Raw genomic sequence first — 56,102 nt, 5'->3', positions numbered from 1 at the left:
TAAAAGTACAAGCGCTAAAACGAGGGCGGCAAACATATGTGTTAGCAGACCATACAAAATTTGGCGACGTTTCGTTTTCAAAAATTGCCGATGTGGAGCGTGCCGCCATCATCACAAGCTCTTATACACGTGAAGAACAACCAGAGCTGTTTTCACAACTTGCAGCTAAGACGACAATCAAGGTGGTAGAACAATGATTTACACAGTGACGTTAAATCCGGCAATGGATTACTTTGTCGCGCTCGATTCAATAAATAAGGGAGGTGTAAACCGGGCAGCCCATGACTACAAAGCACCCGGCGGCAAAGGCATTAATGTCTCCCGTGTGCTAAAGCGGATCGGCCATCCGAGCACCGCGCTTGGCTTCATTGGCGGTTTTACAGGCGAATACATTAAAGCCAATGTAGAGGCAGACGGTGTCCACACGTCTTTTATTGAAATAAGCGGCGACACTCGTATCAACATTAAGCTAAAAGCGGATGTGGAAACAGAAGTCAATGGCGTTTCTCCGGCGATTGCAGCAAATGATGTAGCAGCACTTGAAGAGCAGTTGACACAACTGAAAGCAAACGATGTGGTCGTTTTCGCAGGCAGCGTCCCTCCAAGCCTTGAGACAAATGTATATGCGAAATGGAGCAAGTTGCTTAAAGACCGCGGTGTTTCTGTCTTTATAGATACTAGCGGAAAACCGCTAGAAGAAGCAGTTGCTGCACAGCCAGACTTCATTAAGCCTAACCAACATGAATTGGCTGAGTTTGCAGGCGAAGCGATCGATTCTCTCGAAGCGGCTGTTCCCCATGCTAAGGCGCTTGTGGCGAAAGGAATCGGCCATGTCTTTGTTACATTTGCTGGGGACGGTGCGTTGCTTGCTACAGAGCAATCGATTTTGTTGGCAACGACGCCAAGAGGCACTGTCAAAAACTCCGTCGGTGCAGGGGATTCCGTTGTAGCAGGGTTTATCGGCGCCACGGCGGAAGGGATGTCCCTTCCCGAAGCTTTCCGTTTTGCTGTTGCTTCAGGAAGCGCTACAGCCTTTTCAACAGGCTTTGCTGAACGGACGACGATCGAAGCACTCATGGACGAGGTAGCGGTCACTATTTATAGAGAGGGGTAAACAAAGGAATGAAAATTTCTGATTTGCTCAAGAAAGAAACAATGATTCTCGACTTGGCGTCAACGACGAAAGAAGCGGTTATTGATGAATTAATCGCCAAGCTTGGGGAAGCAGGGCGATTAAACGATGCAGAAGCGTACAAAAAAGCGATTTTGGCAAGGGAAGCGCAAAGCACGACCGGCCTTGGCGACGGCATTGCGATTCCACATGCTAAAACGGCAGCTGTCAAAACGCCAGCGATTGCGTTTGGCCGCTCGAAAGCAGGGATTGATTACGACGCATTGGACGGACAGCCAAGCCATCTATTTTTCATGATTGCTGCCTCTGAAGGGGCAAACAATGAACATTTAGCAACGTTAGCAAAGCTGTCAACTTATTTAATGGACGACGATTTTCGAAAAGGCTTGCTCAACGCAGCTTCATTGGATGACATTCTGGCATTGATTGATGAAAAGCAAGCAATGGAAGACAAAGAAGCGGAGCCAGAGGAACAAACCGAAAGCGCTTCCGAAGATTCTGGCAAATTCATTCTCGCTGTGACTGGCTGTCCAACTGGGATTGCCCATACGTTTATGGCTGCCGATGCGATCAAGAAAGAAGCGACTGACCGCGGCTATAAAGTAAAGGTTGAGACAAACGGGTCTGGAGGCGTGAAAAACCGTTTAACAGCAGCGGAAATTGACGAAGCTGACGGCATCATTGTTGCTGCTGATACAAAAGTAGAAATGGACCGTTTTAGCGGCAAACGCGTGGTCATTGCTCCAGTGGCAGATGGCGTCCGTAAGCCAGCAGAGTTAATTGATCGTTCCCTTTCAGGAAAAGAACCTGTTTACCAAGGCAGTGGCGGCAAAGGCGAAAACGAGCAAAGCGAAGAGAAAAAATCAGGAGGCGCTGCTATTTACAAGCATTTAATGAACGGCGTTTCCAATATGCTTCCATTTGTCATTGGCGGCGGAATTTTGATTGCCTTAAGCTTTGTATTTGAGACAGCTTTTGGCGCAGATAACCCGATCCGCGAATTGTTAATGGCGATTGGTGGCGATAATGCATTTGCACTCTTTATCCCCGTTCTTGCTGCGTTTATTGCAATGAGCATAGCCGACCGGCCAGGATTTGCCCCTGGTTTAATTGGCGGGTTTATGGCCGTAAATGGCGATTCTGGATTTTTAGGCGGCTTGCTCGCTGGATTTTTAGCAGGCTACTTAGCCTTGTTTGTACGCAAATTGCTGTCTGGCATTCCTCAATCGCTTGAAGGGTTAAAAACGATCTTATTTACGCCTGTGTTAAATATTTTGTTTACAGGCACAATTATGTACTACTTAATTGCGCCCCTTGCTTGGGTGAACACAGGAATGCAAAATTGGCTAGGCGACCTCGGCACAGGGAACATGGTCATTCTAGGCACGGTTCTTGGAATCATGATGGCGATTGACATGGGCGGTCCGATTAATAAAGCAGCCTATACGTTTGGGATTGCGATGATTGATGCTGGCAACCTTGGGCCCCAGGCAGCAGTCATGGCTGCAGGAATGGTGCCGCCACTAGGGATTGCCATCGCCACAACGTTTTGGAAGCATAAATTTACGAAGCAGCAACGAGAGTCAGGGCGGACAAACTATGTCCTTGGCGCTTCTTTCATTACAGAAGGGGCGATTCCGTTTGCGGCGGCAGACCCAATCCGTGTTATTTCGGCAAGCGTTGTCGGCGCCGCTGTGGCTGGCGGTTTAACCGGATTGTTCCATATACAGCTCCCTGCGCCACATGGAGGCATTTTTACAATGTTCCTAGTCAATGAGAGCACATGGTCTTACATCGGCCTGTATGCGTTGGCTATCGCAATTGGCGCGATTGTGACTGGAATCATATATGGAATCATTAAAAAGCCAATTGAGAACAAGTAACGAAAAGCCTGTTTTGACATAACGGTCAAAACAGGCTTTTTCACTAGGAGCAAATAATAAAAAAACCCAGGCCTTAGAAAGCCTGAGCGTGGCTAAATCGTGCTTTTACAAAGTCGCTTTTTGTAGTTTATCAATAAAAGCAAGGGAACGCCCTGTACCGATAGCGACAGATTCAAGTGGGTTTGGTGCAACGTGGACAGGCACAACAATTTGGTTGGCAATCCAATCTTGCAAGCCATTTAACATGGCGCCACCGCCTGTCAACAGAACGCCTCGGTCGACAATATCGCCTGACAGTTCTGGCGGGCAATCTTCCAATGTGCTCCGCAATGCTTCAAGCAATTGCCATAACAGCTCGCTTAAAGCACCTTGGACTTCTTTTGAGTTTAATTCAATCGTTTTCGGCAAACCATTGACAAGATCCCGGCCCCGCACTTCCATTGTCCGCGTTTCATGGTCAATTGGCGCATAGCCAATGTCGATTTTAATTTGCTCGGCTGTCCGTTCGCCAATGAGGACATTGTATTGTTTGCGCACGTATGAAATAATCGCGTCATCAAATTTATCTCCGCCGACCCGGACAGAATTCGAAGAGACTACGCCGCCGTACGAAATGATGGCGACTTCCGTTGTACCGCCGCCGATGTCGACTACCACATTGGCTGTTGGCTCTTCTACAGGCAAGTCTGCACCGATCGCCGCAGCTACAGGTTCTTCAATAATATGGACTTGTTTAGCGCCACAGCTGCGCACTGCGTCAAGGATGGCTCTTCGTTCAACAGACGTTGAGCCTGTCGGCGCGCACACAACAACGGTTGGCTTGCGGACAGCCATGCCCATGTTTTTGCTCGCCTTGCGCATTATTTCTTTTAAAAGGCTAGCTGTTACGTCAAAATCAGCAATCACGCCGTCACGGAGAGGGCGCATAGCAACGATTTGGGCTGGCGTTTTGCCGACCATGTTTTTTGCTTCTATCCCAATAGCGAGAACATCACGTGTTTCCGTATTTAAAGCGACAACAGATGGTTCATTTAAAATGATTCCTTTTTCTTTTGAGTAAACAAGAATATTGGCAGTTCCTAAATCAATGCCAATTTGTGAAGATGACCACATAATTTCCACCACGTTTCTTCCAGATTTCCTATGCTAACGTTTAGTTTATCAAGGACACGGTTTGCGAGAAAGGGGAAAAGGTTGGAAAATTGTTGTGGATTGATGTCGAAAGATGAGACGAATCACCTATTTTGTTACACAAATGTAAAGAGGCGCCTGAAAAAGAATGAATGTTGATGTTAAACCTAAGACTATGAACTTAGAAAGCGCTTGTTCAGCCGTAGTGTAATTGGAGTAAGTTGCCAATAAAACATGAGTGTCCTCAGGCTGATAGCCGAGGAAAGGTGCCAATAGAACGAGGGTTCATGAGTAGATGAGTGAGTGAGACAAACGACAAATATGCGAGCGTTTGTATACAGGTTGAAGCGCCTGGGAAAGGGCGCTTCAGTAGTGGGGGAAGGGTTGTTTGCTTTTAGAAAACAACGAAGGGGGTTTTTCATTGTTTTCCTGTATAGTTTCTATACCCGTTTAAAAGCGTAATAAACATAAAAGCAACAAAAAATGAACCATTTTTCTGGATACTTTGTTAGCCAAAAGTCGGTAAGTTTTCAGAACAGGGCAGGCTTGTTTCTTAAAGCTTCCTTTGGTACGATAAAAAAATCGTGTGTAATAAAGGAGCAACAACATGGCAACTTCACAACAATGGTCTTCAAAATTAGGTTTTTTATATGCAACGGCTGGCAGCGCAATTGGCCTCGGCGCTATATGGAAGTTTCCTTACATTGCAGGCACAAGCGGTGGAGGCGCTTTTTTTGTGCTTTTCCTCGCATTTACTTTGCTGATAGGTGTTCCTTTACTTATCGGTGAATACGTGCTTGGTCGCCATTCAGGCCGAGACGCGATTTCAACCTATAACATGCTGGCGCCCCGTTCGGTCTGGAGTGTGACAGGCTGGCTTGGCGTCGTCACTTGTTTTTTGATCCTGTCTTTTTACAGCGTCGTCGGGGGCTGGTCGCTGATTTATTTAGGTTCCTCCTTATTTGGCCAGCTAGGCGGCCTTGATGTAGGCGGGTACCAAGCTAAATTTACGGGATTGATCGCAAATCCTTATTTGGCTGTCGGGGCACAGGCGTTGTTTTTAGGATTGACGGCTGCCGTTGTGCAAAAAGGGGTCCAGAAAGGGATTGAACGAGCAAGCAAATGGATGATTCCCGCTTTGTTTGTCCTTTTAGTGCTATTGTCGATTTATTCACTCACACTTGATGGAGCTAAGGAAGGACTGGCCTTTCTGTTCAAGCCAAATTGGGAAAGCCTTTCAAGCGAAGTAGTTTTGTTCGCCCTTGGCCAATCCTTTTTTGCTTTATCGATTGGCGTTTCGGTGATGGTGACTTTCAGTTCATATGCGTCAAAAAAGCAAGATTTGCCTGTATCTGCTGCTACATTAGGGGTAATGAATATTTTTGTCGCAATGCTGGCAGGAATCGTTATATTCCCCGGTGTGTTCACTTTCGGTCTAGAACCAAGCGAAGGGCCGACGCTTATTTTTGCAGCCGTGCCAGCGATTTTTTCGCAAATGCCATTTGGCGATATCGTGGTTGTCCTCTTTTTCATGCTTTTCTTCTTCGCTGCTCTTAGCACCGCTTTTTCACTGTTAGAAATTGTCGTCGCTGCCTTTATGAGAGGGGATGGAGACAAACGGGCAAAAGGAAGCTGGCTAATCGCTTTGTTTGTGTTGCTGATGGGCATTCCTTCTGCATTGTCATTTGGCGTGATCGGGGATGTGCACCTATTTGGTATGCCCTTTTTCGACTTGGTGGATTTTCTTGCATCCAACATATTGATGCCGATTGGTTCGTTGCTCATATGCATCTTTTTGCTTGTTAAAGTAAAACGACAAACACTCGCAGCAGAATTCCAAATGGGCAGCGTCCTTGGCAAAAAAGCTTTTACATTATGGTATACGATTATGACCGGTATCGTTCCTGTAGCAATTGCCGTTGTCTTGATTGACCAATTTTTTGGATTTAATCTATTTGCTCTCCTATTTTCTTGAAATATGTTATAATAGCAAAAAGCAAGAGGGGGCATCATTGTGAATAAGGACGAATTGCATGTTTATCTTGAGAAAAAGTTGAGCGATGCAAAAGTGCAATTTGAACGTACGATTGATTGCAAACACACTGAATTCGATGACCTATACCCATATATGACCGAACAGCCCCAATTTTTTTGGTATAAGCGCTACGTTGCTTGGCAAGAGCTCCTTACTCTTGTTCAAGTCGCAAAAGACTTCGACTTTAACTGGCATAAGCTGTTTTCAAAAAAGCAATCCAGGTATGTGGAAGCACAAGTGCTTGATGCGAAAGTATTGGATAACTGGTATGAAGAAAAGACGGTAGATTCCATGCCTTAAACCAATCGCCCCTGGCCTTATGGCCAGGGGTTTTTCGTAATGCTTACCGCTTAGTTTATTTCCGTTAAATTCCATAAAATACAGCAAAAAGCACCGATTCGAGTAAATTAGTGGAGCGGTTATGGAACGAAGCGCCCTGACATGGTTTAATAGGAATGTGAATCGTTTGAATATAAGGAGGATGCTGAATGAAAGCGACGGGCATTGTCCGTAAAGTGGACCAGCTAGGGCGAATTGTCGTGCCAAAAGAATTGCGGAAAACCATGGGAATTGATATTGGCAGCCCATTGGAAATCTATGTAGAAGATGACCGTGTGATTGTCAGGAAGTACGAGCCTTCCATCAAAACATGCATGGTAACAGGTGAATCTTCAGAAGAACATTTGGAGCTTGCAAACGGAAATGTTGTGCTGAGCCAGGAAGCGGCCAAACAGTTATTGGACGAGTTAAAGCAAAAAGAGAGCCGTTTTGTCGGGAACGCTTAAACGGACAGCTTAGACAGGTAGAAGCCGTTTGTCAGACGGTGAAACGAGTGAGAGCGATTAGCGCATAGGCTCATAGGCAATGGTATTCTCCGTTGGAATACATGCAAACGACAAACTATTCGAGTATTGTTTACAGACTGAAAGGACATAGGTTGCTGCCTATGCCCTTTTTCTTATTATAAAAACGAAATGGTGGCGTGTTCTTGGTTGTAAATTTCTTTAATGTCTTCCCCGATATCTTCTTCCAATTCTTCTCTCGATGGAATGCTGCTATAATTTTGTACAATTGAGAACGTATCGAGGCATAGCAATAAATACGGGTAGCGTTCTGGTGGGTCAACGATAAGCACAAATAACTTGTCCGAAGATGTACAAATGAAGTCACCTGCTTTGTCAGCGGTCCGTTTCCGTTCAATATGGATGTCCAAGTTTCGCTCACCTCTTTATCCAAAATCATCGCCAGGTTGATCCAAATTTATACATCGTCGTCGTGGTAGCGCGCTTTCGTTGAAACGGAAAATCAAGTATGCTAAATGCAGGTGAGAGACAAACGTTCCTAATTAGGCCGCTTTTGGCCTTACGGGTATGCTAACTAGCTTTAACATTACCGTTGTTTCGGTTTTTTGCTCGTTGATTTGTTTGTTCCGTTGTCAATAAGTTCACTTGCAACTTCTTCATTAAACATGGATTCAGTTGGTGTCTGGTTATTGGTCAATGTTTTTTTTGCTTGTTTATTTCGTTTCAAGTTGCCTCACCTCCATCCATACGTTTTCCATGGCAGTCCGAAACTATACGATCCAAGGAGGTTAAAAAATGGCAAAGCAAAAATATTACGTTGTTTGGAAAGGAAGAAAACAAGGGATTTTCCGGTCATGGGCTGACTGTGAAGCCCAAGTGAAAGGGTACCCTCAGGCAAGGTTTAAATCATTCCCTACGCTTGCAGAAGCAGAGGCTGCTTTCCAAGGCAAAAGCATGGCCTCTTCAGTGAGGCCAAAAGACAAAGCGCAAAAATCACCTGTTTGGGACAGCGTTAGCGTTGACGTTGGTAGCCAAGGGAATCCTGGAAAAGTTGAATACAAAGGGGTTGACACCAAGACAGGGGAGATTTTATTTGAAAAGACGCCCATTAACATGGGCACGAATAATATGGGCGAGTTTTTAGCGATTGTCCATGGCCTCGCCTATGTACAAGGAACGGACAAGCCTGTCTACTCTGATTCTGCGACTGCAATTGGTTGGGTAAAAAAGAAAAAAGCCAATTCTACATTAAGCCGGACAAAAGAAACGGAAGAAATTTGGTCGCTTGTGGAACGGGCGGAGAAATGGCTGCGCGAAAACCCTAACCATAATCCAGTGTTAAAATGGGAAACGGATGTGTGGGGAGAGATAAAAGCCGATTATGGCCGAAAGTGATCGTCGTTAAAAAGGGGAATTTAAGGGTATAGATATAAAAAATCGGTTTGTTTTGAAAAGGAGTGCTTGAGCTGTTATGTACGAGACATTGCTAGCCGTTCAGAAAGAGCATGTGTTTACTGGCGCTACAAAAGCCGTTGCTTACCGAAAACAACAGCTCCAAAAGCTAAAAACGATGCTGCAAACGTATGAAAAAGAGCTGCTTTCGGCGTTACGAGCGGATTTGAATAAACAAGAGCCTGAAGCTAGGATGGTTGAAATGGCTTTTCTACACCAAGAGATCGATTTGGCGTTGGACTCAATCGATGAATGGGTCAAGCCAATGAAAGTGAAAACGCCTACCAGCCATACCGGTTCAAAAAGCTGGGTGGCAACAGAACCATACGGTAGCGTCTTAATCATTTCCCCTTGGAATTATCCGATTCAACTCACATTTGCACCTTTAATTGGTGCCCTTGCTGCTGGCAATGCCGCAGTGCTCAAGCCTTCTGAGTTGACGCCGCGGACTTCAAGCATAATGGCTGCCGCTGTCCGGGCCACATTTCCGAAAGAGCTCGTGACCGTGGTAGAAGGAGACGCGAAAACAGCAGAGACGCTACTCAATCTTCCATTTGACTCTATTTTCTTTACTGGAAGTGCCGCTGTCGGAAAAATCGTGTTAGAAAAAGCAGCTAAACATATGACGCCATGTACGCTTGAATTAGGTGGGAAAAGTCCAGTGATTGTGGATGGCGAAGCAAAATTGAAATTGGCGGCCAAACGGATTGCTTGGGGAAAATTTTTAAATGCTGGGCAAACATGCATCGCTCCCGATTATGCTCTTGTCGATGAAGACGTGTACGAACCGTTTCTCGAGCAGCTAAAAACGCAAACATATACGCTTTTTTCGGACAGGACAAAAGAAGGAACCTATACGCAAATTGTGAACGACAAACACTTTGAGCGCCTGCGCCGCTATTTAGATAATGGTCATATTGCCCTTGGCGGTCAAATTTCACCACAGGCGCGTTTAATCTCTCCAACAATCTTAACCAATGTTCCTTGGGATGCGCCGATCATGCAGGAGGAAATCTTTGGGCCCATCTTGCCTGTGTTCCGATACAAAACGCCTGCCGAAGCAATTCAAAAAGTCCGCTCATTGCCGAATCCACTTGCACTCTATGTATTTTCTGAAAACGAGCGTGTACAACGGCTATTTACGGAGCAGCTTTCGTTTGGCGGTGGCTGCATTAACGACACACTTATGCATGCAGCAAACCCGTACCTTCCTTTCGGCGGCAAAGGAGCGAGTGGCATTGGTGCTTACCATGGCTATGAAAGCTTTCGCACTTTTTCCCATCAAAAGAGCTTGTTAAAGCAATCGACAACATTTGATGTGCCATTTCGTTACAAACAAGGGAAAATCGCAAATACATTTATTCGTAATATATGCAAATAGGAGTGGATCGAAATGGAGGATATGTTTGACGTTGTTGGTGTAGGGATTGGTCCTTATAATTTAGGGCTGGCAGCCATGATAGCAGAAAGCACCGATATCAAAGCAGCCTTTTTTGATGAAAATGATGTCTTTTTGTGGCATCCTGGCATGCTGCTTGATGGAACCGACCTTCAGGTTCCTTTTTTAGCAGATTTAATAACGTTGGCTAATCCGCAGAGCCGCTACACCTTTTTAAATTATGCTCATGCGGAAAAAAGGCTGATGTCCTTTTATTTTTTCAACCGCTTTGACATTCCAAGAATGGAGTACAATGCCTATTGTCAATGGGTGGCAGGGCAACTAAGCAACTGCCATTTTGGCACAAAGGTGTTGGAGGTTCAGTATGAAGCGGAGAAAGAAGCATATCGAGTCGTGCTATTAGCGGCTGGAATAGAAAAAACGGTTTATGCAACCCATATCGTTGTTGGTACTGGTAGTGTGCCGCTCCTTCCAGGCAGCTTAGAAAAAGCATGCAACGAAGACATCATCCATTCAAGCGACTATCGCTTTTATGAAAAAGACATAAAGGAAGCACGGTCGGTAACGGTAATCGGTTCAGGGCAGAGCGCTGCTGAAATTTTTTACTCCCTTTTACAGAACCAACCGAATCACCATTACACCCTTAACTGGTTTACAAGATCGCCAGGCTTTTTCCAACTAGAAGAATCAAAGATCGGGCAAGAGCTTTTTTCGCCAGATTTTGTTTCTTATTTTCATGAACTTCCCTATGAAACAAGGAAGGACACCCTTTCACTGCTCGGGCATTTGCGCAATGGCGTGCAAGCTAAAACACTCCACAACATTTATGACCTATTGTACCACCGCAGCATTGCCAAAAAAGCTTCTCCTGCTTTAATACGCGCCAATATGGAAGTGACAACGATTGAGAAAAAGGGACCGCGGAGCTATCAAGTGATCGGAGAACAAACACAACAAAGGCAGACGTTTGCCTACCAGACAGAAAAAGTCATTTTAGCAACAGGCTATAAGCCGAATGTCCCCCGCTGGTTGGAAGCAATGCAGACTGAGCTGGAAATGGAAGGCGAAAGCGAGTTTAAACTAACACGTAATGCAGAACTCATTTTTAAAGATGCGCGCAAAAACCGGATGTTTTCCTTAACGAATGTCGAACATGCGTTAGGGACAAGTGCTACCAATCTCGCTTTATCGGTTGAACGGAACGCACGGATTGTAAATGAACTATGCGGCAATGAGGTATTCCAAGTAAGCCCAGGGTCTGTTTTTCAACAGTTTGGCAATGAAGAGGACGGAAGCTGACCGGGGCAGCTTCCGTTTTTTATTAATATGGGTTTGAAACCACGTGCTCTGCACGTGTGAAAACGAAACTTCTAGAGAGGTCTAGTGATGAAAAAATCTCCAATCGTTATAATAGAACTTGGCCGCCAAACCAACTTCTATCAACGAAAGGAGATCTCACCCATGAGTGACAACAGTTTATCACACACAAGATGGAATTGTAAGTATCATATCGTGTTTATCCCTAAGTATAGACGAAAGATTGTCTATGGGAAGCTGCGAAAAGATATTGGAGCTATTTTGAGAAGGTTATGTGAAATGAAAGATGTAGAAATTATCGAAGCCCATGCGATGATTGATCACATACACATGCTGGTGAAAATTCCGCCAAAAATGTCGGTATCGTATTTCATGGGGTATTTGAAAGGGAAAAGTTCGTTGATGATCCAGTGCTTGATGGAGAACTAGTTGCCCTGGATAAAGAAGGAAAGCTGGACTTTGAAACATGCAGCTATGCTCTCGATCAAAGAAACTCGTCAAGTTCCTCTTCAATTTGTTGCATTTGATAGCCTTTACCATCAAAACGAAATACCTCAAAACCGCTCCATAAAAGAAAAAGTTGAGGGAGAAAATAGGGTTTATAAATGACCTCATACAAGAAGAATCCAGAATGGGATTATAACTCGGTTCTGGATTCAATCAGCGTAAACTTCCTGATATTTATGAAATTTGCTCAATAATCCTCATTTACTGGATCACCTTCTGCTACACCGTTTTCTCCTTCTTTTATCTCTTGTGTCCTTCCATTAACTTTTTCTCTAATTATTAATAGAACTCCTTCCTTTTCTTCTGAATGAATAATGTAATTGTACGTTAGGTTTGGTTCATTATCGAATACTACGAAAATATCATAATCTCCTCTTTTAGCATCCCACTCCGCGTATATATTGGAGATTTCGCTTGTTAGAGGTTGGTTTGCGATATACTCTTCAACTTGAGAAATACGTCTCTTCTCGGAAAAGGGGTTATCAAAAAAAGCGATATAAACAGATCCGACGATTAAAACTATTAAAATAACTGTAACCGAAATAATTTTTTTCATTTTTCTAATAGCACCTCTCCACATTGCGCAATAGAGCCGCTAAGTCACAGACGGCGTGATACATCCTGCGAGACCATCCTACAAAATTACAAATACTTTGGATAGCATAGATCCCACCTACTGTTCAAAATTAGTTTATTTATCTTATTATCATGTTGATAAGGGATCGTCTTTAAAAAATCCGAGGAAAAAGGGAATAGTACTTCCATATAATTTACGTTCCGAATTTAAATCAATCACTAATGTCTATAATAAAATGTAGGAACGGGAAGTATTTAAAAGATAGCATAATAAGTAGCAAATTAAAAGAAAGCCACCCGGCATAGTTTAAGTCCTGGGAGGCTGATCGTGCAGGCATCTTTAGGACAACAGTCTACAAAACAAGGTTTTGTAAGCATCGCTTTCTGCCAATGTTTAATAGGATACCCATTTATGTGATTAAAAGGGGGGCGCGGCTTGTCACCGGAACCACTTTACACAATTTTTTGTTCCAATACGACTTAACGGGCCAGGGCTTTCGCCTCCTTTTAAGCGTTAATTTGCTCTGTGTGACGACAATGAGGAAACGACGCACATCCAAAATTTATTAGCTCCTCCTGGGATTTATCTCCGTTTTAAGACTTAGCAATCATTTGTGCATGCACATCACTCTTATCCTTCTCATAAATAGTTTTAAAACCCATCATATTATTTGTCCAAACAGAATAAAATGGTTTCTCAAGTAAGAAGCGCTAATTGTGAAAGGACGGCTCTTGTACTAGCTCGTAGCGACTGCTTCGTAAGCACGGGAGCAAAGAATGGAAACAACGTACGTTTGTAATTTGTATAGATTCGTTCTTAAAAATTATTATAAATAACATTGACTTTCAACCTCAATCCACGTACACTATATTTAACGATAATGATTCCAATTAAGGAATAAGTTTAGTTATATCGTTCATTTGCCAACGATGCCATATTGGTAAAGCTTAATGATCAAAAGGGGGATTACATATGCGACGATTAACAGATAATCAAGGACATCCAATTTACGACAATCAAAACTCGCGTACAGCTGGCCAACATGGCCCAACTTTGTTAGAAGACTACCATTTGGTGGAAAAACTCGCCCATTTTGACCGTGAACGGATTCCAGAACGGGTTGTCCATGCGCGGGGGGCTGGTGCCCATGGCGTATTCAAAGTAAAAAACAATATGAAGCGTTATACAAAAGCAAACTTTCTTTCTGAAGATGGGAAAGAAACGCCTGTTTTCGTCCGCTTCTCAACAGTCATACACGGTGGTACCTCTCCAGAGACGCTTCGCGATCCACGGGGATTTTCTGTTAAGTTTTATACAGAAGAAGGAAACTATGATTTTGTCGGCAACAACTTGCCTGTTTTCTTCATTCGTGACGCGATTAAATTTCCGGATGTGATCCATTCTTTAAAGCCAGATCCACGTACGAATATCCAAAGCCCTGACCGGTATTGGGATTTTATGAGCTTAACGCCAGAATCAACAAACATGCTTACCCATCTATTTACGGACGAAGGCATTCCTGCTTCTTACCGGGAAATGCGGGGTTCAAGCGTCCATGCGTTCAAGTGGATCAATGAACACGGAAATATGGTTTATGTCAAGCTGAACTGGGTTCCGAAAATGGGCATCCGTAACTTGTCAATGGAAGAAGCCGCCAATATACAAGCTCATGACTTTAACCATGCAACGAGAGACTTATACGAAGCGATTGAACGTGGCGATTATCCAGAGTGGGATTTATATGTACAAATCCTTGATCCAGCCGATCTAGACAATTTCGATTTTCATCCGCTTGATGCAACGAAAGATTGGCTTGAGGAAGACATTCCTTCTCAATTAGTAGGGACGATGACGCTGAACCGCAACCCTGAGAATGTCTTTGCCGAAACGGAACAAGTTGGCTTTAACCCTGGAAATCTTGTCCCTGGCTTTGAGCCATCGGAAGACAAAATGCTTCAAGGGCGCATCTTCTCGTATTCGGATACACAACGATACCGAGTCGGTGCAAACTACTTGGATCTCCCAATTAACTGCCCATTTGCGCAAAAGGCAAACAATACTAGAGATGGGGCAATGCCAATCGGCCAACAAACAAACCGGATCAATTATGAACCGAATCGTTTTCAAGATACGCCAAAAGAAGCGGAAGGCTATGAAGACTACCGTGCGCCTATTAATGGCACTATAGGACGAATTGCGATTGAAAAGAAAAACAACTTTGGCCAAGCAGGCAAAATCTATCGAAACTATCCGAAAAATGTCCAAGACGCGCTTATTAAAAACATTGCAAATGATTTAAAACAAGTTGCTCCAGAAACAGCGCTCCGAGCCATTTGCAACTTTTACCGTGCTGATGAAGACTACGGACAACGCCTTGCGGATGCCATTGGAATGGACATCTCTGAATATGTGAAACATGGATCAGAGAACAACTCCTAACTCGAACAACCAGCGTGACTGTTTAGTCCGCTGGTTTTTTTATAATTATTCGCATAGCCATGCCTTTCGTCTCATAAAGTAGCAATAACGAAAGGAGTTGGTACGAGTGAGACGTTGGACGAGCTATTCAAATCAGGAAAAAAGTTTATTGTTGCTCGGGGTGGCAACGCTATTCGCCATGGTCAGCAGCTTTTTCTTTGCCATCTAACGTGCAAAAAGCAGCCAATAGTGGTAGTATTTAAATTGTTACGGTAGACGAAATAATTTGACGACAGGAGGCTGTATATGCAATATCCAATAACATGGGATTTAGAATCGATTTTTGCAGGAGGAAGCCAGTCAGAGGCGTTTAGCGACTTCTTAAAAGAAACAAACGGTTTGCTCGACCGTTGGCAGGAAACAGAAGCTGCTCCTGTGGACATACAAGAGCTTGTTGCGGCAATTGAACAAACTTTTCCTCGACTTGCCCATGCGAGTGCCTTTGTTTCTTGTTTGCTAGCACAAAATGTAAAGGACGATATGGCGCGTTTGCGCCAAGAGCAAGTACAAGAGCTTGAAGTCAAATGGCAAAAATTAAACTTGCTCCTTGAAGAAAAACTGAAACCGATTGACGATCAAGCCTTTGCCTCTCTCCTTGAAGAAGAAGCAATGAAACCGTCAGCTTTTATGTTGGAAAAAGCGAGAAAACGGGCAGCTGACAAAATGAGCGCAGACAAGGAAGAGTTGGCAACCAAGTTGGCTAAAGACGGCTATCACGCCTGGGGATCCGTTTATAATGAAGCAGTCGGGCGAATGGAAATCCCGTTTGAAGAAAATGGGGAAGTGAAACATTTGTCGGCTGGACAACTCCATAACCGTTTATCGAATGAAGACCGTTCTGTGCGCAAACGTGCTTATGAAGCGTCGCTACAAGCATGGGCTCAGCAAGCGCCATTGATTACACAAACATTAAATCGCCTTGCCGGTTTCCGTTTGAAGCTGTATGAAGAGCGGGGCTGGGACAATGTTTTGAAAGAACCATTGGACATAAATTTAATTTCCGAAGAGACATTAACAACGATGTGGGATACGATTACGAAAAACAAGTCAAAACTATACCCATACATGGACAAAAAGGCAGAATTGTTAGGTTTGGAAAAACTTAGCTTGTTTGATGTCAACGCTCCTTTGCCGACAAGCGAAACGTCTAAAAACGATATTCCGTACGAAGAAGCTTGTGAGCTGATCATCAAGCATTTTAACCGCTTCAGCCCGAAAATGGCTGAATTTGCTGAAATGGCGCTTAGCAACGGTTGGGTCGAAGCTGAAAACCGCGCCGGAAAACGCCCAGGCGGCTTTTGTACAACTTTTCCACTCCGTCAAGAATCGCGCATTTTTATGACCTATGACGGCTCAATGGACAATGTTGCAACGCTCGCTCACGAACTGGGCCATGCGTACCATAGCTGGTGCTTAAAAGACATGCCTGTCACGTCGCAAAAACAGTATCCAATGAGCATCGCCGAAACCGCCTCCACATTCGCCGAAATGATTGTCGCTGATGCACTTGTGTCTGAGGCAGAAAGTCCAGATGTAAAACGATATTTGCTGGAAAACAAACTCTCTCGTTCATTAGCCTTTTTCATGAATATCCATTCCCGTTTTCTGTTTGAAACGCGTTTTTATGAAGAACGCAAACAGGGGATTGTACCGACTGAACGTTTAAATGAATTGATGGTTGAGGCACAAAAAGAAGCATATGGCAATAAAGTAGAAGCATACGATCCTTATTTTTGGGCATCAAAATTGCATTTTCACATAACGAAACAACCGTTTTATAATTTCCCTTATACATTTGGCTATTTGTTTAGTATGGGCCTATATGCACGGGCCTTAAAAGCAGGCGCTTCTTTTGAAGACAACTACATTGCGTTGCTGCAAGACAGTGGCAGCATGACAGCCGAACAACTAGCACAAAAGCATTTACAAGTCGATTTGACAAAACCGGACTTCTGGCAAGAAGCGATCAATGTTGTGCTAAAAGACAGCCATCAATTTGTCCAGTAAAAACAGCGGGGGTTAGCCTCCGCTGTTTTTTTGCGCAAGAATTAATAGTAGAAGGGGAACTTAGGTTTGAAGTAAAATAACAATAGAACATGGTCATCGATACTTAGGAGCTTCAAAGAAGGAGGCCTTTTTGAATGAAAATGAAGTGGATGGCGGTGTTATCGGTACTTGCCATTCTCTCTGCCTGTGCAGGAGATACAGAAACATCAAAACCAAATACGGATAATGACACAAATGAAGATCAGGAAACGGCATTAGAAAGCGATAAAAAGGAGCACAATCAATTAGCTGAAGAAGAAGCAGAGGCGGAAACGGTTGCAGCAATAACAGCTGAATCCGTTATCGAGGAAGCGATTGTTGCTGAGAAAAAATTGGGGAATTTTAGCCTAGAGTGGCAAAAACACGAAGTAGCGGAAGACGGGACTGTCATGGAAGCGTATGCTTTTGAGCGGTTGCATGTATACCGTTCTGACAATGGCCCGGATTACTTTTTTAAACAATCTGAAAACATTGATGAAGATGGGAATGGCGTGGAAACAATCGAAACTCAAACGCCTGAAGGAAGAAACGTGTACCTGAGCACAGATAGCTTTGCTGTACTGAGCGAGGCTAGCGATGACCATGTTCCGCCATTTTCCCCAGAGCCACTTGAAGACCTAATAGCTGAGCAATCTCCCTATGCCCTTACATATCAAGGCATTTATGAAATCAGCGGCTACCTCGCACACCATGTGCAAGCGACGGCAGAAGAACGGGATGTAGAAATCAATTTGTGGTTCGATACTGAAACAGGGTTGCTAGTAAGGGAAAATGCATTTTATCAAGGCAAGCCAGGCCAAGTTTTGATCTTAACCACGTTTGAAGAAGACATTGACTTCGATCCAGAGCTATTTGACTTTCCTGTTGAGGGGGTTCCAGTCCGAGACGAGCGGTAATCGCACGATAATTAACGCCACTGTTAGTTATGTGATGTGATTACCACGATCACTGAATAAGCAGTGGCGTCTATGAATAGTCGTGCTGATCGCTCTGCAAGTACGCTTTATCTTTAAAGAAAAGCCGCCAAAAATAAAGAAAGACAGGGACGAGTATGGCGAGCCCGATTAGGAAGCCAATGAGCAAATAGCGGAACATGGTTTCATTTGTAAAGGCATCATAGATCGTGACGTTCGGGTAAAGCAAGTACGGGAGATGGGCGCTACCATAAGCAATGCTCGCTAAACCAAACTGGACAACAATGAGCAATAAAGCGGCACGAGGGTGACCGAGATGGCTTGTCTTTGACCGCCACCATAAGGCGCTATACCCTAACGCAAAAGCAAACAGGGATAAAGTATACCAATGCCAAAGCGACAAAAATTTCTCAAACATCCACGGCGCTTCGGGAATAAGCGTAAAGATGGCAGCTACTGCAAAAACAAGGGTGACAGGACCAAGGAAAATCGCGTTTTTTCGGTAAGAAGAGGCAGTGCTTTCGTCTCCCGCCTCTTTGGCATAGTCGCACATAAACAACGCTGAAATAAACAACTGAGTGACGAGGCCAAAGCCAACATGTGTATAAAAGGCAGGGCTTAAAAATAGCTCGTTAACTAGGATGTATTGCTTGTCGCCAGCGACGACAACAAATCCGCCAATTGCTGCAGGTAAAATGCTGACGAGAATGGCTGGAATGAACAGACCGCATAGCCCAGAGACGAGCGTCAGCATGCGCGAATATTTTTTCGTACTGTACGCGTAGACCAAAAAGGCGCTACGGATTGTAAGCAACAGCAGGACAAGGCAAAAGGGTACGATCATCAATGTGCCGAGCGTAGGGGCTGCCCCTGGAAAGAGAGCCACAAATGCAACAACGAGAAGGACAAGGAAAACGTTTGTGACTTTCCATGCAGGCGATAAAAAGTTGTTTGCAATCGTTGCTGCTTTATAATGGTTCTGGCGGCTATAATACATGGCCCAAAAACCTGTGCCAAAATCAATCGAACCCGCAACAGCATAAATGAACAGCAATGCCCATAACAGCAGTACCGCAACATAGACAGATTCCATAAATCCCTCCTAATACCTAACGGAACGCGCTCATATCTTGGCGGAGCGGATTTCGCTTGAAATAAAAATACATAACAAAACTCGTTAAAATGAGCAGAACAAGGTAAAGCGTTGAGAACAAAAAGAATAACAAGCCGAGGTTCCCGGAAGTTGTCGCTGCCTCGGTGGTCGTTTGTACGCCGAAAATAATCCAAGGCTGGCGGCCAGTGCAACTAAAAATCCAACCTGTCTCGATGCCGATCATCGCAAGGGGGCCAGCAGCAACAAGTGCGATTAAGAGCCATTTTGGAAACCGGATGCCGTCCTGTTTGCGTCTGAAAAACGAAAACAGCAGGCCAAGGCCTGAAACAGCAATTAATGCAAAACCGATGCCGACCATTACGTTAAATAGTGTATGAACAAAAAGTGGAGGCCACTGTTCAACAGGAAAATCATTTAACCCTTGGACGACCCCGTCCGTTGAGCCAGTCGCGAGCCAGCTTAGCAGTCCAGGGAATTCCAGTCCGCCAATCACTTCATTCGCTTCTGGGCTTGGCGTTCCTAAAATTGTCAATGGTGCATTGGTTTGTGTGTCAAAAAGCCCTTCTGCTGCTGCTAATTTGATTGGGATTTCCTCATAAAGCATGACCGTTGTGTCATGGCCGGTAAAACCAGTCCAAACAGACATCAAAAACCCAAAAACAAGCGCCAACATTAATCCTTTTTGGTGGTAGCGGACTTCTGCCGCTGTAATGGATGGTTTTAACAACTTAAAAGCAGCAACAGCACATAACACGAAAGCGCCTGTCATGTAGGCCGTGCTAACGACGTGGTACGAGGTCGACCAAAAACTTGGCGACAAGGCAGCCGCAAGCGGATTGACGTTTTCAATTTGGCCGTCAATGATGTCAAAACCTCTCGGGGTATTCATCCAAGAGTGGGCGCTAGTGATCAAAACAGCAGAGGCCACAGCGCCAAAGGCAATAAAAAAGGAACTGATGATTCTCATAGCAGGAGAAAGACGATCAGCAGCATATACATAAATAGCCAAAAACAACGACTCTAAAAAGAAAGCAAAAATTTCAATTTGAAATGGCAGCGCAATTACTTGACCGACGATTTCCATAAAGCCTGGCCAGAGCAGGGAAAGCATGATCGCTACAATCGTACCAGTTGGAATCGCTACGCCAAGAAGGATGGCAAGCCCTTTTGTCAACCGCTTGGCGAGGACGGCATAATCGAGATCGTTGCGTAGCGCCCTCATCCATTCTGCAAAAAAAATCATTAGCGATAGGCCGACTGTTAATGTCGCAAAAATAATATGAAAGGCCATTGACGTGCCAAACAGCATGCGTGCAAGCAGCACATGATCCATGAGGGACCCCCGCTTCCCGTTTTGTTATATGAAATTACTTTGTGCGATTGCCAAAAAAATATACAAAAAGGGAAAAGTTGCGGGAATAAAAAAACGAGCCTTAAAAACGGCTCGTTCCAGGCTGATAGAAAACGCTCGCATCCTTCGTTGCTCACCTCATTCATATGCTCATGAACCCATGTTCTATTCGCATCTTCACTCGGTTTCGCGCCTCGGCTGACAAGCGTTTTCTATCAGCCTGGGGATTTTGTCGACTCTGTCGACAACCTCAAACGAGCCTTAAAAACGGCTCGTTCTAGTTGGTTTGGCTTTTTTGAGTGAACGGTTTTTCTTTTGGGCACGTTCATCCAATTTATCATCAATTTTGGATAAAGCCTCAGGATCGTTTAAAAGTTCATCTCTATTTTGGGCCATTAAGTCCTCAAAACGGATTAAATGACGTTTACGCATATGATCACCCTTTTTGTGTCTGAATATTTCCTATCATTAGTATACCATGAAAACGTAATTTTACAAGCGTAATTTGTTACAAATTTTTGATAAAGATGAAATTTGTCGAACCAAGTCTAGTTAAGCAGAAAATCCTTTTAGGGAAGACACTTTACATCAATGAAAAACACTGGTAGAATATTTCTAACTTAAAGGGATCTTTTTTACTGGTGATTGAGCGCTTGTTCGGGCAAGCTAAAAGTGGGGAGGGACCAACAATGACACAATCAGAAAAAGAAAAATTGATTGCCCTTGAAAAACAAATAAAAAAACTTTCTGCACAGGTGGATGAGCTAAAAAACAGCAATCATCACACTAAATTCGAAATCCTTGAAACAGACCGTTGCCTTGTGCAAACATACAACTAATGCTGACCCATTGCGGTTGGCATTTTTTTGTGAATGGGTTCAGCTTTACAAATGCGAGAGAATCTGTTTTAAAATAGAAACAGGATACATAAAGGAGGAATAAAAATGGCCAGCAAAAAATGGGGGATTTTGATTGCAGGTGTTGTCATCGGGGCTGTACTTGTAAAAAAAGATTGGCGAAACCGTCTTTGCCAAGAAGCGAAGGAACTGAAGCAGCAGGCAGGGGACACGTATGCCTTTTTGCGGGACAATCGGGAAAACATGGTTGGGCAAGCAAAAGAAGTCATGGAGGATGTCCGCTCGATTTGGAAAGACATTTCCGAAGATGTGCGCACGCTGACACAAACAGCAAGCCATATGAAAGAAACATCTGAGGAAGCGATCCAAGCAGCAAAGGAAGCTGCTGACGAAATTAAGCTGTTAAAAAAGCAGCGTGAGATGAATAACGAAAGATAAGAGAGGGGATTCTTTAAGTAAGGACGGCAGCAACGGTTGGCGTTCTTTCTTATAGATCGGGCTTAGGTAAAAACAGCAGCAGCGATATGCTGCTGTTTTTTTTATGGCTTTGATGGATAAAACGAAAAGAGATGTCAAACAATACCTTTACAAACGATAGAAGGAGGGTACTTCTTATGAAACGAATTGCGCTTTTATTGTTGGCTTTTATGTTGGCAATCACGGCTCCTGCGTACGGAAAGTCGGAAGCAAATGAGCCTGAACAAACATCTTTTAAAATTCCTGACTCTGTCTTATCCATTTCTAAAGAAAACACATATAAAAATGCAACACAAGACTTGCCTTATTTGCAGCCAAGCGAGTTTGCCAAACAATTGCTCCGGTCAACGGAAGAGCAAATTCAAAATCCAGATTTAATTCGGCTAATGAATGAGTCGTCGATCCAGTTTCCGCAATTGGGATTTGCGATGAGAGCTTCCATTTACTTAGGAGAATGGCCTCTAGCTTACCAATCAAAAGGAACGGAAGTCAATTGGGAGTATCAAAAAGTCAATACAAATTACATTGACAACCGTGGCGGAAATGCACCAAAGAGCATGTCTTACCTGCAAGAACAACAGAAAAAAGTGACAGGCGGCTTGAGCGCAAAAATACCGAACGGAGAGGCAGTCAAAAAGATGATGATGATTAGCGCCGCTGAGAAAACAAGCTTGCCCCTTGCTTTTGATACAGTGGTTGGCCAAGGGACGAAAAAGAACCAAAAATACAATGTGCCATCACGCCAAGTTGGCTACCTATACGGCTATGTTCCGGCCGTCCAAGAAAAAGGAAATGTCACATATGGGGAAGTGTATTTAACGATAAAAGGCGGAAAACCGAGGTTAGATGTCAAGAATGTAACCGAGCAAGGCATTAGTGCTTGGATTCCTGTGCAAGACAATATCTCTTTTACGTTTATGGCTTCTACACAACCAAAATAAAAAGAACCCATGCCTCTTTCATAACAAGGGCATGGGTTCTTTTCGCATACGTCGGCGTTTGCCTAGGCTCATAAACCTCTGTTCTATTCTTGCGACTGCACTCCTCGTCTAAAGCGTTTCTTTTAGTCTGAGTGTGGTTTTCGCTCTTCATTTCCACCAATTAAAAATGAGCAGATCGTTTTGAAAAATCGGTTTCACGGTAATAGGTGTTTTTGACAAGCAAATTCGGACCTAAGCATTGCACAGAAGGACAATGGCAAGAGAGAGAACGGTTAATCGCTGAATCGCGCCACCGGGCGTAAGCTTCATCAAAACGGCTGTCTTGAATGTTCCCAAGCTTAGGAACGTCGCCAAAATCAGTGACAATGATATCGCCGCTAAATAAGTTTACATTTAAGCGCGACCGGCCATCGGGGTCATTGCGGACGGTCACATTCGGTTCGCTGTACAGTCGTTTTTGAAGCTGCAAGTCGTCTTCGTTGTTGCTGCAAGGATAAAATGGCAGTGTGCCAAAGAGCATCCAAACGTTTTGATTGCGGCAATCAAGGAGGCGGTGGATGCCTGATTTAATCTCATCCAAGCTCGCTACTTCTAAACTGCTGGCAAAGTCGCTTGGATACATCGGATGCACTTCATGGCGTTGGCAGCCCATTTCGACAATTTGCTGATGGATGTTCTCCAAATGGGGAAGTGTCCGTTTATTTAGCATCGTTTCAGCTGAAACGATCACGCCTCTTGCCGTTAACGCTTTGGCATTTTCAATCATTCGCTGAAACATCGCATGGCGCTGTTCTTCTTTCGGTTTATGCTTTGAATGGGCAAAGCCGATGAGCGAAAAATCATCCACACTGCCGTAGTTGTGAGAAATATGCAAGACATCCAAATAGGGCAGGATCAGATCATAGCGTTCAAGAGGCATCGTCAAATTTGAATTGATTTGCGTTTTGGCGCCACGTTCGTGTGCGTATTTAAGCAAAGGGACAACATATTCCCGCACTGACTTCATGTTCATCATCGGTTCGCCGCCTGTAATGCTAAACGCACGGAGGCGGGGAATTTCATCTAGGCGCCGAATGAGTAAATCAAGCGGGAGGGGGTCTGGGTCTTTTGGCGATAATGTATAGCCGACCGCGCAATGCTCACAGCGCATGTTGCATAGCGTAGTCGTTGTAACTTCAATGTTTGAAAGGGTCAGTTCGCCATATTGCTCGATATCCCTATAGGCTTCCCACGGGTCTGTGTGAGGGGCAATGGTCTGTTGCACATTCATTTCATCAATCTCCTTTAAATGTCCATTCCTATCTTAGCGCATCTTTGCTAAAAGAAAAAGACCAATTGAGGATGGCCGTCATGTTTGGTACACTTGCGGTGCAAGGCAAATGATGTCGCAAGTGCGCGAATAGAGGCAATGGAAGCTGCCCCTAACAAGGAGGATACAATGAAATTATATATGATACGGCACGGGGAATCAGAAGGGAATCGGCTAGGAAAAATCCAAGGGTCAATGGACTTTCCGCTATCGGACCTTGGGGAAAAACAAGCGCAAGCAGTGGCACGTTTTTGTACAACACTTGCTGCTGATTATTTGTATACAAGCGATCTAACACGGGCTGCTAATACGGCACAAGCCATTTCTGAAGAAACGCAGCTCCCTCCGCGAAAATGGGAATTGTTGCGTGAAGTCCATCTTGGCCCGCTGCAAGGGTTGACACGTTCTGAAATTGCGGATCGCTTCCCTGAAACAACAGGAAAGCCATTGATTGCTTCAGGAATCGATGGCACAGAGTCTGCCCAAGCGCTAACAGAGCGCTGTAATTCATTGCTCAGTCAATTGAAAAAGGCACACCGTGATGATGAGTCGGTCATTCTTGTTTCGCATGGTGGCTTTATTAGCTGTCTGCTTATGTATGCTATAGTTGGAGAACAATGGGCTGCGTTTGAACGTCCATTTGTCATCGGCAATACAAGTGTGACTTTGCTTGAGTGGAAAGAAGAAGACGAACGCTACCTCCTTCACTACACAAACCGGACAGCGCACCTTGAAACCGTTCGTGCCGATTTAACAGCCAAGCACGGTTTGCTGTAAGAAAAAAGGCAAACGCACCAAAGTGTGTCGTTTGCCTCGCTTTTTGCAAGAGTGTTGGAAAGCACGAAAACGTTGCTCGTCATTTCATATACGGCTGCTTTCATCCTCGCAACAAGCCATTTAGATTGATAGATTTATTAGGAGCCAGACGCTTCATACGGGGGGTCGAAACGTTCTTCTTCGTCCTTTTTAAAACGGTTTTCTTCGTCCTTTTTTAAGACTTCGATTTGTTTAATCTGACGCCCGTCAAAAGCTTTAACCGCAAACACATAAGGCCCGAACGTGAGCGTTTCGCCGACTGCAATGTCGTATTTCTCCGTTAAGAGCCAGCCGCCAATTGTGTCAACATCTTCTTCGCTAATCTCGACATGTAAAAGTTTGTTGACCTCTGAAATCAGCGTTTTGCCGTCAAGTAAATAATGATCCTCGTCAATTTTGCTTATGAGTGGATCTTCCTCCACATCAAATTCATCGCGAATTTCGCCAACAATTTCTTCGATGATATCTTCCGCTGTAATAAGCCCTGCGGTTCCCCCATATTCATCGTACAAAATCGCCATATGCGTTTGTTTCTTTTGCATTTCGACAAGCAGGTCATTAACAGGAATAGATTCAATCACGCTAATGACTGGACGAATATAATTTTCAAGCTTTATCTCTTCTGTCACATCAGGGGCGACGATGTCCGATAAAACTTCCCGTACATTTACGATTCCGAGAATATGATCCTTATCGCCGTTTACAACTGGATAGCGGGTAAACTTTTCTTCCCGCATGATCGCTAAGTTGTCTTCAAGCGAGTCTTCAATTGAAATTGCAGAAATTTCCGTCCTTGGAACCATGATTTCTTTAGCAATCCGGTCGTCAAAGTCAAAAATTTTGCTTACATATTTAAACTCGGATTGATTGATTTCGCCGCCTTTGTAACTGTCGGAAATGATGAGGCGCAGCTCTTCTTCTGTATGCGTCACTTCATGTTCTGACATTGGCTTGAAGCCTAACATTTTTATTAAAAGGCGGGCTGAGCCATTCAAACTCCAAATTAATGGGAAAAGCATACGGTAAAACCATACAAGCGGCCGCGCAAAAAGAAGAGTAACCTGCTCAGCTCTTTGGATAGCGATGGTCTTCGGAGCCAATTCCCCAATGACAACATGCAAAAATGTCGCAAAAAGAAATGAAACCGCAATCGATAATGAAGTTACTGCCGAAGCGGGCACCACATCTTCAAAGAAGGGGTGGAGCATTTGTTCAAAAGTCGGCTCTGCAAGGCGGCCGATCCCTAGGGCAGTAATTGTAATTCCAAGCTGGCAGGCAGAAAGGTATTCATCCAAGTTGGAAGTCACTTTTTTAGCGTAAATCGCCGACTTTTTGCCTGTAGCAAGGTGCGGTTCAAGCTGTGTGCTACGTATTTTTACAATCGCAAATTCAGATGCTACGAAGAAAGCGGTTAACGCAATAAGAATGGCGACCGCCAGTAAGCTTAATCCCTGTTGTATGTCCAAATATTCCCCTCGTATAAGAGGGAGTCACCTCCTGTGTGTCCTTCAAATTAGGAATAACGTTTCCTAGTTTGGAACCAGAGGGCAACGCGCAATTCTAACGGTTTGCCTATGAAAGGCTAGCTGCGTACACAATTACTTTTAAGTGGTAGATGGTTTCGCAAGAATAGCGGAAGCCCGACCCGATTGGAAAGCAATCGAGAAGTTCCAAACGGCATGTACGCACGATACCGTTTTTCTATCTACTTTGTACTCTCCACCATCGAATCACCCCGCTCTCGCATAAACTACTTTCATTTTAGGGCAATTAATTGCGAACGTCAAACATTTTAAACAAATTGATGCGCAATTCAAAAAAGTACCTTGTCCATCGTGGATAGGTACTTTTTGTACGGTTGTGAAAACAGCGGTTTTCCGTTTATCAACGCTCTGCTTTCCCAAACGTTAAGGCAGTCACAAGGCCAAACAAAAGAGCCATAATCGAGACAAGCCAATAGAGGAATGTCCCAGGCAACTCAGTTGGAACAATAACAATAAGAGAACCGGCAACAAGCCCAATCATGAGCGAATAGGTTGCTTGCGTATACGTTTTAAGAAAGAAACGGACGAGCCGGCTTGTCACAAGCAGCCCAAGGCCAACGCCACAGCCAATTGTGATAATAACAGGGATATTAATAGTCGAGAGTGCAGCAATCGCTGTATGGTACACGCCTAGAATTAAAAAAACGAGCGAGCCACTAATGCCAGGCAGCACAAGGGCAGTACTTGCCAGCCAGCCTGAAAAAAATAAATAAATATAGTCTGGCAATGAAAGGTTTTCCATCACTGCCTGGTTTGATTCGCCGACAAAACTGGTCATGGCAATAAGCACAAATGCCCCAATCATCAACACATAATGGAGGGGGTTAAACGAATGTTTCGTTTCAGCATGGGCAGAGCGCCATAAAAACGGCAAAATACCAAGAACGAGCCCAGCAAATAAAAACATCATCGGTTGATTATGTACATGAAGCAAATATTCTATGATTTTCACGAATAAAGCAACAGCAGCTACCATGCCAATGCCGAGTGGGACTAAAAAGCGAAAAGCACGTTTTATATGGCCTGTCGTCAAGTCGCTAATCGCTTGAAGCAACTTTTCATAAATGCCCAAAAGCATAGCAATCGTGCTCGCGCTCACACCTGGCACAAGTTCGGTGATGCCCATAGCGGCACCTCGAAAAACATTTTTCCAGTTAAACATTTAGCATCCTCCTAGTTGATCGCAAAAACAGCATCATGCTAATGAAACCATAGCCCATTAAAACATGCAACAAAAAAGAACGCATAAAAGCCTTTCTGCTGACGGAAGCTACGGATAAACATATGAAAGGGAGAAACGTATGAAAAATGCACTTTGTTTACTGCTTTCGCTTTCCATTATCATTGGGCAAACTTCATTTGCGCTCGGGTATGAAAACAAAACATACAATTGGAGTTACAAACCGGCTCCAGCCCACACGCCTGTAGATACAGAACCATTGTACAAAGAGCTGTTAGAGCAAGCTGATGGTTACTTTATTGGCGACCGGGACAGCAAGTCTTTATATTTAACATTTGACAACGGGTATGAGAACGGCTATACCGAAAAAGTCCTTGACGTGTTAAAAGAAAAACAGGTTACAGGCGCTTTTTTTGTGACAGGCCATTATTTAAAAACAGCGCCAGAGCTTGTGAAACGAATGGTGGCGGAAGGGCACATTGTCGGCAACCATTCATACCACCATCCGAGTTTGCCACAAACAAGCGATGCCAAGCTAGCGGCTGAACTCGACGACGTGAAAACATTGTTTACTGAAATAACAGGCGAGACGGAGATGCGCTATTTACGGCCACCAAGAGGGGAATTTAGTGAGCGGACGCTCATGAAGTCAAAGGAGCTTGGCTATACGAATGTATTTTGGTCCCTTGCGTATAAAGATTGGGAAGTCGATAAACAAAAGGGCGGAAAGTATGCCTTTGACCAAGTGATGAAACGAATCCACCCTGGAGCAATTATGTTAATCCACGCCGTATCGCCTGATAATGCCGAAGCATTGCCTGATATCATTGATGAATGCCGGCGCCAAGGCTACACGTTCCGCAGTTTAGACGAATTGTCGTTACATTCTCCTATGCCTTAGACGATGTACCGCTCAATTAACATTTGGTGCAAAAGCAATTCAGCCTGTTGACAATGTCTCGGTTTTATTGAGACAGTCGACAGGCTTTTTTGTACAATTAAAGAGAGAAAAAGGGTACAGGGTGAGGAAGAATGTTGTCCAAACAGCTGGAAGAAAGGGTGTTTGACTAGATGAAAAGAAAAATAATAATTTTTAGTTGCTTGGTTCTCACTGCGATCTCAATGAGTGCTTGTCAACAGCAAGGAAAATATACAGGAGAATTTAACGTTAATTGGGGGAGCGAGGATATACCAGAACATTTACAAAGACTTGAAGACAATAATATCCCTTACGAAACGAGAGATGGTAAAATCTTCATCCAAGAAGATGCAGTGAATGACGCTACTGAATGCTGTACTTGATTCACAGTAAAATAGCAGGTGCAGTGACTATACTAGATTGATAAATGCGAAAACAAACAGGTTTATTTCTACTTTTGTTGATTGATCAAGCCAAATTTATGTGTAAATTCAACCTCGGCTTAACACGAAGGAATCAGCTTGAACACGGAGCCTCTACGGGCGTGATGTGAATGCGAAGGGGCGAGTGTGTAGAAAGATTCGCATCACACGAAAGGTGATCACGCCCGTCACTCCATGTAAAGCCTATTGTGCGTAACACAACGATGTCATGCTGGACTAGTTATTGTTTCAGCCATTCAAGGTATTCGGTCATATCCAGATATTTACGTGCACTGCCCATTTTGTTTGTTCCATAAGCAATGCTTCAAGTCATTTTCTGGAAAGGACCTTGTCCACTCATTAAAACTCTTCATCAACCAAATCAATTACGATGCCTGCCCCAACTTTGCTGCCTTCTGCTGCCGCTAAAATCAGTTGCTGTGGCCCGTTAAAGGTAGTATCGCCGCTAGCGTAAACACCTGCGACGCTTGTTCTGCCAAACGGATCGGTTTTGATGCCGCCTTGCTCGTTGTATGTGCAGCCAAGGGCTTCCCCAAAGGATGCAGCTTGCTGCAAATCGACTGCCACAAAGCCGCCCTCTCTGTTGATTTCTTGGCCATCGGCAAAGCGAATGTTCTCTAGTTGGCCGTCTTCTCCTTCGAGGGCCGCGATTTCTTCTTCGATCACCTTGATGCCGTTGGCTAGAAACGCAGTTTTCTGCTCATCCGTTAAAAAGCGCTGGCCATTTGTGCAAATGACTAAGTTTTTGCTCCAGTTCCAGATGAGTTTTCCTAAGTGGAGGACGCGCTCATCTTCACAAATGACGACAAGGGGACGATCGCGTAATTCCCAGCCATCACAAAATGGACACGGGAATAAGCTCGAGCCGTAAAATGACTCAATTCCTGCTATATCTGGCAATTGATCTTTTAAACCTGTGGCAAGCAAGATTTTCCGTGCGTGATACGTTTCCTTCGTTTCTGTTTGCACAGAAAAGCCGCCTTGTTCTTTTGTCATTGCGCCTACGCGTACTTGTGCCCACTCTATATTTGGATATTTTCTTAAATCGGCGTATGCTGCTTCTTTAAACGCGCTCGGTTTGATCCCGTCTCTAGTTAGAAAACCATGTGATGCATGGGTGACGGCATTCCGTGGTTTGTTTTCATCCAATAGCAGTACCTTTCGTTTCGCTCTACCTAGTACAAGTGCTGCGTTTAGCCCAGCTGGGCCTCCTCCTATAATGATGCAATCAAACATGGCTCTATGCTCCTTTATTGTATATATTAAGGACTCTTTATATCTGTAATAAGTGCAGAAAAGGAGACTAGGCCCTTTTTTCTTTCATTTGTCTGGCGATGTCTGCAATGTAAGTGGCATCGAGATCCGCTTTCATTTTTGCCTCGGCGTTCATCATGACTTGCTCAATCAAACAACCATGATTGTGTGGGAGCTCTTTGTGGTCGAGCGAACAATGAAACAAGCTCGTTTGACCTTCAATTGCTTGGATCACATCAAGAAAAGACGTTTCCTTCTGGCGTTTTAAAAGACGGTAGCCGCCTTTTACACCAGGCGTTGATTCGATTAACCCGGCTTTAACCAGCTTAGTTAAAATTTTTGACAGATACGTAGGCGAGAGATTTTGCATCTTCGCCAACTGTTCAACGCCAATCGCTTCGTTTTTTTCATTTAGCGTCAAAAAAGCCATTGTATGCAGTGCATAGTTCGTTGCCTTTGAATATTTCATTGCTACAGCCGCCTCCAATTTTGCCGTGATTCCAGATCGATTGAGTCCGTAATTAACTATACGTCAAATTGATTTTGAATGCAACAAGCATGCTTTCACGGGCTGCAAATATGAATGTTTGATTAAATCACAACAGAATGTTTACAATTTTGCGCAACGTTTCAAGGTGAACCCAAGGATAAATCCGATTTACACGGTTTTCTGTTATTCCTGTTCAAACACGGGATTCTTTACAAAAGATTTAGATAATGGATAGCTTTGTTTAAATCTCTCTTGAAATCATGCTGCTACACTGTAAATAAATAGCCGAAAGGGGTGGGGCGGATCATTGACTTGCCCATGCATTTGAAAAAAGTAGTGAGATAAAAAGGACACGAGTAAAAAGGAGAATTATACATGAATGTATATGCGTCAACCACGCTTCTTTGGTCCAAGCCGATTCCAGAAGTGCTGGCTGAATTTGCGAAACTTGGGCTCTATGGCGCTGAGATTTGGGCAGAACAGATGAACTGGCACGGGACGAGCGTCTTCGAGGTTGAACGGGCTCAACGGGATTTGCCGCTCGCATACACGTTTCATGCCCCGAGTTGGGATTTGAATCAAATATCGATTAACAAAGGCATTCGTGAGCAGTCGTTGCGGGAGTTGGAGCGGTCTTTTGAAACGGCAGCAAAACTAGGGGCAAGCAATGTCACTGTCCATCCTGGGCGGTTAAGTGTAGATGGCGGATGGCTTGAATGGCACCAAGAACAGCAAATCGCTGTTACAGAGACGTTAATTAAACTAGCGGAGCAGTATGGGGTTTTGTTATCGCTAGAATTGATGGAGCCAAAAGGAAAAGAGTTGATTACAACGCCAGACGAAATGAATACGTTGCTTGAAGCAGTCAAGGGACGTTTTTCAGTAACATTTGATGTTGCCCATATTCCGTTGCACATGGATGTGGTTGAAGCGTACCTAGCAACAAAGCAAATTAGCAAAGTTCATTTAAGTGACTCTTCCAGTTCGGCTTACCATTTGGCGCTTGGGGAAGGGGACATTCAGCTGGGGCCGATTCTCGCTTTATTGGAAGAGGCCACCATTCCTGTTGTGCTTGAAGGCATGGATACTTTATCAAATCGCAAGCTGCTCTGTCACCTTCACTATTTGGAAGGTGTTCGACAAAAGCAGAAAGAGGGGTTGTATGAAGTTTCTGGTTACCAACGATGACGGTATTTTTGCGCCAGGCGTACAGGCTTTAATTGAGACGTTGCAACATTTTGGCGATGTATTGGTTGTATGCCCTGATCAAGAACGGAGCGCGATTAGCCATTCGATTACACTCAGGCAGCCGATTAAGGCGACGCCTGTGTCGATTTTTGGACAGACTGTACCCGCTTATGCGGTGAACGGAACGACAGCCGATTGTGTTAAGTTGGGGCTAGAAGTATTGTGTGATGCTAAGCCGGATTTTGTTTTTTCAGGCATGAACATTGGCCCTAACCTAGGCCGTGATCTATTTTATTCTGGCACAATGGCAGGCGCAGCTGAATCGGTCCTCCACCATGTTCCTGCCGTATCCGTTTCGATTAATAAGCTTGACGAACCAATCAAATTGCACTATCCGAAAGAATTATTTTACGGCGTGCTAGAAGTGTTGTTCCAACGAAAATGGAAACCAGGCCTGTTTTTAAACATTAATTTGCCGTATTTGCAAAAAAGCTTTATAAAAGGCTTTGCTGTTGTACCGATGGACTTGGCGGTTACACGCTACCGGTATGTTGGCTTAAATGACCCACACGGGAACGTGTATTACTGGCTAAAAGATCACTTGAACCAACTAAAGCAAGAAGAATTAGCAGAGGAAAGCGACTACGCTAAGCTGCGTGAGGGCTATATTACGATTACACCAATTGAACATAAACGGGTTAACAAAAAAGAAATTCAACGGATTGAACGATTGTTCGTGCAACCACAGGAACATACAGGAGGTATCATCCAATGATAGAAAAAAAACGAATGGTCCCATTTGCTTTATTGGTCTTTAGTGCTGTTAGTTTGGCAGGATGCGGAGCAGAAAATGTCCAAGAGCAAGTGAATTCCGCGGCAGAAACATCTGAAACAAATGAAACGGAACAGGCGGAAGGAACGGATGCAATTGCTGGAACGCTTTCGTTTTATACATCCCAGCCAGATGCCGATGCTGAGGCGCTTGTCGCTGGCTTTCGTGAACAGTATCCTGATGTCGACGTCACGATTTTCCGTTCTGGGACAGAAGAAGTTGTCAGCCGCTTGTTGGCGGAAGAGGAGGCGGGCTCGGTACAAGCGGACGTGCTTTTGCTGGCGGATGCAGTGACGTTCGAAAACTTAAAAGAGAAAGACTTGCTGTTGCCATACGAGTCCCCGGAGCTTGCCCACATCCCTGCTGATTTTGTTGATCAAGACTATATGTATATCGGCACAAAGCTAATGGCGACTGTGCTCGCTTATAACACCGATTTAGTAGAGGAGGCGCCAACATCTTGGTTCGAGTTAACCGCAGACAATGCCAAAGGGGAACTGACAATGCCAAGCCCCCTTTATTCAGGCGCGGCTGCATACAACGCAGGTGTATTTAGCCGAAACGACGATTTTGGCTGGTCGTTTTATGAGAAGCTTTATGAAAATGAAACAACAGTCGTTCAAGGAAATGGCGGTGTGGTTCAAGCAGTAGCGGGCGGCGAGGCTTCTTATGGAATGGTCGTTGATTTTGTCGTAGCCAATGCGAAAGAACAAGGGTCTCCGATTGATTTTGTTTATCCAGAAGAAGGCGTGCCAGTCATTACGGAGCCGATTGCGATAACAAAAAACAGCAAAAATGAAGGGGCAGCGAAAGCATTTGTCGATTTTGTCCTTTCTGAAGAAGGGCAACAGCTAGGCAAAGACGTTGGCTACACGCCGATTCGTGAAGGGATAGACGCACCAGCTGGACTCAAGGGAGGGGACGAACTCCATGTGTTATCAACCGATCTTGCCGATTTGTTGGAAGGGCGAGAAGAAGATAAAGAACAATTTCAATCTATTTTTGGAGCCCATTAAATGAACGACATGATTGACAGGGGGGAATAAAGTGGGCGTACAACTAGATGGAGCTCATAAACGCTTTGCTTTTTTTCAGAAGCGACGCCTGCTGGCGTGGGTACTTGCATTGGTCATTTTTTGCTTGTTTGTGCTACCGGTTATCCGACTGTTTTTGCTTAGTTTTTTACAGGAAGGCCAGCTAACATTATCCTATTATACGCAAATCTTTTCTGAACCACGAACATGGACGATTTTTGGCAATACCGTTGTGATGGTAGCGGGGGCGACAACGCTCGCGCTCGCGTTAGGATTGGTTTTTGCCTGGCTGGTTGCTTATAGCGACATTCGCTTAAAAAAATTACTGCAACTGATGATTTTAGTCCCTTTTATTATTCCGTCCTACATTTTGACATTATCATGGACACAGCTTATGAGCAGCAACGGCTGGGTGGCATCGTTGCTTCAGCTCCTTCCTTTCTCACTCGAACCGTTGCAAATGTATTCGATGGAAGGCATCATCTTTACACTTGCTTTGTCCCATTTTCCACTTGTTTTCTTATTTACAGTAGGTGTGCTGCGAAAAATTCCCCGTGAAATGGAATGGGCTGCACGGGCAAGTGGGGCAAGCAGTTGGCATGTATTCAAACAAGTAACCTTTCCTCTTGCGCTTCCAGGACTTGCCGGTGGTGGCCTGCTTGCCTTTATCGCCAATTTAGACAACTTCGGCATCCCGGCGTTTCTCGGCATCCCGGCGCAAATTACAGTGCTCAGCACAGCCATTTACCAAGAAGTGGTTGGATTTGGACCGTCTGCTTTTGCACGGGCGGCAACGCTCTCAGTCATTTTAGCTGCTGTTGCGTTACTTGGCACATTTGCGCAATGGTGGCTTGTGCGCAAAGCAAAGCAAACCGAAACGATCCAACAAGACCATGAGCCCCGCTACCAGCTCGGGCGGCTACGCCTGCCAGTTGAACTCTCTTTATGGGCATTTTTGTTGATGATCACAGTTGTTCCGATTGCTTCTATGTTGCAATCGTCTTTGGTCAAGGCATATGGCTTGCCGTTTTCAGCGGATCATCTCACGCTTGATCATTACCGTTTTATTTTGTTTGAGAATGACCGTGTCCAAGGCGCGATTGGCAACAGCTTGCTTTTAGCAGCAGGCACAATGGCGATTTGCCTATTCGTCGGCACTGGACTCGCCTATATGCGTGCCCGTCACCCAAATGTACTTAATCGGGCGCTTGAAGTATTTGTCGGCCTCCCATATGCACTACCAGGAATGGTGCTTGCTCTGGCAATGATTTTTATGTGGCTCGAGCCGATTCCTGGCTGGAATCCAGGCGTGTATGGAACGATTGGCATTTTGTTTATTGCCTATATCACTCGGTTTATGGTGTTGCAAGTCCGGGGCAGCTATACAGCGATGGTTCAAGTCGATCCGTCGATGGAAGAGGCGGCTAGCTTATTCGGAGCACGGTCAATGGCGAAGTGGCGCCGCGTGTTAGTGCCTTTGCTACTGCCAGGTGTTTTAAGTGGCGCGTTCCTTGTATTTTTGACGGCGTTAACGGAACTGACTGTCTCCTCATTGCTATGGTCGAGCGGGTCAGAAACGATTGGGCTTATGATCTTTAACTTTGAGCAAGCCGGGTACTCGACTCATTCTACCGCTTTTTCGATGCTCATTGTCACTGCCATTTTGCTTGTAATGGTCAGTATGTATATGCTTCAGCATGTTCGAGACAGGAGGATAAAGGACATATGACAACGAAAATCACAGGCTTACGAAAAGCATTTGACGCATTTGAAGCATTGCGCTCGATCGATTTATCGATTGAAGCTGGCGAATTTGTGGCAGTGCTTGGCCCGTCAGGCTGCGGCAAAACAACACTCCTTCGGTTAATCGCTGGTTTTGAACGGCCAACAGATGGGGAGATTTACATGGACGGGGTTTGCGTTAGCACAAAAAAACATGTCGTCCCACCTGAACGCCGGAACATCGGCATGGTCTTCCAATCTTTTGCGTTGTGGCCTCATTTGAGTGTACAGGAGCAGGTAGAATTCCCATTGCGCCATCATCCCCATACGCCTGCTAACCTGAAAAAGCACTATAAAGAACGGGCTCTTGACGTTTTAAAGCTTGTAGGGCTTGGCCATTTAGGAAAACGAATGCCAAATGAGCTGTCTGGCGGACAAAAACAACGGGTTGCGCTCGCCCGGGCAATGGCCCACCAGCCATCTCTTCTGCTTATGGACGAACCACTAAGCAGTTTGGACGCCGAGCTGCGGGAAGAGATGCGCCGCGAAATTCAGAATGTGCACCGGCATACAAACAGTTCCGTCGTTTATGTCACACATGACCAAGGGGAAGCATTGGCGATGGCAGACAGAATTGTCATTATGAAAGAAGGAGAAATTGAACAAATAGGGACGCCAGAAGACATTTTCCTTTATCCTAAAACCACGTATGTCGCGACATTTGTCGGCAAAGCGACAATTCTATCTGGAAAGTGGAATGGCAACGATTTTCATCCTGACGTTGACCCTACATTACGTTGGGATGGAACAGACATTGCTGCTGCGTTTAAACAACAGCAAACGTATCCAGTTCGCCCTGACCAATGGCGACTCAACGATCAGCAACGAGGGATTAAAGCAACAATAGCGAATGTGCTTTATCAAGGAAGGGAAATCCAATATGCTGTTCAATTAGAGGAGGAAACGGTAACGGTTTACGGCTCACTAAATGAGCGTTATCGGATAGGCGATACAGTCTGTTTGCAAAAGGAAGAAGCACCAGTACCACGCAAAGCCCAAATCGGGTAGTCAGCTTGAGGGGACACAAAAGACGATGGAGATTTTGCTGTGAGCAAGACTGTTGTGAGGCGTAAGGCGAAACGCTTGTACCAACGCATCTAAGCTGATAGGAACACAAAAGGAATTAAGTCTGGCTTTGGAGCTAGGCTTAATTCCTTTCATTTCTAAACATCTTTATGGCCACTAAATAACCTGTTACAACAATAATGAGACCACGGATAAAATTGCCTACTATAAATTCAAAAGAACCACTTTCCTGAGTGGCAACATATCTACTTACAAAATAGAACATCGTCGTTGCAATAAGGAAGTACAGTAAAAAGCGTAAATACATCATTTCGTTATATCAATCCATCCATTGTTTTTATACCAATCCCTACGATCAGTAAACTTAACGGGAGCGCGATCGTTCAACGAAAAAAACAGTCTTTGCTTGGGCTGTAGCTACATTTGAAAGAGCTAGTGCTTGAGTATCTAGGTCGATATAGCAGCAATCATGGCAAGAGAAGTACTGACTAAAAGAGGGCATAAGAAGTGAGCACAAGCATGTCCCGCAAAGGAAACTGCCGATTGTATTTTCTAGGGCAGTTCCCTTTTTATTTAGAGGCTATAGGGACAGTCTCTTCGTTAATTGAGGCTATATTCATGGCCAATGGCACTTGCAATCGTTTCAAGCGTTGCGACATCTGTCACATCGAAGGCGATCGCTTCTTTCGTGCGCACGACCATGACGCCGATTTCCGTACTGTTTGCATTTTTAACGGGAAATTTTAATTCGCCGTTGCATTCCCAGCGCAAATCATTTTCAAAGCAGGAGGCAGCAACAAGCTTATGGCCGAGATTTTCATACATATAAATACCGACCCAATCAATATATGGAACGGTGTCGACTAAGCTTTCCACTGTTTTAGCGAATATCGAGTAAACGTCCTTTTTTTTGTATACATGTGCCATTATTTTTAGCGATGCGATATCGGTAGGTATAGACAACCCTCTCACCCCTCTTTATGCAAAATTCCTTCTCCATTCTAACAGAACTGCAGGCAAGATGGATTAGAAAGTTTAGGAAAGCAGTCGATTTTGTTATACTAAGGGAAGAAGCGAGTTGGCCAATCAACAAAAGTGCGACCGCCTCCACTAACAGGAGTGAGACGATGAAAACGAACAATAAACAAAAAACGTCTTCTCGATCAAGCCAAGGCGTGTCTGTAGTCAAAGGGCAAAAGTTTCCGTTGACGATCAAACGTATCGGCATTAATGGAGAAGGCGTTGGTTATTATAAACGCCATGTTGTTTTTGTAAAAGGCGCCTTGCCAGGGGAAGAAGTTGTCGCTGAAGTGACAAAGGCAGGGCGCTCTTTTTCAGAAGCGAAAATCAAGAAAATCCGCAAGCGATCAAATGACCGTGTTAAAGCGCCGTGCCCCATCTATGAAGAGTGCGGCGGCTGCCAACTGCAACATATGAATTATGAGACGACATTGGAAGGCAAGAAGGACATCGTGCGCCAAGCGTTTGTCCGCTACACAAATGTGCCAGAATCAACGCTGCCGCTAAAAAATACGATAGGCATGGACAACCCTTGGTATTACCGCAATAAAAGCCAGCTGCAAACGCGCAAGCAAAAAGACGGCAGAGTGGCAGCAGGGCTGTATCGGGAAAATAGCCATGATTTAATTGATTTGTCCGCTTGCATGGTGCAGCATAAGCAGCTGAACCGGGTGGCAAAAATTGTTAAGCAGCTGCTCGGAGATTTGCAAATTCCTATTTATAATGAGAAAACGCATAGCGGTGACATTCGGACGATCGTGACTCGAATTGGCTTTGAAACAAAGCAAATCCAACTTGTGTTTATTACAAGAACCGAAGCACTCCCGAAAAAAGAGCTGCTTATTAAACAAGTGCGGGAAAAACTGCCTGAAGTGACGTCCGTTATGCAAAACGTCAACCATGAGAAAACGTCGCTTATATTCGGCGAGAAAATCGTTCATTTGTACGGTGAAAAAACGATCCATGAGCGTCTTGGAGAATACAGCTTTGACCTATCGGCACGGGCCTTTTTCCAATTAAACCCGAGCCAAACGGTTAAATTGTACAATGAAGCGAAAAAGGCGGCCCATTTAACGGGAAAAGAAAAGCTCGTTGACGCCTATTGCGGTGTCGGTACAATTGGCCAATGGCTTGGCGATCAAGCCGAAGAAGTCCGTGGCATGGATATTACCGAAGAAGCGATTGAAAATGCACGCAGCAATGCCAAAAAGCATGGAATCGATGCTGTATATGAAGTCGGTCCTGCAGAAAAATGGCTGCCGTTGTGGCTAAAGCAAGGATTCAAACCGGATGTTATTTTGGTAGACCCTCCACGCAGCGGCTGTGACCGCCAATTATTAAAAAGCATGCTAAAAGCGAAGCCGAAACGAATTGTCTACGTCTCATGCAATCCATCTACTCTTGCCAAAGACGTACAGCATCTTATTGAAGCTGGCGGCTATGCGATTCAATCCATCCAGCCTGTCGATATGTTCCCGTGGACGGCACAAGTCGAAAGTGTAACTGAGCTGATTCTCAAATAAAAAACGTTAAAATCTTGTTTGTTTACACTAGGAAAATGAAAAGAGCAATCGAAAAAGGGAGGGAATGGCGTGCTTAAACTTTTACAGCCTGCTAGACTGCAAAAAGGGGATAAAGTCGCAACTGTGAGCCTTAGTTGGGGAGGAGCTGGAGACAAGGAGATTCGTTGGCGTTATGAACAAGGGAAGCGGCGGATTGAAGAAGTGTTCGGTCTTGAGGTGGTAGAGATGCCCCATACGTTAAGCCCTCCTGACGAAGTATATCGCCATCCAGAAAAGCGAGCGGCAGATTTCATGGCCGCTTTTGCTGAGCCATCCATTAAAGCGATTATTTCCTGCATTGGCGGCAATGATAGCATTCGCATGCTCCCTTACATCGATTTTGAACTGATTCGCGCAAACCCGAAAATTTTTACCGGCTATTCGGATAGCACAGTTGCTCATCTTATTTGCTTGAAAGCCGGGCTTTCTAGCTTTTATGGCGTTTCTGTGCTCAATGACTTTGCAGAGAATGGTGGGATGCACCCTTACACAGTTAAATGGATTGAAACGGTATTGTTCTCGGGTACTCCAGTTGGCCCTATCCCAGTGGCTCCCGAATGGACAGGAGAATGGCTTGAATGGACGGTTGCCAACAAAGAGAAGCGTCGTACATATAAGCCTAATCATGATTATGAAGTGGTGCAAGGGGAGGGAGTCGTGCAAGGGCCGTTAATCGGCGGTTGTTTTGAAGTGTTAGAAATTCTAAAAGGAACGCCCTTGTTTCCCGCTCCTTCCCAATTTGATGGAGCAATTTTGTTTTTAGAAACGTCTGAAGTACACGCGCCTGAGTGGCTGCTTGAAGACGGTCTGCGTCAATATGGGGTGTGTGGAATTTTAGAAAGGTTAAGCGGCATTCTGTTTGCTAAACCCCAAAATGGCCAATTTTATAAAGAATATAAGCATGTCATAAAAAAAGTGCTAGCTGAATTTAATTGTGGGCAGTTGCCTGTCCTTTACAATGCTAGTTTCGGCCATAACGAGCCGAAATGTTTGCTGCCTTATGGGGCGCGTGGGGAAATCAATGCAAACAATGGGACGTTTGCCATTTTGGAGCCGGGAGTCCGGTAGCACTTAAGAGCCTTGGCTAAAAAAACGTAAAACTAGGCGTTCATAGTTGACCGCAAGCGCTTGTTTTCCATACGATAAAGAAGAACGGTGGCCTATGCACCAACAAGGGGGGCTTCACGCTTGAACTTATACAAAACGCACATCATTCATCCACATACGCATGTGCCACTCATTGTCTATTTTAACGAAACGGAAGGGTTCGTCAGTTTTGAACGGGATGAGCGCGTATTAAATGCCATGTATAATGTAAAGCGGGATTTGGCGTTGAATAAGCAATTTCAGGAAAGCCTGCGGAGAGCCACCCTGCTTTGCGAAACGCAATACCCGCTTGATACGCTGAAAGAAGCTGAAGAGTTTTTGCGCAAGATCGGAATTGATGAAAAAAACATTTACTTTGAACAAGTGCTCGTCCATTAAAAAGGCTTAGGTTCACATACACCTAAGCTTTTTTACGTTAGCACTTGTTTGAGCGCAGCATCAATATTGGTATACATAAAAGGGTAGTCATGCATGACTGCCTTTTTCGGGTAAGCATATGCGCCATCTAGCACCAATGTGCTCATTTCTCCGAGGGCAACTTTAATGGCGAAAGCGGGAGCTGGTAGCCAATAAGGCTTTCCTAAAACGTTAGCGACTGAGCGGTTGAGGTGCTGCATGCGCACTGGATGGGGCGCTGTTACATTGAGCGGGCCTTTTATTGACTTCGTTTGGATCGCAAAAGCCATTAAACCGACGGCATCATCAATGTGGATCCATGACATCCATTGCCTGCCAGAACCGACTTTGCCGCCTGCATAAAGTTTGTATGGAATGATCATTTTGGCTAATGCGCCTTCCCGTTTATCAAGAACAATGCCAATCCGGGTTAATACGGTACGGACCCCATAGGCTTCAGCTTGAACAGCAGCATTTTCCCATTTTCTCGCTACTTCTGTTAGAAAGTTGTTGTTAACCGGTCCGTCTGCTTCCGTAAATGTAATGGAGTCTGAATGGCCGTAATAGCCGATAGCAGAAGCTTGAATAAGCACGCTCGGTTTTTGCTCCATCTTGCTGATGAACGCCACTACTTCGTTCGTAGCCTCAAGCCTGCTAGCGACAATCTGAGCTTTTTTGCTTTTTGTCCACCTGCCCATTAGCGGCTCGCCAGCAAGGTTGACAAATGCTTCTGTGCCCTGGAGTTGCTCGAGTGGCGAGGCAGCTGGATTTAGCCACTCCACGAATGTCAGGCGTTTTTTGTTTTGCTTATTTTTGGCGTTCCGCGTTAAAATGTAAATATCATGTCCTTCATCATAAAGGCGGTTGGCTAGTTTAGAACCAATAAACCCTGTACCACCGGCTATAGCGATTTTCATAGCATATCCCCTTTTTCGCTTTGGCTGTCACTCGTTCTACACGATACCCGCTTATGCTGTTATTCACACCTATTGACTACAAAGAAGGGAGGCGTCCCTACGTGGCGACGATTTCCAAAATTACCGTCCAAAAAAAAGCAAAACAGCGCTACAATGTTTTTATCGGCAAGCCAGGAGCAGAACGGTTCGCGTTTAGTGTGGACGAAGCCATCTTAGTAAAATACGGCTTGAGAAAAGGGCTGGAACTGGACGAAAATGAGATGAAGGCGCTCATTGAAGCAGACGAACTAAAAAAAACGCATCATCTTGCCCTTCATTATTTATCGTATCGCATGCGCACAGAAAAGGAAATACGCGATTATTTAAAAGAAAAGGACCGTCTGGACGAGCATATTGAAAAAACGATTGTCTCCTTAAAAGCGGAAAAGCTTATCGACGACCGCGCCTTTGCCGAAGCATTTGCCCGTTCGAAAACAGCACAAACGCTGATCGGCCCTAATAAAATAAGGCAACAGCTCTTGCAAAAGGGTGTAGACGCCGAGGCAATCGCGAAGGCGCTTTCGCCGTATCAAATAAAGTGGCAAATCGACGTGTTAACAGCATGGTTAGATAAACAGGAAAGGCGTGCTGTCAATCGGCGCGAATCAAATGAGCAATTAAAGCAGAAACGAACGCACCAATTGTTGGCTAAGGGGTTTGAATATGAGGCCATTCAGGCAGCACTTGCAAACCGAGAAGCAAACGAGGACAATGAGTGGGAAGCTCTTGTGTACCAAGGGGAGAAGCTCTTAAAATCATATGTAAAAAAATACAATGGACGGGAACTGACTTATAAATTAAAACAGGCGCTTTACCGGAAAGGGTTCGCGCTTTCGAAGATTGACCGTTTTTTACAAACTGAAATGGAGGGGGAAGAGACGTAATGGAAAAACGATTTAGCGACATGGACGAATACGAATTAAAGCTGGAAATCGCGATGTTAAACGAAAAAGCAAAAAAAGCGGAGCAGCTAGGAAATAGCAATGAATACGCCGTCTATGAACGCCGGAAAATACTTGCGCAAGCGTATTTAATGGACCCGGCAGAGATTGAGCCAGGACAAGTTTACCATATGACTGACGGGGAGTCTTTTTTTGAAGTCTCCTATTTAAATGGTCGCTTCGCTTGGGGCTACCGCGCTGGTGAGCGCGAGTTAGTCGGGGTGCCGATCTCATTGTTAGGCGATAAAAAATTAGCAAATTAAAAACGGGTCTCCGAAAAAGGAGACCCGTTTTTCGCACATTTACGTGCGTTTGCGCATTTGCGCTTCAAGCACAATATTGTGTTGGCTTTGTTGGGTTTCGCCATTCACTTGGTGGAAAGCGTGCTTTGCATTGGCACGCGGTGACATGAACGGATCAGTATACAAACTGTGTGAGAAACGCGAGTTTTCCTTTCCCATGAGGCATTCCTCCCAAAATTAAAGCGAGTTAAAGTGGTTGGACGATCTCATTCGTTCTTGCGGGTGGTCGCGCGTTGTACCGTCAGGACGCTTAGACGCGTGCTCATCGGCATTATTCGCTTTATTCCCGTTGAACGAAATCGGGTTTGGGAAACCTTTAGCTTTGTTTCGCATCGGTGAAACCCCCTCGCCATATCGGCTTAACTGTAGTATGTCCGGGATGGCGAGGCGCTATCGGTGGCAAACCTAACCAGTTTTATTGCCATCGTGTAAGGGCGATAGCCAATTACGTAATGATTTTCAATTTTTTTTGCAGTGCTTCTTCGCTGTAAACCCACCCAGTGTATGAGGTGACAATGTTTAGATCGGCATCGAGCTGCACAATGGCTACGAATGGGTAATGGCCTTTGCTGCGATAGCGCAAATCGAAGAAACGAACTTCATAGCCGCCGTCCGTTGTCGCCTCCATTTCCCAGCGGTATGTTGGCGAAAAAGACAGGAAAGCAGCAAGATTTTTGTCGGAGCACGCTGCTTGCATGACAGGATCAGTTGGAATCGGGTCAAAAGCATAACGTTCAAAGAAAGTGATTTTTTTATTTTTTGATTGGGCTACATAAAGCATATCAGGTGTCCGAATAACAAGATGCCATTTGTTCCAGCGAATTGTCGGCGATACAAAGATATGGGTAGCATTTGGGTGATGTTGCCTTGCACGCTTGACAACGTCCCTCTTCTCACTAATCCGCCATGCATAGTATAAAACCAATCCTACATAAATAACGACAAAGGATGGACCTGGGGGAAAGCCCAATGCCCATAATAAAATCCCGACAACATGGGCGCCAAAGACGACGGGGTCAAAAATATTCATGACACCAAGTGCGATCCAGCGATTCGAAAATGGCCAGAGTGCCTGTGTGCCATACGCATTGAAAATATCAACAAATACGTGTAAAAATACGGAAATTGCAGCCCATAGAAGAATCGTCGGCCAATGGGCATCTTGAAAGAAGAGCATCATTCCGCCAGAGATAATGAAGGGCCAAAGCAGTAGTGCTGGAATGGAATGTGTCATGCCGCGATGATGGCGGATGTAAATTGCATTGTTTTTTAATTTTAAAACGGTATCGAAATCTGGCGCATTGGAGGCAACCAGTGTGGTGGCTAGGACGGCTGTCATCATGTAAGGCGATGAAGCAATCTGGGCATCAAGTGTCGCCAGCCCAGCCAGTCCAGCACCCATTACAATATGTGTGGATGTATCCATACGAAGAGAGCATCCTCCTTTTGCAACCAATCATGCACAATTTCGTAATTGGCGGCTGTACCTAAAAGTAATTTATGCTATAGTTATACCCGACGTTAGTGGAAAATAAGCGTATCTTCATCATGAAGGCATTTGGTTTTCAGGTCAAGTCAAAGGGACATCAGGTGAGAAGAGTGACAGAAACATACAATGAAAACATATCATACAGCGATTTTAGGCGCCAGCTAGTCGAGTGGTATCAGGCTCATAAACGGGAATTGCCTTGGCGTGAATCGAACGATCCCTACCATATATGGGTGTCAGAAATTATGCTGCAACAAACAAGAGTCGATACGGTTATTCCTTACTATGAACAATTCATGCGTAAATTTCCTGAGATGGAAGATCTTGCTTACGCTGAAGAGGAAGAGATATTGAAAGTATGGGAAGGGCTTGGCTATTATTCCCGTGTCCGCAATTTGCAGGCCGCTGTGAGGGAAGTCGTAGAACACTATGGCAGCGTCGTGCCCGATACGCGCAAGGAAATCGAACAATTAAAAGGAGTCGGCCCCTATACCGCCGGTGCGATTTTAAGTATTGCTTATGCAAAAGCAGAACCTGCCGTTGACGGCAATGTGATGCGTGTATTGTCGCGCGTTTTTTGCATGGAAGATGATATTGGCAAACCGCAAACGAGAAAAAAGCATGAAGCGATTTTATATGAACTAATTGACAAGAGCGACCCATCAAGTTTTAACCAAGGATTAATGGAACTAGGCGCTCTTGTGTGTACACCGACTTCGCCAGGCTGCCTGCTTTGTCCCGTGCGAACGCAATGCCTCGCCTATGAACGAGGACAACAAGAGCGGCTGCCGATAAAAATGAAAAAGAAAAAAGCAAAATCGATTGAGCTTGAATCGTTTTTATTGAAAACAGAAAAGGGCGAACTGCTGATTGAAAAGCGTCCAGACAAGGGGCTATTAGCTGGCTTATGGCAGCTTCCTGTGCTTGAAGGACGGTTTGATCCAGGGGAGCGCCAACAAAAGTTGGCTGAAAAATACCATATAGAAGCGGAGCCCAGTGCTGCTAATTTTCAAGTGAAACATATATTTAGCCATTTAATTTGGGAAATTGAGTTGTACGTAGGCATGGCGAATCGAAATGGTGAACTACCGGCGAATTGCCGCATCATAAAAGCGGAAGAACTAGAGCAGTATGCCTTTCCAGTTTCACAGCAAAAATTGTTGAATCATTGTTTGGAGGAGGGATGGCTATGAATTTGGGCTTAACGGGAAAACGCGTATTCGTAACAGGAGGAACAAAAGGGATTGGCAAAGCAATTGCCAACGCTTTTGCTGCAGAAGGAGCCAAAGTGGCTGTTTGTGCAAGGGTGACAGAAGGCATAGAGGGACTACTAGCAGGTATTCAAACGATTAGCGGCGATGTGACCAAAGCGGCTGAGCGTGAGCGAATGTTTACCGAGGCGTCAGCAGCGATCGGACCGATTGACATATTGGTTAACAATGCAGGCGGCAGCAATGGCGGAGCAATTTCCGAAACGGCGATGGATGTGTTTTATGAAGCGTTCGAGCTTAATTATTTCTCTGCTGTCCATTTCTCAAAGCTTGCACTGCCAGCGATGAAATCGGCAGGGAGAGGAACGATTATCAATATTTCTTCTATATTTGGTCGTGAATCAGGTGGGAAAGCGACTTATAATAGCGCAAAAGCGGCGCTTATTAGTTTCACAAAAGCTCTTGCTGACGAGACGGCAAAACAAGGCATCCGCGTCAACAGCATAGCCCCGGGCTCGATACTTCATCCGACTGGAAATTGGCAAAAACGCCTTGATGCCGATCCAGAGGGGATCACCGAATTTGTGAATCGTGACATTCCGGCCGGTCGGTTTGGAACTCCAGAAGAAGTAGCAGATGTCGTCGTGTTTTTAGGATCAGATAAAGCGAGCTGGGTAACTGGAGCTACACTAGTGGTAGACGGCGGCCAGTCAAAATCGAATATATAGGAAAAGCACACCGCCGAAACCGCGGTGTGTTTTTTAGATGCCAGGCTCTGTGTCGTCTTCATTCAGCAAGTTAATTTCTTTTATTTTGGCTTTTGTTTCTTCGGTGCCAAGTTGGTATAGGCGTTCGTATACATCGTTCATGCCAACTTGAAATTCATTTTTATCGGCATCGCCGGCACGTTCGTCAAAATGTCTAAATGAGAAAAGGTTGCCGAGCTCGACATCGTGTTTATTGACTTGCCTGAGCAATTCTTCAAACTGCTTTTTCTCTTCTTCAGTGGCGGCGATTTCGTATTCAATTAATTGGCCGTCATTTACACGCACGTTGCTAATTGTGTCCATACTTATCGGATTTAAATTAACGTAATACAATTGTTTATCCATCTTATTACCTCCCTGTTAAGAAAAGGATTGGTCTACTTTTTGCAAGCCGCCCCGGCGTTCAATTTCTTTTAAAATTTGGTTGTGGCGCGAATTTCCTTGGATATTCAAATAGGCACTAAGTTGTTGCATTCCGTGGTGGAAAAAAGCAAGTTCTTCGTCTGTCCACATGTGTGGCGAAATGCCTTCCAACTCGGTTAAATCCCTGCCGTCATACACACTAAAATGCTCCTTTCCTGTGCTTTCGTGTAGTTTGGCTGTTCGAGCGCCTGCCTATGCGTTATAATGGATAAATCGTACTGACTTAGCAAGGAGCGTGTAGACATGGAAAAGAAAGTGGCATTAGTGACAGGAAGCAGCCGCGGAATCGGAAAAGAAATCGCGATTTCCCTGGCAAAAGAAGGATATAACCTCGTAATCAATTACGCACGAAGCCGCTCGAACGCAGAAACAACAGCAGCGGAAATTCGCGCACTTGGCGTGGACGTGCTTGTTGTCAAAGCCAATGTTGGCAAGCAGGAAAAAATTAAAGCGATGTTTGAACAAATTGACGACACTTTCGGGCGTCTTGATGTGTTTGTAAACAACGCAGCTTCTGGTGTGTTACGGCCGCTGATGGAGCTTGAAGAAAGCCATTGGGATTGGACGATGGACATTAACGCCAAAGCACTGCTATTTTGTGCCCAAGAAGCGGCAAAAAGAATGGAAAAAACCGGAGGCGGCAAAATTGTCAGCCTAAGTTCTTTAGGGGCCATCCGTTATTTGGAGAATTATACGACCGTTGGCGTGTCTAAAGCGGCTGTAGAATCATTAACGCGCTATTTGGCTGTTGAACTGGCGCCAAAAGGAATTGCCGTCAATGCTGTTTCGGGTGGAGCAGTGGACACAGATGCATTGACACACTTTCCAAACCGGGATGAATTGCTAAAGGATGCAGCAGAGCGAACTCCTGCAGGGCGGATCGTAGAACCAAAGGACCTTGCTAAAGCAGCCATGTTTTTATTGTCAGATGAAGCAAGTATGATTCGTGGCCAAACGATTATCGTGGATGGCGGTATCTCCTTGCTGGCATAACGTTTTATTTTTTTTTGCATAGAAAAAAACTCCACGGGAAAAGTATATAGCGTGGAGGTGATAAACCATGGACAAAGCATCAAAAACAAACAAAAACCAAGTAAAGAAGCAAAACCAAGCTTCTGAACAAGGATACAATGCTGAATTTGCGAGCGAGACAGACGTACAAGAAGTAAAACAACAAAACGCTCAATCAGCAGCTAAAAAGAACCAACAATAATTTGTGAAACGCGAGCGCTTTGGCGCAAAAAGACACCCTTTGCCAACTAGGTTAAGGGGTGTCTTTTTTTGTCAAAACGAAGCTACTTTTGCCTTTGCGAGCCTTAACGTTTTAAATACGACCTGAACCTTGTATAATAGAGGATGTACATTCAAATTGTGAAGGATAGCAGAAGAGTCTGCGTGTGTGGAAATTGAGAGAAAGGAGCCCGCTATGAGCTTTCCTAAGGAAGGCAGCACTATCCAGATACACAGCTACAAGCATAATGGGAAGCTTCACCGCATTTGGGAAGATACGATTGTGTTGAAAGGAACGTCTAAAGTCGTAGTAGCAGGAAATGACCGCATCATTGTCAGGGAAGCGGACGGAAGAAATTGGCGGACGCGTGAACCAGCGATTTGTTATTTTGATGCCGAGCAATGGTTCAACATGATTTGCATGCTTCGCGCTGATGGCATTTATTACTACTGCAATCTTGGAACGCCTTTTACATGGGATGAAGAAGCGTTGAAGTATATTGATTATGACTTGGACATTAAAGTGTATCCGGATATGACGATGAAGCTGCTCGATGAAGATGAATACGAACTGCATAGCAAGCTCATGAAGTATCCGCCAGAACTTGATGTTATATTACGAAAAAGTGTAGACGAGCTTATATCGTGGATCCACCAGAGAAAAGGGCCGTTTGCGCCCCAATTTGTAGAAAACTGGTACGAACGGTATTTGCAATACCGCTAAGAGCCTGAGCCTTCAGGCTTTCTTTATAGAAAAAGAAGGGGTTTACTTGAAGACAATCAAAAGGTATTTGGTGTTTGTAAAGCCATACCGCAAAGAAATTATTGGAACGATTTTAATTGGGTTGCTGAAATTTGGCATCCCGCTGTTATTTCCACTTGCGATGATGTACATTATTGACGATGTTCTTCTCAATGAAGAGTTGTCTATTGCTGAACAATCTTCACAACTTTATTGGATTATTGGCGGCATGGCGTTTTTGTTTATCGTTTTGCGCCCGCCAATTGAATACTACAGGCAGTATTTTGCCCAATGGATCGGCAACAAAGTACTATACGATATTCGTGACCACTTGTTCACGCATATTCAAAAGCTGAGTTTGCGCTTTTACTCAAACCGCAAAGTGGGGGAAGTCATTTCCCGGGTCATCCACGACGTCGAGCAAACGAAAAACTTTGTGATCACTGGCCTTATGAACATATGGCTCGATTTGGCGACGATTTTAATCGCGATTGCAATTATGCTCCAATTAAACGTATGGTTGACGCTTGTTGCTATTTCGATGTTTCCGTTTTACGGGTTTTCGATTAAATATTTTTACCAACGTTTGCGGAAGCTGACGCGGACTCGTTCACAAGCGCTTGCGGATGTACAAGGCCATTTGCATGAGCGCGTCCAAGGGATGAATGTCATCCGCAGTTTTGCCAATGAAGACTATGAACAAAAGCAATTTGCTGTTCGCAACCAACGCTTTTTAGCGAAAGCACTTGATCATACGGCTTGGAACGCAAAAACGTTTGCCGTCGTCAATACTGTGACGGACATTGCCCCGCTTCTTGTTCTGTTTGTATCGGCGCTGTTTGTGCTAAATGGCAGCTTAGAGCTCGGGGCCATGAGTGCTTTTGTCCTTTATATGGAACGGCTATACGGCCCGTTACGGCGGCTTGTCAATTCATCGACAACGTTAACACAGTCCATTGCTTCGATGGACCGCGTTTTTGAGTTTATTGATGAGAAATACGATATTACAGACAAAGAAGGAGCAGATGTGTTGACTGATGTCAAAGGAGCTGTGACATTTGAACATGTGACCTTTTCCTACGACAATGAAGCGGCCCCGGCACTACAAGATATCCATTTAAACATTCCAGCTGGGCAGACGGTTGCCCTTGTTGGCATGAGCGGTGGAGGGAAAAGCACGCTCGTCAGCCTGATACCGAGGTTTTACGATGTTACAAAAGGCCGGATTCTGATTGACGGCAAAGACATTCGTGACCTCGTCGTGAGAAGTCTGCGCGACAATATTGGCATGGTACTGCAAGATAATATCCTGTTTAGCGACAGCGTAAAATCGAACATCAAAATTGGAAAGCCTGATGCAACAGATGAAGAAGTCATTCAGGCAGCAAAAGCAGCCAACGCCCATGAATTTATTTGCAAGCTGGAAAATGGCTATGATACTGAAGTTGGCGAACGGGGAGTCAAACTATCTGGAGGGCAAAAGCAGCGCATTGCCATTGCCCGCGTATTTTTAAAAAACCCACCTGTTCTCGTTTTTGACGAAGCGACGTCAGCACTCGATTTGGAAAGCGAACATTTTATCCAAGAAGCACTAGAAAAGCTGGCCCGAGACCGGACAACGTTTATCGTTGCACATCGTTTGTCGACCATTACGAATGCCGATACGATTGTGGTCATAGACGACGGAAAAGTAGTCGAACAAGGCACTCATAAAGAATTAATGGAAAAGCAAGGTTCCTATTACAAACTATACAGCGTCCAAGAATTGGAAGCGTAAAGGATCAGGCTGATAGAAAACGCTTGTCAGACGAGGAGTGCAGGCGAGGGAAGATGCGAATAGAACGTGGGTTCATGAGCATATGACCGAGGCAAACGACGAAGTATGCGAGCGTTTTTCTACAGTCTGAAAAACCGCCTAAAAGGCGGTTTTTTTACGTATTTGCATCGTCTTCAGTTGTGTGGATTTGGTGGTTTTCGACAAGCGTATCAAGGTGCTCCAACTCTTGCTGGTATTCAATAATGGCTGAAATTGCTGGCAGGAAAGAATGCCATTGAGCCAAGTCAAACGCTTCTTCTTCATAAAGAGTAACAAACAGATTCGTCATTGTCGATTGCCCTTCTTCAATTTCGTTCACATAATCTTCAAGGGCATTGGTGCTGACCTTCCCGTTGTAACGCAAAATAATGCGGCGGTGGTAATCGGTCAACGATGTAATTTGCTCTTCGATTCTGCCTTTCACACGGTCAGGGAGATTGCTAAAGTCTTCAGAGCGATGCTCAAGCATTTCCAAGACACGGTATGCTTTTTCGCTAGTAGAAATCATTTGCCTAAACACGACGACTTTCCGGCGTTGGTTAAATGTTTTCGAGCGAAAATAATTGCGTTCTTCCCTGAACAAATTAAACAAGTCATTTGTTTTATCCAAATGGTTTTTTTGCGCTTTCATGTCTTCACGCAAAGCAATCGAGTCAGCCTCACGGCGGGCAACAAGTTCTAGCCACTCGAGCAAGCTGTCTGTCGTGGAAGACAGCTTGTCGTAAACTTTGTTCTCATACCGTGGCGGTATAAAAGCTAAATTCACAAGAAAAGCGGCAAGGATGCCTATCAAAACAAGGATAAACCTTTGTGCTGCAAATTCTAGGAAATTATCGGACGGGCTCTCCATGATGATGATCACAGTCACAATTGCTGTTGGAATAATAGCCGGCTCCAATTTTAATTTAATAAAGATCGCAATGGAAAGCATTACTACAACACCAACTACGAAAGGCGCATGCCCAAATGTCATTACAAAGATGACACCAATAATAGCGCCAATCAAATTGGCTTGCACTTGGTGGCTGAAAGTCCGCAATGTCCGAAACAGCGAAGGCTGAATCGCGAAAGCGGCAGCAATCGCGGCAAATGTCGGTGGATTAAATTGGAGCCAATTGGCCAGATAAAGGGCAAGTACGACTGCAAGCCCCGTTTTCAAGATACGAGCTCCTAGTCTCATGTATCGCATTGTCCTTTCTCAGTTTAAAAACATGGCATTCCGTTCTGGGCCTTTCTAGTATATTTGAGTCGCGGCTGTTTCATGCGCTGATCAGCTATAGAAATCCGCAGCGACTGTTTTAAATGAACGGTACGCAGCTTCAATTGTTTCATCAATGTCATTTTTGGTATGGGCAATCGTTAAAAACCAAGCTTCGTATTTGGAAGGCGCCAAGTGAATTCCTTCATTTAACATCGCTTTGAAAAAGACGCTAAATTGATCGCCGTTAGAACGTTTGGCTCCTTCATAATCAATGACGGGCTCATCTGTAAAATAAACGGTTAGCGCTCCTTTTAACCGGTTAATTGAAATCGGAACATTCGCTTTTGCGGCCGCTAAATAGAGGCCTTCTTCAAGGCGTGCCCCAAGTTCATCGAGTTTCTCGTATACGCCTTCTGTTCGCAAGACTTCGAGGCAAGCAATACCTGCGCTCATGGATGCAGGGTTTCCGGCCATTGTCCCAGCTTGGTAGGCGGGTCCAAGTGGAGCGACTTGCTCCATAATATCCATCCGGCCGCCGTATGCGCCAATTGGCAATCCGCCGCCAATAATTTTTCCTAGAGCGGTCATATCTGGCTTCACATTCAAGTAGTCTTGAGCGCCTCCATACATAAAGCGGAAAGCCGTAATGACTTCATCATAGATCACGAGAGCGCCGGCGCTATGAGCAAGGTCATTAACAGCTTCTAAAAAGCCTGGCTCAGGTTCGACAATGCCAAAATTGCCAACGATTGGTTCAACAAGGACAGCGGCTGTTTCGCTTCCCCAATGGGCTAGCGCTTCTTTAAATGCCTCGATGTCATTAAAGGGAACGGTAATGACTTCACTTGCCGTTGCAGCTGTAACGCCAGCTGAGTCTGGAGTGCCGAGTGTAGAAGGGCCTGATCCAGCAGCTACGAGAACGAGATCAGAATGGCCATGGTAGCATCCAGCAAATTTAATGATTTTTTCTTTGCCTGTATACGCTCTTGCGACGCGAATCGTCGTCATGACCGCTTCAGTTCCCGAATTTACAAAGCGTACTTTTTCAAGGGATGGAATGGCATTTGTTAGTTCCTGTGCAAATTCATTTTCAAGCCGAGTTGGCGTGCCAAAAAGAACGCCTTTGGCGGCCTGGTCTTGTATAGCTTTTGTAATGACTGGATGGGCGTGACCGGTGATAATGGGGCCGTATGCCGCTAAATAATCAATATAGCGGTTGCCGTCAACATCATAAAAATAGGCACCTTCTCCCCTTTCCATGAAAACAGGCGTGCCGCCGCCCACTCCTTTGTAGGCTCTAGAAGGGCTATTTACACCACCTACAATTACATGTTGAGCTTCCTGGTAAAGGGATTCTGATGTTTTGCGATTCATAAGGACCTCCATCTGCTAATAAACTTCTCCCGCTTATCATAGCATATGTCCTATAGCAAGTCAGAGAAAAGGGCATATGCCAACAGAAAAATCTCTTCATTGAAGAATTTCGCCAATTCCGCTAATCTTTTAAGAGAGAGTAACTGATCGAAAAGGAGCGTAATAGAATGGTACGACAAGGAGAAAAAGCACCTGATTTTGAACTGCCGGCAAATGGCGGAAAGACGATTCGTTTGTCTGATTACAAAGGCTCTTACATTGTCCTTTATTTTTACCCGAAAGATATGACCCCTGGCTGCACGACGGAAGCGTGTGATTTTCGCGACCAAACTGAAGCCTTTAAAAAAGAGGGAGCGATCGTACTAGGTGTAAGCCCCGATCCGGCAGACAAACATGACAAATTTGCCGAAAAACATGGTCTGCCTTATCCGCTTGTGGCAGATGAGGACTTGGAGGCTGCAAAAGCGTACGGAGTTTGGCAGCTTAAAAAGAACTTTGGCAAGGAGTACATGGGCATTGTTCGCTCTACGTTTGTAATTGGCAAAGACTTTACGGTTCTCAAAGAATGGCGCAATGTAAAAGTGAAAAACCATGTTGAAGATGTACTCGCTTTTGTTAAGGGACAAAATGATGAGTGAGAACGCATCGGTTGTTTTCTTTATGAAACAAACAGAGGAAAGGCAAGAGCTACTTAAACACTCTTTTGCAAATACGTCCTTTTATTTTCCTGATAAAAAAGGAGTTCCTAGCGATCAAATTTTAAAAACGGCGGATGTTCTTGTTACGTTTGGCGACGATATTACGGAATCGCTTGTGAGCAAAGCGTCTTTACTTAAGTGGATTCACGTCATGTCAGCTGGCATTGAAGGGTTGCCTCTGCGCCTTTTGCATGATAGAGGCGTGTTGGTAACCAATAGCAGAGGCATTCATGCTGAGCCGATGTCCGAACACGCTATTTGGGCGATGCTTGATTATGTAAAACACGCTACTCGTTATCGGATGTTGCAACAAAACAAACAATGGGATAAAAGCATCAAGCCGAAGGAACTTACTGGGATGACAGCTGTTTTTCTTGGCACGGGCGCCATCGCTTCAAAAACGGCTGAACGGGCCAACATGTTTGGTATGCGAACAATTGGCGTTAATACAGATGGCCGTCCGCAAAAACATTTTGAGCAGACATTTTCTATGGAAGAATGGGATAAAGCATTGAGGAAGGCTGATGTTCTGATCAACATCCTTCCTTATACAGAACAAACGCATGGCATTTTGAATAAAGAGGCGTTTAGGCAACTTAAGGGGCACACAGTATTTATTAATTTGGGTAGAGGAAAATCCGTAGTTGAAACGGATTTGCTCGATGCATTAAAATTAAAACAAATTGATCACGCTTATTTAGATGTTTTTGCAGAAGAACCGCTTCCCCTTGATTCACCTTTGTGGGACGATAAGGCGGTGACGATTACCCCTCATGTTTCGGCAGCAACATCCCATTACATGAAAAGAGCTCTTGTTATTTTTATGGAAAATTTAAAAGCCTTTATAAACAACGAGGATCTTAAAAACATCGTTTGTTTTGAAAAAGGATACTAAAGGGAGGGATCAAAACGATGAAGCTGTTAGTATGCATTATTGATGATTTTTACGCTGATGATGTAGAAAAAGATTTGCGCAAACAAGGGTATCGGATGACCGAACTTTCTAGTTCAGGCGGCTTTTTAAGAAAGGGCAGCACAACGTTTTTGTTTGGCGTTCATGAATCGGACTTGGAACAGCTTCAAGCTGCTCTAAAAAATGCATGCTTAAATGTTGAATCAAAGCGGCAGCGAAAAGATAAAAAAACACATCGTTATACCTCTTTTCTAGTTCCAGCTGCAAACGCAACACCGTTGTTCGTACAAACATGAACACGATCAAAAACGCTTGTCAGGCGAAGAGTGCAATCTGAATAGAATGAGCAGATGCTTGGTGTTTGCCTCTAGTCTGAGAACCGCCCATATAGGGTGGTTCTTTTGCATCTAAACAGCAAATTTTTGCCTGCTCTTGCTTAAAGCCAAGTTACAACTTATAATTAATATAAAGAAAGAATAGTTTTCCGAAAGAGAGGCGCATAGTATGGCTAATCGAGGCTTATCGGAAGCAATTGATGCGCTTAAAAGCACACGAGTGCGTATGACACCGCAGCGCCACGCGATTTTGGAGTTTTTGTATGAATCAATGACACACCCTACAGCGGATGAAATTTATAAAGCATTAGAAGGGCGCTTCCCGAATATGAGCGTAGCGACTGTATATAACAATCTGCGTGTTTTTAAGGAAGTTGGCATTGTAAAAGAGTTATCGTATGGCGACGCTTCAAGCCGTTTTGATTGCGTGACAAGCAACCATTACCATGTCATTTGCACGCAATGCGGTAAAATTGTTGACTTCCATTATCCTGGACTAGATGAAGTGGAAACCCTTGCAGAGCATGTGACAGGTTTTGAAGTTGACAATCATCGCATGGAAATTTACGGCGTATGCCCAGATTGCAAAAAAGCGCGTTAAGGGCACCTGATAGGAAAGAAAAAAGAGGAAATAGCCAGCGCTCTTTCCTCTTTTCCTTTCTATACCGTTTTTATGTTTGTGACTTTTTGGAAGCGGGAGAGTTATAAGCTTCGTCAAATTCCTTTCCTTCAAGTGAACGGTCCATCGTTAGTGGCTGATCGCAATGCATGCACGCATCGACACGGCCGAGTACTTTTGTTTGCTTTTCGCATGACGGGCATATGACAGGAACCGCCCGCGTCGAAAGAAGGCCAATAAAAAAATAGACAACTGTACTAGCGATAACGGCTAGAAAACCGAGTATCATAGCGATGACCATAATGACTGGATGCTCTTTAAAGAAGATGCCGACGTACATAATGAGGATCCCGACAAACACTAAGCTTAGTGCGAATGTGCGTATTTTGTTGATTTTGTTTGTATACTTTAGCTTCATTGCTTGCCCTCCTGGTGTTTATCTGAAATAGCAACTTACATTCAATAAAACGAATCGAGTATAGTATAACATAGGTTAACCGATCTCGTTAAAGCGCTTCTGTAAATAGAAGGAGATCATTCCCAAAAAAAATTTCAAAAAAAGTGTTGACCGATTTCTGTAGCCATGATATATTATTTCATGTCGCCAACGAACTGGCGATTCATTGAAAAACAAATTGACTGAATGGTCTTCGCTATGTTAAGATCATGAAGTCGCAACCGAGTCCTTTGAAAACTGAACAAAAGCCAAGCGTAAAAGAGATACAAGGTATCTCGTCAATCATAGTGAGCCACAACTTCGGTTGTGCAA

The 56,102-nt window shown here is 44.6% G+C and carries 61 protein-coding genes and 1 pseudogene (1 of these 62 running past the window's edge); 40 read left to right on the top strand and 22 right to left on the bottom strand.

What is annotated here, in order from left to right; all coding sequences use genetic code 11:
• The 3 genes in view from BUC05_RS12095 to BUC05_RS12085 are tightly spaced (at most 8 nt apart) and all read left to right on the top strand, a layout consistent with a single transcriptional unit that may run on beyond the window.
• Positions 1 to 197, top strand: partial view of a DeoR/GlpR family DNA-binding transcription regulator gene (locus tag BUC05_RS12095; RefSeq protein WP_011246120.1) — the 3' end only. It extends 568 nt beyond the left edge of the window; 197 of the gene's 765 nt are visible here — the last part of the coding sequence; its start codon lies beyond the left edge, outside the window; the stop codon is at positions 195 to 197.
• On the top strand, positions 194 to 1,114 hold the full coding sequence (pfkB, locus tag BUC05_RS12090; protein ID WP_011246121.1) for a 1-phosphofructokinase: 921 nt from the start codon (positions 194 to 196) through the stop codon (positions 1,112 to 1,114). The genes BUC05_RS12095 and pfkB overlap by 4 nt, the downstream gene beginning before the upstream one ends.
• A gap of 8 nt (positions 1,115 to 1,122) precedes the next feature.
• Complete coding sequence (locus BUC05_RS12085) at positions 1,123 to 3,015, top strand: PTS fructose transporter subunit IIABC (protein ID WP_035206022.1); 1,893 nt, start codon at positions 1,123 to 1,125, stop codon at positions 3,013 to 3,015.
• Between the two features lie 105 nt (positions 3,016 to 3,120).
• Here the strand turns inward: BUC05_RS12085 and mreBH are convergent, their stop codons facing one another.
• The gene (gene mreBH, locus BUC05_RS12080) at positions 3,121 to 4,128 is read right to left on the bottom strand and encodes a rod-share determining protein MreBH (RefSeq protein WP_011246123.1); all 1,008 of its coding nucleotides are present in this window, start codon (positions 4,126 to 4,128) and stop codon (positions 3,121 to 3,123) included.
• A gap of 625 nt (positions 4,129 to 4,753) precedes the next feature.
• On the opposite strand from mreBH, the gene BUC05_RS12075 reads away from it, so the two are divergent.
• The 3 genes from BUC05_RS12075 to BUC05_RS12065 all read left to right on the top strand — a co-directional run bounded on the left by BUC05_RS12075 (position 4,754) and on the right by BUC05_RS12065 (position 6,966).
• A complete protein-coding gene (locus tag BUC05_RS12075) occupies positions 4,754 to 6,121 on the top strand; it encodes a sodium-dependent transporter (protein WP_011246124.1) in 1,368 nt (455 codons plus the stop codon).
• A gap of 39 nt (positions 6,122 to 6,160) precedes the next feature.
• Positions 6,161 to 6,481 carry a hypothetical protein gene (locus BUC05_RS12070; RefSeq protein ID WP_073304815.1) on the top strand — a complete coding sequence of 107 codons (321 nt, stop codon included), beginning with the start codon at positions 6,161 to 6,163 and terminating at the stop codon, positions 6,479 to 6,481.
• A 188-nt stretch (positions 6,482 to 6,669) separates the two neighbouring features.
• On the top strand, positions 6,670 to 6,966 hold the full coding sequence (locus tag BUC05_RS12065; protein ID WP_011246126.1) for an AbrB/MazE/SpoVT family DNA-binding domain-containing protein: 297 nt from the start codon (positions 6,670 to 6,672) through the stop codon (positions 6,964 to 6,966).
• Positions 6,967 to 7,142: 176 nt separating this feature from the next.
• Here BUC05_RS12065 and BUC05_RS12060 read toward each other — a convergent pair whose 3' ends face one another.
• Complete coding sequence (locus BUC05_RS12060; protein WP_011246127.1) at positions 7,143 to 7,394, bottom strand: hypothetical protein; 252 nt, start codon at positions 7,392 to 7,394, stop codon at positions 7,143 to 7,145.
• A gap of 176 nt (positions 7,395 to 7,570) precedes the next feature.
• Positions 7,571 to 7,711: a hypothetical protein gene (locus BUC05_RS21510; protein WP_011246128.1), complete on the bottom strand. Its 141-nt coding sequence runs from the start codon at positions 7,709 to 7,711 to the stop codon at positions 7,571 to 7,573.
• A gap of 68 nt (positions 7,712 to 7,779) precedes the next feature.
• On the opposite strand from BUC05_RS21510, the gene BUC05_RS12055 reads away from it, so the two are divergent.
• The 5 genes and pseudogenes from BUC05_RS12055 (at position 7,780) to BUC05_RS21505 (ending at position 11,761) form a co-directional block, all read left to right on the top strand.
• Positions 7,780 to 8,379, top strand: a complete 600-nt coding sequence (locus tag BUC05_RS12055; RefSeq protein ID WP_011246129.1) for a ribonuclease H1 domain-containing protein — start codon at positions 7,780 to 7,782, stop codon at positions 8,377 to 8,379.
• Between the two features lie 76 nt (positions 8,380 to 8,455).
• Positions 8,456 to 9,817: an aldehyde dehydrogenase gene (locus tag BUC05_RS12050; protein ID WP_073304813.1), complete on the top strand. Its 1,362-nt coding sequence runs from the start codon at positions 8,456 to 8,458 to the stop codon at positions 9,815 to 9,817.
• Positions 9,818 to 9,829: 12 nt separating this feature from the next.
• A complete protein-coding gene (locus BUC05_RS12045; protein ID WP_084140049.1) occupies positions 9,830 to 11,134 on the top strand; it encodes a lysine N(6)-hydroxylase/L-ornithine N(5)-oxygenase family protein in 1,305 nt (434 codons plus the stop codon).
• A gap of 162 nt (positions 11,135 to 11,296) precedes the next feature.
• Positions 11,297 to 11,560 (top strand): annotated as a pseudogene (tnpA, locus tag BUC05_RS12040) (IS200/IS605 family transposase); the annotation flags it as partial.
• Between the two features lie 51 nt (positions 11,561 to 11,611).
• On the top strand, positions 11,612 to 11,761 hold the full coding sequence (locus BUC05_RS21505) for a hypothetical protein (protein ID WP_167369571.1): 150 nt from the start codon (positions 11,612 to 11,614) through the stop codon (positions 11,759 to 11,761).
• 85 nt (positions 11,762 to 11,846) lie between these two features.
• On the opposite strand, the gene BUC05_RS12030 is transcribed toward BUC05_RS21505, so the two are convergent.
• Entirely contained in the window at positions 11,847 to 12,215 is a 369-nt protein-coding gene (locus BUC05_RS12030) for a DUF3139 domain-containing protein (RefSeq protein ID WP_073304807.1), read from the bottom strand.
• Positions 12,216 to 13,208: 993 nt separating this feature from the next.
• Here BUC05_RS12030 and BUC05_RS12025 point away from each other — a divergent pair.
• The 3 genes from BUC05_RS12025 (at position 13,209) to BUC05_RS12015 (ending at position 17,656) form a co-directional block, all read left to right on the top strand.
• Positions 13,209 to 14,675: a catalase gene (locus tag BUC05_RS12025; RefSeq protein ID WP_073304805.1), complete on the top strand. Its 1,467-nt coding sequence runs from the start codon at positions 13,209 to 13,211 to the stop codon at positions 14,673 to 14,675.
• A 285-nt stretch (positions 14,676 to 14,960) separates the two neighbouring features.
• Entirely contained in the window at positions 14,961 to 16,721 is a 1,761-nt protein-coding gene (locus BUC05_RS12020; protein WP_073304803.1) for a M3 family oligoendopeptidase, read from the top strand.
• Positions 16,722 to 16,855: 134 nt separating this feature from the next.
• Complete coding sequence (locus BUC05_RS12015; RefSeq protein WP_073304801.1) at positions 16,856 to 17,656, top strand: hypothetical protein; 801 nt, start codon at positions 16,856 to 16,858, stop codon at positions 17,654 to 17,656.
• A gap of 70 nt (positions 17,657 to 17,726) precedes the next feature.
• Here BUC05_RS12015 and BUC05_RS12010 read toward each other — a convergent pair whose 3' ends face one another.
• From BUC05_RS12010 to BUC05_RS12000, 3 genes are all read right to left on the bottom strand, one after another.
• Entirely contained in the window at positions 17,727 to 18,767 is a 1,041-nt protein-coding gene (locus BUC05_RS12010) for a cytochrome d ubiquinol oxidase subunit II (protein WP_011246137.1), read from the bottom strand.
• Positions 18,768 to 18,783: 16 nt separating this feature from the next.
• Complete coding sequence (locus tag BUC05_RS12005) at positions 18,784 to 20,121, bottom strand: cytochrome ubiquinol oxidase subunit I (RefSeq protein WP_073304799.1); 1,338 nt, start codon at positions 20,119 to 20,121, stop codon at positions 18,784 to 18,786.
• A 279-nt stretch (positions 20,122 to 20,400) separates the two neighbouring features.
• A complete protein-coding gene (locus BUC05_RS12000; RefSeq protein ID WP_011246139.1) occupies positions 20,401 to 20,571 on the bottom strand; it encodes an FbpB family small basic protein in 171 nt (56 codons plus the stop codon).
• A 257-nt stretch (positions 20,572 to 20,828) separates the two neighbouring features.
• On the opposite strand from BUC05_RS12000, the gene BUC05_RS21500 reads away from it, so the two are divergent.
• The 3 genes from BUC05_RS21500 (at position 20,829) to BUC05_RS11990 (ending at position 22,414) form a co-directional block, all read left to right on the top strand.
• On the top strand, positions 20,829 to 20,978 hold the full coding sequence (locus BUC05_RS21500) for a hypothetical protein (protein WP_011246140.1): 150 nt from the start codon (positions 20,829 to 20,831) through the stop codon (positions 20,976 to 20,978).
• Positions 20,979 to 21,083: 105 nt separating this feature from the next.
• Entirely contained in the window at positions 21,084 to 21,434 is a 351-nt protein-coding gene (locus tag BUC05_RS11995) for a hypothetical protein (RefSeq protein WP_011246141.1), read from the top strand.
• Positions 21,435 to 21,610: 176 nt separating this feature from the next.
• Complete coding sequence (locus tag BUC05_RS11990) at positions 21,611 to 22,414, top strand: YfkD famly protein (RefSeq protein WP_011246142.1); 804 nt, start codon at positions 21,611 to 21,613, stop codon at positions 22,412 to 22,414.
• A 160-nt stretch (positions 22,415 to 22,574) separates the two neighbouring features.
• On the opposite strand, the gene yfkAB is transcribed toward BUC05_RS11990, so the two are convergent.
• Positions 22,575 to 23,684 carry a radical SAM/CxCxxxxC motif protein YfkAB gene (yfkAB, locus tag BUC05_RS11985; RefSeq protein ID WP_073304797.1) on the bottom strand — a complete coding sequence of 370 codons (1,110 nt, stop codon included), beginning with the start codon at positions 23,682 to 23,684 and terminating at the stop codon, positions 22,575 to 22,577.
• Positions 23,685 to 23,852: 168 nt separating this feature from the next.
• Here yfkAB and BUC05_RS11980 point away from each other — a divergent pair, with 168 nt between their 5' ends.
• Complete coding sequence (locus BUC05_RS11980; protein WP_063609420.1) at positions 23,853 to 24,500, top strand: histidine phosphatase family protein; 648 nt, start codon at positions 23,853 to 23,855, stop codon at positions 24,498 to 24,500.
• Positions 24,501 to 24,637: 137 nt separating this feature from the next.
• Here BUC05_RS11980 and BUC05_RS11975 read toward each other — a convergent pair whose 3' ends face one another.
• Together BUC05_RS11975 and BUC05_RS11970 are read right to left on the bottom strand one after the other, a co-directional pair.
• Entirely contained in the window at positions 24,638 to 26,005 is a 1,368-nt protein-coding gene (locus BUC05_RS11975; protein ID WP_073304795.1) for a hemolysin family protein, read from the bottom strand.
• Between the two features lie 418 nt (positions 26,006 to 26,423).
• Entirely contained in the window at positions 26,424 to 27,245 is an 822-nt protein-coding gene (locus tag BUC05_RS11970; protein WP_073304793.1) for a DUF368 domain-containing protein, read from the bottom strand.
• A gap of 139 nt (positions 27,246 to 27,384) precedes the next feature.
• Here BUC05_RS11970 and pdaA point away from each other — a divergent pair, with 139 nt between their 5' ends.
• Together pdaA and BUC05_RS11960 are read left to right on the top strand one after the other, a co-directional pair.
• Positions 27,385 to 28,164, top strand: a complete 780-nt coding sequence (pdaA, locus tag BUC05_RS11965; protein ID WP_073304791.1) for a delta-lactam-biosynthetic de-N-acetylase — start codon at positions 27,385 to 27,387, stop codon at positions 28,162 to 28,164.
• 170 nt (positions 28,165 to 28,334) lie between these two features.
• On the top strand, positions 28,335 to 28,565 hold the full coding sequence (locus tag BUC05_RS11960) for a hypothetical protein (RefSeq protein ID WP_063609421.1): 231 nt from the start codon (positions 28,335 to 28,337) through the stop codon (positions 28,563 to 28,565).
• 399 nt (positions 28,566 to 28,964) lie between these two features.
• Here the strand turns inward: BUC05_RS11960 and BUC05_RS11955 are convergent, their stop codons facing one another.
• A complete protein-coding gene (locus BUC05_RS11955) occupies positions 28,965 to 29,861 on the bottom strand; it encodes an NAD(P)/FAD-dependent oxidoreductase (protein WP_073304789.1) in 897 nt (298 codons plus the stop codon).
• Positions 29,862 to 29,928: 67 nt separating this feature from the next.
• Positions 29,929 to 30,348, bottom strand: coding sequence for an Rrf2 family transcriptional regulator (locus tag BUC05_RS11950; protein ID WP_073304787.1), 420 nt, complete (start codon positions 30,346 to 30,348; stop codon positions 29,929 to 29,931).
• Between the two features lie 396 nt (positions 30,349 to 30,744).
• On the opposite strand from BUC05_RS11950, the gene BUC05_RS11945 reads away from it, so the two are divergent.
• Genes BUC05_RS11945 through BUC05_RS11925 form a run of 5 tightly spaced genes read left to right on the top strand, consistent with a single transcriptional unit; the run spans position 30,745 to position 36,213 of the window.
• Entirely contained in the window at positions 30,745 to 31,557 is an 813-nt protein-coding gene (locus BUC05_RS11945) for a sugar phosphate isomerase/epimerase family protein (protein ID WP_073304785.1), read from the top strand.
• Positions 31,532 to 32,332, top strand: coding sequence for a 5'/3'-nucleotidase SurE (gene surE / locus BUC05_RS11940; protein ID WP_073304783.1), 801 nt, complete (start codon positions 31,532 to 31,534; stop codon positions 32,330 to 32,332). Before BUC05_RS11945 ends, surE begins: the two co-directional genes overlap by 26 nt.
• The gene (locus BUC05_RS11935; RefSeq protein WP_084140047.1) at positions 32,329 to 33,405 is read left to right on the top strand and encodes an ABC transporter substrate-binding protein; all 1,077 of its coding nucleotides are present in this window, start codon (positions 32,329 to 32,331) and stop codon (positions 33,403 to 33,405) included. Before surE ends, BUC05_RS11935 begins: the two co-directional genes overlap by 4 nt.
• Positions 33,406 to 33,436: 31 nt before the next feature.
• Positions 33,437 to 35,152: an ABC transporter permease gene (locus BUC05_RS11930; RefSeq protein WP_244153301.1), complete on the top strand. Its 1,716-nt coding sequence runs from the start codon at positions 33,437 to 33,439 to the stop codon at positions 35,150 to 35,152.
• Complete coding sequence (locus BUC05_RS11925) at positions 35,149 to 36,213, top strand: ABC transporter ATP-binding protein (protein ID WP_073304779.1); 1,065 nt, start codon at positions 35,149 to 35,151, stop codon at positions 36,211 to 36,213. The genes BUC05_RS11930 and BUC05_RS11925 overlap by 4 nt, the downstream gene beginning before the upstream one ends.
• A 618-nt stretch (positions 36,214 to 36,831) precedes the next feature.
• Here the strand turns inward: BUC05_RS11925 and BUC05_RS11920 are convergent.
• The gene (locus tag BUC05_RS11920; RefSeq protein WP_368037981.1) at positions 36,832 to 37,203 is read right to left on the bottom strand and encodes a GAF domain-containing protein; all 372 of its coding nucleotides are present in this window, start codon (positions 37,201 to 37,203) and stop codon (positions 36,832 to 36,834) included.
• Between the two features lie 155 nt (positions 37,204 to 37,358).
• Between BUC05_RS11920 and rlmD the strand changes: the two genes are divergently transcribed.
• The 3 genes from rlmD to BUC05_RS11905 all read left to right on the top strand — a co-directional run bounded on the left by rlmD (position 37,359) and on the right by BUC05_RS11905 (position 40,298).
• Positions 37,359 to 38,774 (top strand): 23S rRNA (uracil(1939)-C(5))-methyltransferase RlmD, encoded by a 1,416-nt coding sequence (gene rlmD / locus BUC05_RS11915; RefSeq protein ID WP_073304775.1) that lies wholly within the window; start codon positions 37,359 to 37,361, stop codon positions 38,772 to 38,774.
• 69 nt (positions 38,775 to 38,843) lie between these two features.
• Entirely contained in the window at positions 38,844 to 39,881 is a 1,038-nt protein-coding gene (locus tag BUC05_RS11910; protein WP_073304773.1) for a S66 family peptidase, read from the top strand.
• A 120-nt stretch (positions 39,882 to 40,001) separates the two neighbouring features.
• The gene (locus tag BUC05_RS11905) at positions 40,002 to 40,298 is read left to right on the top strand and encodes a hypothetical protein (RefSeq protein WP_011246153.1); all 297 of its coding nucleotides are present in this window, start codon (positions 40,002 to 40,004) and stop codon (positions 40,296 to 40,298) included.
• Between the two features lie 32 nt (positions 40,299 to 40,330).
• Here the strand turns inward: BUC05_RS11905 and BUC05_RS11900 are convergent, their stop codons facing one another.
• Positions 40,331 to 41,233 (bottom strand): TIGR01777 family oxidoreductase, encoded by a 903-nt coding sequence (locus BUC05_RS11900; RefSeq protein ID WP_011246154.1) that lies wholly within the window; start codon positions 41,231 to 41,233, stop codon positions 40,331 to 40,333.
• A 101-nt stretch (positions 41,234 to 41,334) separates the two neighbouring features.
• On the opposite strand from BUC05_RS11900, the gene recX reads away from it, so the two are divergent.
• Complete coding sequence (recX, locus tag BUC05_RS11895) at positions 41,335 to 42,156, top strand: recombination regulator RecX (RefSeq protein WP_073304771.1); 822 nt, start codon at positions 41,335 to 41,337, stop codon at positions 42,154 to 42,156.
• The gene (locus tag BUC05_RS11890) at positions 42,156 to 42,476 is read left to right on the top strand and encodes a YfhH family protein (RefSeq protein WP_073304769.1); all 321 of its coding nucleotides are present in this window, start codon (positions 42,156 to 42,158) and stop codon (positions 42,474 to 42,476) included. The genes recX and BUC05_RS11890 overlap by 1 nt, the downstream gene beginning before the upstream one ends.
• Positions 42,477 to 42,515: 39 nt before the next feature.
• On the opposite strand, the gene BUC05_RS11885 is transcribed toward BUC05_RS11890, so the two are convergent.
• The 3 genes from BUC05_RS11885 to BUC05_RS11875 form a co-directional block, all read right to left on the bottom strand.
• Entirely contained in the window at positions 42,516 to 42,674 is a 159-nt protein-coding gene (locus BUC05_RS11885) for a YpzG family protein (RefSeq protein ID WP_011246157.1), read from the bottom strand.
• 18 nt (positions 42,675 to 42,692) lie between these two features.
• Positions 42,693 to 42,848: a small, acid-soluble spore protein K gene (gene sspK, locus BUC05_RS11880; protein WP_062749959.1), complete on the bottom strand. Its 156-nt coding sequence runs from the start codon at positions 42,846 to 42,848 to the stop codon at positions 42,693 to 42,695.
• A 112-nt stretch (positions 42,849 to 42,960) separates the two neighbouring features.
• Positions 42,961 to 43,941: a metal-dependent hydrolase gene (locus BUC05_RS11875; RefSeq protein ID WP_073304767.1), complete on the bottom strand. Its 981-nt coding sequence runs from the start codon at positions 43,939 to 43,941 to the stop codon at positions 42,961 to 42,963.
• Between the two features lie 122 nt (positions 43,942 to 44,063).
• Between BUC05_RS11875 and mutY the strand changes: the two genes are divergently transcribed.
• Together mutY and BUC05_RS11865 are read left to right on the top strand one after the other, a co-directional pair.
• The gene (gene mutY, locus BUC05_RS11870) at positions 44,064 to 45,197 is read left to right on the top strand and encodes an A/G-specific adenine glycosylase (protein WP_438826983.1); all 1,134 of its coding nucleotides are present in this window, start codon (positions 44,064 to 44,066) and stop codon (positions 45,195 to 45,197) included.
• Positions 45,194 to 45,943, top strand: coding sequence for an SDR family NAD(P)-dependent oxidoreductase (locus BUC05_RS11865; protein WP_073304763.1), 750 nt, complete (start codon positions 45,194 to 45,196; stop codon positions 45,941 to 45,943). The genes mutY and BUC05_RS11865 overlap by 4 nt, the downstream gene beginning before the upstream one ends.
• A gap of 33 nt (positions 45,944 to 45,976) precedes the next feature.
• Here BUC05_RS11865 and BUC05_RS11860 read toward each other — a convergent pair whose 3' ends face one another.
• Positions 45,977 to 46,327, bottom strand: coding sequence for a hypothetical protein (locus tag BUC05_RS11860; protein WP_073304762.1), 351 nt, complete (start codon positions 46,325 to 46,327; stop codon positions 45,977 to 45,979).
• A gap of 15 nt (positions 46,328 to 46,342) precedes the next feature.
• Positions 46,343 to 46,543 (bottom strand): hypothetical protein, encoded by a 201-nt coding sequence (locus BUC05_RS11855; RefSeq protein WP_011246163.1) that lies wholly within the window; start codon positions 46,541 to 46,543, stop codon positions 46,343 to 46,345.
• A 105-nt stretch (positions 46,544 to 46,648) separates the two neighbouring features.
• On the opposite strand from BUC05_RS11855, the gene fabL reads away from it, so the two are divergent.
• The 4 genes from fabL (at position 46,649) to BUC05_RS11835 (ending at position 50,154) form a co-directional block, all read left to right on the top strand.
• Positions 46,649 to 47,398, top strand: a complete 750-nt coding sequence (fabL, locus tag BUC05_RS11850) for an enoyl-[acyl-carrier-protein] reductase FabL (protein ID WP_073304760.1) — start codon at positions 46,649 to 46,651, stop codon at positions 47,396 to 47,398.
• A 67-nt stretch (positions 47,399 to 47,465) separates the two neighbouring features.
• Positions 47,466 to 47,618, top strand: a complete 153-nt coding sequence (locus BUC05_RS11845; RefSeq protein WP_011246165.1) for a gamma-type small acid-soluble spore protein — start codon at positions 47,466 to 47,468, stop codon at positions 47,616 to 47,618.
• Between the two features lie 213 nt (positions 47,619 to 47,831).
• A complete protein-coding gene (gene ntdP, locus BUC05_RS11840) occupies positions 47,832 to 48,359 on the top strand; it encodes a nucleoside tri-diphosphate phosphatase (RefSeq protein WP_011246166.1) in 528 nt (175 codons plus the stop codon).
• A 46-nt stretch (positions 48,360 to 48,405) separates the two neighbouring features.
• Positions 48,406 to 50,154, top strand: a complete 1,749-nt coding sequence (locus BUC05_RS11835) for an ABC transporter ATP-binding protein (RefSeq protein ID WP_073304758.1) — start codon at positions 48,406 to 48,408, stop codon at positions 50,152 to 50,154.
• A 154-nt stretch (positions 50,155 to 50,308) separates the two neighbouring features.
• Here the strand turns inward: BUC05_RS11835 and BUC05_RS11830 are convergent, their stop codons facing one another.
• Both BUC05_RS11830 and BUC05_RS11825 read right to left on the bottom strand, forming a co-directional pair.
• Entirely contained in the window at positions 50,309 to 51,373 is a 1,065-nt protein-coding gene (locus tag BUC05_RS11830) for an aromatic acid exporter family protein (RefSeq protein ID WP_073304756.1), read from the bottom strand.
• Positions 51,374 to 51,463: 90 nt separating this feature from the next.
• Entirely contained in the window at positions 51,464 to 52,768 is a 1,305-nt protein-coding gene (locus BUC05_RS11825; RefSeq protein ID WP_035206011.1) for a glutamate-1-semialdehyde 2,1-aminomutase, read from the bottom strand.
• Positions 52,769 to 52,935: 167 nt separating this feature from the next.
• Here BUC05_RS11825 and bcp point away from each other — a divergent pair, with 167 nt between their 5' ends.
• The 4 genes from bcp (at position 52,936) to perR (ending at position 55,315) form a co-directional block, all read left to right on the top strand.
• Complete coding sequence (gene bcp / locus BUC05_RS11820; protein WP_035206010.1) at positions 52,936 to 53,406, top strand: thioredoxin-dependent thiol peroxidase; 471 nt, start codon at positions 52,936 to 52,938, stop codon at positions 53,404 to 53,406.
• Entirely contained in the window at positions 53,399 to 54,361 is a 963-nt protein-coding gene (locus BUC05_RS11815) for a D-2-hydroxyacid dehydrogenase (RefSeq protein ID WP_035206008.1), read from the top strand. Before bcp ends, BUC05_RS11815 begins: the two co-directional genes overlap by 8 nt.
• 17 nt (positions 54,362 to 54,378) lie before the next feature.
• A complete protein-coding gene (locus BUC05_RS11810) occupies positions 54,379 to 54,675 on the top strand; it encodes a cyclic-di-AMP receptor (protein WP_011246172.1) in 297 nt (98 codons plus the stop codon).
• 208 nt (positions 54,676 to 54,883) lie between these two features.
• A complete protein-coding gene (perR, locus tag BUC05_RS11805; RefSeq protein ID WP_011246173.1) occupies positions 54,884 to 55,315 on the top strand; it encodes a peroxide-responsive transcriptional repressor PerR in 432 nt (143 codons plus the stop codon).
• A 70-nt stretch (positions 55,316 to 55,385) separates the two neighbouring features.
• Here perR and BUC05_RS11800 read toward each other — a convergent pair whose 3' ends face one another.
• Positions 55,386 to 55,751: a YgzB family protein gene (locus BUC05_RS11800; protein ID WP_011246174.1), complete on the bottom strand. Its 366-nt coding sequence runs from the start codon at positions 55,749 to 55,751 to the stop codon at positions 55,386 to 55,388.
• Positions 55,752 to 56,102: the final 351 nt, after the last annotated feature.

It is taken from the genome of Shouchella rhizosphaerae (assembly GCF_900142675.1).
Lineage (GTDB): Bacteria > Bacillota > Bacilli > Bacillales > Bacillaceae_D > Shouchella > Shouchella rhizosphaerae.
The sequence above is the reverse complement of the archived record's forward strand: the minus strand, read 5'-3'. Positions and strand labels throughout refer to the sequence as shown.

Bases quoted from the DNA above. Each gene is read 5' to 3' on its own strand.
- mreBH (WP_011246123.1), bottom strand. From the start codon at position 4,128: ATGTGGTCATCTTCACAAATTGGCATTGATTTAGGAACTGCCAATATT.
- BUC05_RS11845 (WP_011246165.1), top strand. From the start codon at position 47,466: ATGGACAAAGCATCAAAAACAAACAAAAACCAAGTAAAGAAGCAAAAC.
- BUC05_RS11860 (WP_073304762.1), bottom strand. From the start codon at position 46,327: ATGGATAAACAATTGTATTACGTTAATTTAAATCCGATAAGTATGGAC.
- BUC05_RS11865 (WP_073304763.1), top strand. From the start codon at position 45,194: ATGAATTTGGGCTTAACGGGAAAACGCGTATTCGTAACAGGAGGAACA.
- BUC05_RS12030 (WP_073304807.1), bottom strand. From the start codon at position 12,215: ATGAAAAAAATTATTTCGGTTACAGTTATTTTAATAGTTTTAATCGTC.
- pfkB (WP_011246121.1), top strand. From the start codon at position 194: ATGATTTACACAGTGACGTTAAATCCGGCAATGGATTACTTTGTCGCG.
- fabL (WP_073304760.1), top strand. From the start codon at position 46,649: ATGGAAAAGAAAGTGGCATTAGTGACAGGAAGCAGCCGCGGAATCGGA.
- BUC05_RS11945 (WP_073304785.1), top strand. From the start codon at position 30,745: ATGAATGTATATGCGTCAACCACGCTTCTTTGGTCCAAGCCGATTCCA.
- BUC05_RS11955 (WP_073304789.1), bottom strand. From the start codon at position 29,861: ATGTTTGATTGCATCATTATAGGAGGAGGCCCAGCTGGGCTAAACGCA.
- sspK (WP_062749959.1), bottom strand. From the start codon at position 42,848: ATGCGAAACAAAGCTAAAGGTTTCCCAAACCCGATTTCGTTCAACGGG.
- mutY (WP_438826983.1), top strand. From the start codon at position 44,064: ATGAAGGCATTTGGTTTTCAGGTCAAGTCAAAGGGACATCAGGTGAGA.
- BUC05_RS11900 (WP_011246154.1), bottom strand. From the start codon at position 41,233: ATGAAAATCGCTATAGCCGGTGGTACAGGGTTTATTGGTTCTAAACTA.
- BUC05_RS11810 (WP_011246172.1), top strand. From the start codon at position 54,379: ATGAAGCTGTTAGTATGCATTATTGATGATTTTTACGCTGATGATGTA.
- BUC05_RS11995 (WP_011246141.1), top strand. From the start codon at position 21,084: ATGGCCAGCAAAAAATGGGGGATTTTGATTGCAGGTGTTGTCATCGGG.
- BUC05_RS11990 (WP_011246142.1), top strand. From the start codon at position 21,611: ATGAAACGAATTGCGCTTTTATTGTTGGCTTTTATGTTGGCAATCACG.
- BUC05_RS12050 (WP_073304813.1), top strand. From the start codon at position 8,456: ATGTACGAGACATTGCTAGCCGTTCAGAAAGAGCATGTGTTTACTGGC.
- pdaA (WP_073304791.1), top strand. From the start codon at position 27,385: ATGAAAAATGCACTTTGTTTACTGCTTTCGCTTTCCATTATCATTGGG.
- BUC05_RS12045 (WP_084140049.1), top strand. From the start codon at position 9,830: ATGGAGGATATGTTTGACGTTGTTGGTGTAGGGATTGGTCCTTATAAT.
- BUC05_RS12055 (WP_011246129.1), top strand. From the start codon at position 7,780: ATGGCAAAGCAAAAATATTACGTTGTTTGGAAAGGAAGAAAACAAGGG.
- BUC05_RS11890 (WP_073304769.1), top strand. From the start codon at position 42,156: ATGGAAAAACGATTTAGCGACATGGACGAATACGAATTAAAGCTGGAA.
- BUC05_RS11960 (WP_063609421.1), top strand. From the start codon at position 28,335: ATGAAAAGAAAAATAATAATTTTTAGTTGCTTGGTTCTCACTGCGATC.
- BUC05_RS12020 (WP_073304803.1), top strand. From the start codon at position 14,961: ATGCAATATCCAATAACATGGGATTTAGAATCGATTTTTGCAGGAGGA.
- BUC05_RS12075 (WP_011246124.1), top strand. From the start codon at position 4,754: ATGGCAACTTCACAACAATGGTCTTCAAAATTAGGTTTTTTATATGCA.
- perR (WP_011246173.1), top strand. From the start codon at position 54,884: ATGGCTAATCGAGGCTTATCGGAAGCAATTGATGCGCTTAAAAGCACA.
- BUC05_RS11885 (WP_011246157.1), bottom strand. From the start codon at position 42,674: ATGGGAAAGGAAAACTCGCGTTTCTCACACAGTTTGTATACTGATCCG.
- BUC05_RS11925 (WP_073304779.1), top strand. From the start codon at position 35,149: ATGACAACGAAAATCACAGGCTTACGAAAAGCATTTGACGCATTTGAA.
- ntdP (WP_011246166.1), top strand. From the start codon at position 47,832: ATGAGCTTTCCTAAGGAAGGCAGCACTATCCAGATACACAGCTACAAG.
- BUC05_RS12010 (WP_011246137.1), bottom strand. From the start codon at position 18,767: ATGGAATCTGTCTATGTTGCGGTACTGCTGTTATGGGCATTGCTGTTC.
- BUC05_RS12085 (WP_035206022.1), top strand. From the start codon at position 1,123: ATGAAAATTTCTGATTTGCTCAAGAAAGAAACAATGATTCTCGACTTG.
- BUC05_RS11825 (WP_035206011.1), bottom strand. From the start codon at position 52,768: ATGAATCGCAAAACATCAGAATCCCTTTACCAGGAAGCTCAACATGTA.
- BUC05_RS11875 (WP_073304767.1), bottom strand. From the start codon at position 43,941: ATGGATACATCCACACATATTGTAATGGGTGCTGGACTGGCTGGGCTG.
- surE (WP_073304783.1), top strand. From the start codon at position 31,532: ATGAAGTTTCTGGTTACCAACGATGACGGTATTTTTGCGCCAGGCGTA.
- BUC05_RS11800 (WP_011246174.1), bottom strand. From the start codon at position 55,751: ATGAAGCTAAAGTATACAAACAAAATCAACAAAATACGCACATTCGCA.
- bcp (WP_035206010.1), top strand. From the start codon at position 52,936: ATGGTACGACAAGGAGAAAAAGCACCTGATTTTGAACTGCCGGCAAAT.
- BUC05_RS11970 (WP_073304793.1), bottom strand. From the start codon at position 27,245: ATGTTTAACTGGAAAAATGTTTTTCGAGGTGCCGCTATGGGCATCACC.
- BUC05_RS12065 (WP_011246126.1), top strand. From the start codon at position 6,670: ATGAAAGCGACGGGCATTGTCCGTAAAGTGGACCAGCTAGGGCGAATT.
- BUC05_RS11950 (WP_073304787.1), bottom strand. From the start codon at position 30,348: ATGAAATATTCAAAGGCAACGAACTATGCACTGCATACAATGGCTTTT.
- BUC05_RS11980 (WP_063609420.1), top strand. From the start codon at position 23,853: ATGAAATTATATATGATACGGCACGGGGAATCAGAAGGGAATCGGCTA.
- yfkAB (WP_073304797.1), bottom strand. From the start codon at position 23,684: ATGAATGTGCAACAGACCATTGCCCCTCACACAGACCCGTGGGAAGCC.
- BUC05_RS11830 (WP_073304756.1), bottom strand. From the start codon at position 51,373: ATGAGACTAGGAGCTCGTATCTTGAAAACGGGGCTTGCAGTCGTACTT.
- BUC05_RS12000 (WP_011246139.1), bottom strand. From the start codon at position 20,571: ATGCGTAAACGTCATTTAATCCGTTTTGAGGACTTAATGGCCCAAAAT.
- BUC05_RS11815 (WP_035206008.1), top strand. From the start codon at position 53,399: ATGAGTGAGAACGCATCGGTTGTTTTCTTTATGAAACAAACAGAGGAA.
- BUC05_RS12015 (WP_073304801.1), top strand. From the start codon at position 16,856: ATGAAAATGAAGTGGATGGCGGTGTTATCGGTACTTGCCATTCTCTCT.
- BUC05_RS21500 (WP_011246140.1), top strand. From the start codon at position 20,829: ATGACACAATCAGAAAAAGAAAAATTGATTGCCCTTGAAAAACAAATA.
- BUC05_RS11935 (WP_084140047.1), top strand. From the start codon at position 32,329: ATGATAGAAAAAAAACGAATGGTCCCATTTGCTTTATTGGTCTTTAGT.
- rlmD (WP_073304775.1), top strand. From the start codon at position 37,359: ATGAAAACGAACAATAAACAAAAAACGTCTTCTCGATCAAGCCAAGGC.
- BUC05_RS12005 (WP_073304799.1), bottom strand. From the start codon at position 20,121: ATGGATCATGTGCTGCTTGCACGCATGCTGTTTGGCACGTCAATGGCC.
- BUC05_RS12025 (WP_073304805.1), top strand. From the start codon at position 13,209: ATGCGACGATTAACAGATAATCAAGGACATCCAATTTACGACAATCAA.